Origin of the sequence: Saezia sanguinis (genome assembly GCF_963921665.1) — a bacterium.
In the GTDB taxonomy this organism is placed as follows: domain Bacteria; phylum Pseudomonadota; class Gammaproteobacteria; order Burkholderiales; family Burkholderiaceae_C; genus Saezia; species Saezia sanguinis.
The window spans coordinates 1-57,031 of sequence record NZ_CAWUGC010000015.1; the positions used below are offsets into that span (position 1 = coordinate 1).

57 protein-coding genes and 1 tRNA gene are annotated in these 57,031 nt (G+C 52.4%); 28 read left to right on the forward strand and 30 right to left on the reverse strand.

The window, feature by feature from the left end; translation table 11 throughout:
• Position 1 precedes the first annotated feature (1 nt).
• From AACY98_RS09535 to hrcA, 8 genes are all read right to left on the reverse strand, one after another.
• A complete protein-coding gene (locus AACY98_RS09535; protein WP_339804491.1) occupies positions 2-226 on the reverse strand; it encodes a hypothetical protein in 225 nt (74 codons plus the stop codon).
• A gap of 103 nt (positions 227-329) precedes the next feature.
• Complete coding sequence (locus tag AACY98_RS09540) at positions 330-1,676, reverse strand: NBR1-Ig-like domain-containing protein (protein ID WP_339804494.1); 1,347 nt, start codon at positions 1,674-1,676, stop codon at positions 330-332.
• Between the two features lie 139 nt (positions 1,677-1,815).
• Positions 1,816-2,202 (reverse strand): YgiW/YdeI family stress tolerance OB fold protein, encoded by a 387-nt coding sequence (locus tag AACY98_RS09545; protein WP_339804497.1) that lies wholly within the window; start codon positions 2,200-2,202, stop codon positions 1,816-1,818.
• 187 nt (positions 2,203-2,389) lie between these two features.
• The gene (locus AACY98_RS09550; RefSeq protein WP_339804500.1) at positions 2,390-2,641 is read right to left on the reverse strand and encodes a hypothetical protein; all 252 of its coding nucleotides are present in this window, start codon (positions 2,639-2,641) and stop codon (positions 2,390-2,392) included.
• A gap of 17 nt (positions 2,642-2,658) precedes the next feature.
• On the reverse strand, positions 2,659-4,623 hold the full coding sequence (locus tag AACY98_RS09555) for an acyltransferase family protein (protein WP_339804502.1): 1,965 nt from the start codon (positions 4,621-4,623) through the stop codon (positions 2,659-2,661).
• A 377-nt stretch (positions 4,624-5,000) separates the two neighbouring features.
• Positions 5,001-5,077: transfer RNA gene (locus AACY98_RS09560), tRNA-Ile, on the reverse strand.
• A gap of 112 nt (positions 5,078-5,189) precedes the next feature.
• A complete protein-coding gene (locus AACY98_RS09565; protein WP_339804504.1) occupies positions 5,190-5,744 on the reverse strand; it encodes an SF0329 family protein in 555 nt (184 codons plus the stop codon).
• A gap of 2 nt (positions 5,745-5,746) precedes the next feature.
• The gene (hrcA, locus tag AACY98_RS09570; protein WP_339804507.1) at positions 5,747-6,784 is read right to left on the reverse strand and encodes a heat-inducible transcriptional repressor HrcA; all 1,038 of its coding nucleotides are present in this window, start codon (positions 6,782-6,784) and stop codon (positions 5,747-5,749) included.
• Between the two features lie 329 nt (positions 6,785-7,113).
• Here hrcA and AACY98_RS09575 point away from each other — a divergent pair, with 329 nt between their 5' ends.
• From AACY98_RS09575 to AACY98_RS09585, 3 genes are all read left to right on the forward strand, one after another.
• Positions 7,114-8,076, forward strand: a complete 963-nt coding sequence (locus AACY98_RS09575; RefSeq protein ID WP_339804509.1) for a hypothetical protein — start codon at positions 7,114-7,116, stop codon at positions 8,074-8,076.
• 78 nt (positions 8,077-8,154) lie between these two features.
• Positions 8,155-9,909, forward strand: coding sequence for a single-stranded-DNA-specific exonuclease RecJ (gene recJ, locus AACY98_RS09580; RefSeq protein WP_339804512.1), 1,755 nt, complete (start codon positions 8,155-8,157; stop codon positions 9,907-9,909).
• A gap of 81 nt (positions 9,910-9,990) precedes the next feature.
• Positions 9,991-10,719: a toxin-antitoxin system YwqK family antitoxin gene (locus AACY98_RS09585; protein ID WP_339804515.1), complete on the forward strand. Its 729-nt coding sequence runs from the start codon at positions 9,991-9,993 to the stop codon at positions 10,717-10,719.
• Between the two features lie 177 nt (positions 10,720-10,896).
• On the opposite strand, the gene AACY98_RS09590 is transcribed toward AACY98_RS09585, so the two are convergent.
• Together AACY98_RS09590 and AACY98_RS09595 are read right to left on the reverse strand one after the other, a co-directional pair.
• Positions 10,897-11,121, reverse strand: coding sequence for a YgaP family membrane protein (locus AACY98_RS09590; protein WP_339804516.1), 225 nt, complete (start codon positions 11,119-11,121; stop codon positions 10,897-10,899).
• 67 nt (positions 11,122-11,188) lie between these two features.
• Entirely contained in the window at positions 11,189-11,746 is a 558-nt protein-coding gene (locus AACY98_RS09595) for a rhodanese family protein (protein WP_126980138.1), read from the reverse strand.
• Positions 11,747-12,335: 589 nt separating this feature from the next.
• Between AACY98_RS09595 and AACY98_RS09600 the strand changes: the two genes are divergently transcribed.
• Positions 12,336-13,112, forward strand: a complete 777-nt coding sequence (locus AACY98_RS09600; RefSeq protein ID WP_339804519.1) for a TSUP family transporter — start codon at positions 12,336-12,338, stop codon at positions 13,110-13,112.
• A gap of 64 nt (positions 13,113-13,176) precedes the next feature.
• Here the strand turns inward: AACY98_RS09600 and AACY98_RS09605 are convergent, their stop codons facing one another.
• Positions 13,177-14,661: an MFS transporter gene (locus tag AACY98_RS09605; protein ID WP_339804522.1), complete on the reverse strand. Its 1,485-nt coding sequence runs from the start codon at positions 14,659-14,661 to the stop codon at positions 13,177-13,179.
• Between the two features lie 179 nt (positions 14,662-14,840).
• Between AACY98_RS09605 and AACY98_RS09610 the strand changes: the two genes are divergently transcribed.
• The 3 genes from AACY98_RS09610 to AACY98_RS09620 all read left to right on the forward strand — a co-directional run bounded on the left by AACY98_RS09610 (position 14,841) and on the right by AACY98_RS09620 (position 17,235).
• Positions 14,841-15,368, forward strand: coding sequence for a hypothetical protein (locus tag AACY98_RS09610; protein ID WP_339804525.1), 528 nt, complete (start codon positions 14,841-14,843; stop codon positions 15,366-15,368).
• A 149-nt stretch (positions 15,369-15,517) separates the two neighbouring features.
• Positions 15,518-16,213 carry a protein-L-isoaspartate O-methyltransferase family protein gene (locus AACY98_RS09615; protein WP_339804526.1) on the forward strand — a complete coding sequence of 232 codons (696 nt, stop codon included), beginning with the start codon at positions 15,518-15,520 and terminating at the stop codon, positions 16,211-16,213.
• Positions 16,214-16,473: 260 nt separating this feature from the next.
• The gene (locus AACY98_RS09620) at positions 16,474-17,235 is read left to right on the forward strand and encodes an SDR family oxidoreductase (protein WP_339804529.1); all 762 of its coding nucleotides are present in this window, start codon (positions 16,474-16,476) and stop codon (positions 17,233-17,235) included.
• Between the two features lie 27 nt (positions 17,236-17,262).
• On the opposite strand, the gene AACY98_RS09625 is transcribed toward AACY98_RS09620, so the two are convergent.
• On the reverse strand, positions 17,263-18,189 hold the full coding sequence (locus AACY98_RS09625; protein WP_339804532.1) for a hypothetical protein: 927 nt from the start codon (positions 18,187-18,189) through the stop codon (positions 17,263-17,265).
• Positions 18,190-18,599: 410 nt separating this feature from the next.
• Here AACY98_RS09625 and efeU point away from each other — a divergent pair, with 410 nt between their 5' ends.
• The 4 genes from efeU (at position 18,600) to efeB (ending at position 23,080) form a co-directional block, all read left to right on the forward strand.
• Positions 18,600-19,484, forward strand: a complete 885-nt coding sequence (gene efeU, locus AACY98_RS09630; RefSeq protein WP_126980131.1) for an iron uptake transporter permease EfeU — start codon at positions 18,600-18,602, stop codon at positions 19,482-19,484.
• A 26-nt stretch (positions 19,485-19,510) separates the two neighbouring features.
• The gene (gene efeO / locus AACY98_RS09635) at positions 19,511-20,392 is read left to right on the forward strand and encodes an iron uptake system protein EfeO (RefSeq protein ID WP_339804536.1); all 882 of its coding nucleotides are present in this window, start codon (positions 19,511-19,513) and stop codon (positions 20,390-20,392) included.
• Positions 20,393-20,539: 147 nt separating this feature from the next.
• A complete protein-coding gene (gene efeO, locus AACY98_RS09640; RefSeq protein ID WP_339804539.1) occupies positions 20,540-21,721 on the forward strand; it encodes an iron uptake system protein EfeO in 1,182 nt (393 codons plus the stop codon).
• Between the two features lie 33 nt (positions 21,722-21,754).
• The gene (gene efeB, locus AACY98_RS09645) at positions 21,755-23,080 is read left to right on the forward strand and encodes an iron uptake transporter deferrochelatase/peroxidase subunit (protein ID WP_339804542.1); all 1,326 of its coding nucleotides are present in this window, start codon (positions 21,755-21,757) and stop codon (positions 23,078-23,080) included.
• A gap of 108 nt (positions 23,081-23,188) precedes the next feature.
• Here efeB and AACY98_RS09650 read toward each other — a convergent pair whose 3' ends face one another.
• From AACY98_RS09650 to AACY98_RS09675, 6 genes are all read right to left on the reverse strand, one after another.
• On the reverse strand, positions 23,189-23,614 hold the full coding sequence (locus AACY98_RS09650) for a hypothetical protein (protein ID WP_339804545.1): 426 nt from the start codon (positions 23,612-23,614) through the stop codon (positions 23,189-23,191).
• 153 nt (positions 23,615-23,767) lie between these two features.
• On the reverse strand, positions 23,768-24,112 hold the full coding sequence (locus tag AACY98_RS09655; RefSeq protein WP_339804548.1) for a hypothetical protein: 345 nt from the start codon (positions 24,110-24,112) through the stop codon (positions 23,768-23,770).
• 14 nt (positions 24,113-24,126) lie between these two features.
• Complete coding sequence (locus AACY98_RS09660) at positions 24,127-24,327, reverse strand: hypothetical protein (protein ID WP_339804549.1); 201 nt, start codon at positions 24,325-24,327, stop codon at positions 24,127-24,129.
• Entirely contained in the window at positions 24,314-24,568 is a 255-nt protein-coding gene (locus tag AACY98_RS09665; RefSeq protein ID WP_339804551.1) for a hypothetical protein, read from the reverse strand. Before AACY98_RS09665 ends, AACY98_RS09660 begins: the two co-directional genes overlap by 14 nt.
• A 194-nt stretch (positions 24,569-24,762) precedes the next feature.
• Positions 24,763-26,136, reverse strand: coding sequence for a 3-deoxy-D-manno-octulosonic acid transferase (locus tag AACY98_RS09670; RefSeq protein WP_339804552.1), 1,374 nt, complete (start codon positions 26,134-26,136; stop codon positions 24,763-24,765).
• Between the two features lie 48 nt (positions 26,137-26,184).
• Positions 26,185-27,591: a phosphomannomutase/phosphoglucomutase gene (locus AACY98_RS09675; RefSeq protein WP_339804555.1), complete on the reverse strand. Its 1,407-nt coding sequence runs from the start codon at positions 27,589-27,591 to the stop codon at positions 26,185-26,187.
• 267 nt (positions 27,592-27,858) lie between these two features.
• On the opposite strand from AACY98_RS09675, the gene AACY98_RS09680 reads away from it, so the two are divergent.
• Positions 27,859-28,317 (forward strand): hypothetical protein, encoded by a 459-nt coding sequence (locus AACY98_RS09680; protein WP_339804557.1) that lies wholly within the window; start codon positions 27,859-27,861, stop codon positions 28,315-28,317.
• A gap of 57 nt (positions 28,318-28,374) precedes the next feature.
• On the opposite strand, the gene AACY98_RS09685 is transcribed toward AACY98_RS09680, so the two are convergent.
• Entirely contained in the window at positions 28,375-28,917 is a 543-nt protein-coding gene (locus AACY98_RS09685; protein WP_339804559.1) for a DUF3592 domain-containing protein, read from the reverse strand.
• 155 nt (positions 28,918-29,072) lie between these two features.
• Positions 29,073-29,696, reverse strand: coding sequence for a BRCT domain-containing protein (locus tag AACY98_RS09690; RefSeq protein WP_339804561.1), 624 nt, complete (start codon positions 29,694-29,696; stop codon positions 29,073-29,075).
• Between the two features lie 162 nt (positions 29,697-29,858).
• Here AACY98_RS09690 and AACY98_RS09695 point away from each other — a divergent pair, with 162 nt between their 5' ends.
• Positions 29,859-30,602 (forward strand): hypothetical protein, encoded by a 744-nt coding sequence (locus AACY98_RS09695; protein ID WP_339804564.1) that lies wholly within the window; start codon positions 29,859-29,861, stop codon positions 30,600-30,602.
• 94 nt (positions 30,603-30,696) lie between these two features.
• On the opposite strand, the gene AACY98_RS09700 is transcribed toward AACY98_RS09695, so the two are convergent.
• Positions 30,697-31,071, reverse strand: coding sequence for a hypothetical protein (locus AACY98_RS09700; RefSeq protein WP_339804566.1), 375 nt, complete (start codon positions 31,069-31,071; stop codon positions 30,697-30,699).
• A 332-nt stretch (positions 31,072-31,403) separates the two neighbouring features.
• On the opposite strand from AACY98_RS09700, the gene AACY98_RS09705 reads away from it, so the two are divergent.
• Positions 31,404-32,138, forward strand: coding sequence for an autoinducer binding domain-containing protein (locus tag AACY98_RS09705; protein WP_339804569.1), 735 nt, complete (start codon positions 31,404-31,406; stop codon positions 32,136-32,138).
• Between the two features lie 115 nt (positions 32,139-32,253).
• Here the strand turns inward: AACY98_RS09705 and AACY98_RS09710 are convergent, their stop codons facing one another.
• Positions 32,254-32,514, reverse strand: a complete 261-nt coding sequence (locus AACY98_RS09710; RefSeq protein ID WP_339804572.1) for a hypothetical protein — start codon at positions 32,512-32,514, stop codon at positions 32,254-32,256.
• A 345-nt stretch (positions 32,515-32,859) separates the two neighbouring features.
• Between AACY98_RS09710 and AACY98_RS09715 the strand changes: the two genes are divergently transcribed.
• From AACY98_RS09715 to AACY98_RS09725, 3 genes are all read left to right on the forward strand, one after another.
• Positions 32,860-33,675 (forward strand): aminoglycoside phosphotransferase family protein, encoded by an 816-nt coding sequence (locus AACY98_RS09715; RefSeq protein ID WP_339804575.1) that lies wholly within the window; start codon positions 32,860-32,862, stop codon positions 33,673-33,675.
• Between the two features lie 145 nt (positions 33,676-33,820).
• Positions 33,821-34,594 carry a hypothetical protein gene (locus tag AACY98_RS09720; RefSeq protein WP_339804577.1) on the forward strand — a complete coding sequence of 258 codons (774 nt, stop codon included), beginning with the start codon at positions 33,821-33,823 and terminating at the stop codon, positions 34,592-34,594.
• A 501-nt stretch (positions 34,595-35,095) separates the two neighbouring features.
• Positions 35,096-35,431, forward strand: coding sequence for a hypothetical protein (locus tag AACY98_RS09725; protein WP_339804580.1), 336 nt, complete (start codon positions 35,096-35,098; stop codon positions 35,429-35,431).
• A gap of 91 nt (positions 35,432-35,522) precedes the next feature.
• Here AACY98_RS09725 and AACY98_RS09730 read toward each other — a convergent pair whose 3' ends face one another.
• Complete coding sequence (locus AACY98_RS09730; protein WP_339804583.1) at positions 35,523-36,056, reverse strand: hypothetical protein; 534 nt, start codon at positions 36,054-36,056, stop codon at positions 35,523-35,525.
• 46 nt (positions 36,057-36,102) lie between these two features.
• Entirely contained in the window at positions 36,103-36,627 is a 525-nt protein-coding gene (locus tag AACY98_RS09735) for a hypothetical protein (RefSeq protein WP_339804585.1), read from the reverse strand.
• Positions 36,628-37,021: 394 nt separating this feature from the next.
• Here AACY98_RS09735 and AACY98_RS09740 point away from each other — a divergent pair, with 394 nt between their 5' ends.
• From AACY98_RS09740 to AACY98_RS09760, 5 genes are all read left to right on the forward strand, one after another.
• Complete coding sequence (locus AACY98_RS09740; protein WP_339804588.1) at positions 37,022-37,843, forward strand: DUF6882 domain-containing protein; 822 nt, start codon at positions 37,022-37,024, stop codon at positions 37,841-37,843.
• Between the two features lie 255 nt (positions 37,844-38,098).
• Positions 38,099-39,670, forward strand: coding sequence for a type I restriction-modification system subunit M (locus tag AACY98_RS09745; protein WP_339804590.1), 1,572 nt, complete (start codon positions 38,099-38,101; stop codon positions 39,668-39,670).
• Positions 39,667-40,944: a restriction endonuclease subunit S gene (locus tag AACY98_RS09750; RefSeq protein ID WP_339804592.1), complete on the forward strand. Its 1,278-nt coding sequence runs from the start codon at positions 39,667-39,669 to the stop codon at positions 40,942-40,944. Before AACY98_RS09745 ends, AACY98_RS09750 begins: the two co-directional genes overlap by 4 nt.
• Position 40,945: 1 nt before the next feature.
• Positions 40,946-42,106 (forward strand): AAA family ATPase, encoded by a 1,161-nt coding sequence (locus AACY98_RS09755; RefSeq protein WP_339804594.1) that lies wholly within the window; start codon positions 40,946-40,948, stop codon positions 42,104-42,106.
• 1 nt (position 42,107) lies between these two features.
• Positions 42,108-45,209, forward strand: a complete 3,102-nt coding sequence (locus AACY98_RS09760) for a type I restriction endonuclease subunit R (RefSeq protein ID WP_339804595.1) — start codon at positions 42,108-42,110, stop codon at positions 45,207-45,209.
• Positions 45,210-45,386: 177 nt separating this feature from the next.
• Here AACY98_RS09760 and AACY98_RS09765 read toward each other — a convergent pair whose 3' ends face one another.
• From AACY98_RS09765 to AACY98_RS09775, 3 genes are all read right to left on the reverse strand, one after another.
• Complete coding sequence (locus AACY98_RS09765) at positions 45,387-46,259, reverse strand: toxin-antitoxin system YwqK family antitoxin (protein WP_339804596.1); 873 nt, start codon at positions 46,257-46,259, stop codon at positions 45,387-45,389.
• A 269-nt stretch (positions 46,260-46,528) separates the two neighbouring features.
• Positions 46,529-47,575, reverse strand: coding sequence for a toxin-antitoxin system YwqK family antitoxin (locus tag AACY98_RS09770; protein WP_339804598.1), 1,047 nt, complete (start codon positions 47,573-47,575; stop codon positions 46,529-46,531).
• 89 nt (positions 47,576-47,664) lie between these two features.
• Complete coding sequence (locus tag AACY98_RS09775) at positions 47,665-48,351, reverse strand: toxin-antitoxin system YwqK family antitoxin (protein ID WP_126980111.1); 687 nt, start codon at positions 48,349-48,351, stop codon at positions 47,665-47,667.
• A gap of 157 nt (positions 48,352-48,508) precedes the next feature.
• Between AACY98_RS09775 and AACY98_RS09780 the strand changes: the two genes are divergently transcribed.
• The 6 genes from AACY98_RS09780 (at position 48,509) to AACY98_RS09805 (ending at position 54,649) form a co-directional block, all read left to right on the forward strand.
• Positions 48,509-49,228 (forward strand): hypothetical protein, encoded by a 720-nt coding sequence (locus tag AACY98_RS09780; RefSeq protein WP_339804601.1) that lies wholly within the window; start codon positions 48,509-48,511, stop codon positions 49,226-49,228.
• Positions 49,229-49,520: 292 nt separating this feature from the next.
• Positions 49,521-49,979 (forward strand): surface-adhesin E family protein, encoded by a 459-nt coding sequence (locus tag AACY98_RS09785; RefSeq protein WP_339804603.1) that lies wholly within the window; start codon positions 49,521-49,523, stop codon positions 49,977-49,979.
• Between the two features lie 249 nt (positions 49,980-50,228).
• On the forward strand, positions 50,229-50,663 hold the full coding sequence (locus tag AACY98_RS09790) for a surface-adhesin E family protein (protein WP_339804605.1): 435 nt from the start codon (positions 50,229-50,231) through the stop codon (positions 50,661-50,663).
• Positions 50,664-51,060: 397 nt separating this feature from the next.
• Positions 51,061-52,143 (forward strand): TRAP transporter substrate-binding protein, encoded by a 1,083-nt coding sequence (locus tag AACY98_RS09795; RefSeq protein WP_339804607.1) that lies wholly within the window; start codon positions 51,061-51,063, stop codon positions 52,141-52,143.
• A 182-nt stretch (positions 52,144-52,325) separates the two neighbouring features.
• Entirely contained in the window at positions 52,326-52,976 is a 651-nt protein-coding gene (locus AACY98_RS09800) for a TRAP transporter small permease subunit (protein WP_339804609.1), read from the forward strand.
• Between the two features lie 5 nt (positions 52,977-52,981).
• Positions 52,982-54,649, forward strand: a complete 1,668-nt coding sequence (locus AACY98_RS09805) for a TRAP transporter large permease (RefSeq protein WP_339804907.1) — start codon at positions 52,982-52,984, stop codon at positions 54,647-54,649.
• 126 nt (positions 54,650-54,775) lie between these two features.
• Here the strand turns inward: AACY98_RS09805 and AACY98_RS09810 are convergent, their stop codons facing one another.
• The 3 genes from AACY98_RS09810 to AACY98_RS09820 all read right to left on the reverse strand — a co-directional run bounded on the left by AACY98_RS09810 (position 54,776) and on the right by AACY98_RS09820 (position 56,634).
• Positions 54,776-55,303, reverse strand: coding sequence for a hypothetical protein (locus tag AACY98_RS09810; protein ID WP_339804611.1), 528 nt, complete (start codon positions 55,301-55,303; stop codon positions 54,776-54,778).
• 221 nt (positions 55,304-55,524) lie between these two features.
• Positions 55,525-55,848 carry a DUF4124 domain-containing protein gene (locus tag AACY98_RS09815; protein ID WP_339804613.1) on the reverse strand — a complete coding sequence of 108 codons (324 nt, stop codon included), beginning with the start codon at positions 55,846-55,848 and terminating at the stop codon, positions 55,525-55,527.
• Positions 55,849-56,166: 318 nt separating this feature from the next.
• Positions 56,167-56,634 (reverse strand): hypothetical protein, encoded by a 468-nt coding sequence (locus tag AACY98_RS09820; protein ID WP_339804615.1) that lies wholly within the window; start codon positions 56,632-56,634, stop codon positions 56,167-56,169.
• Between the last annotated feature and the right edge of the window lie 397 nt (positions 56,635-57,031).

Sequence of the window (57,031 nt, forward strand, 5' to 3'; positions counted from 1 at the left end):
GTCATTCGTCATCCCCCTTCTTTTTAAAGTGTTTATAGATAGCCATGAACAGTTGAAACAGGCCGTAAATAAAGGATACGATCAGGCACCAGTTCGACAGGGTGATTCCGAACGCCCTGATCACATCGTCCTGCATGGAGATCATCAGAGAGCTTCCTACCCCCGCAGCTGGTACGCCAATAGCCTGTATCACATGGCCTTTCACTGTCTTGAATAGGTTTTGCATTTCATATCCTGTGTTTTTCTTTTTGCCCAATAAAAAAGCCGCCTACTCATCGTAGACGGCTGACTTGTTGTTAGGTGAACGGTTTAATACCGATAAAACTGCATTACCCAGCGACTACATTGACCACATGGTATGCTGTCAAATCACCAAACCAGGTGATTTCTTCTGCTACCATGCGACCCTGCATAACGTAATTGCCCGGAGTGGATGGCGCCATCACGGTAAAGACGATTTCTACAATCTCTCCAGGCATAACGCGTCGAGGTAGCCACACCCGATGCGAACCCCAAATGGTATTGTCATGCGGGCTTTGTGTCCCCAGATGCACCACACCGGGCTCCCACGCGACATTGCCTGTATTGCGCATATCTATGCGAATGTCATAAGGCCTGCCTGCCACCATCGAAGTCGGAATTCGGTAACCAATACAGCTTGCATTGGCACCTGCAAACTTCACCTGCTTGCCAATCTGATCATATGCTTGACGAATACCTTGCAATTGAGGCGCTCCTGAACGCAGCCCATCAAATAGCTCTGTCGAAGTGTTGACTGAATTCCACAGAAACGGAATGATTGCCATCACTGCCGGATTGGTCTGAGCCACAAACAGCATTCTATATGGGTCATTACATATGTCATCACTGACTTGAGAGGTGTTTCTATCGTAGAAAACTGCTGCCTGCGGCACCAGAACCATTCGCTGTTCCGGACGAAGCTGCAATAAGCTTTGAAGATGGTAAAACTTGCCAACATACGCATCATCATCTTCATTCTCATATCCAATGATATTTCCATGCTCATCCCAGATCGGTCTGGTATAGACATCCAGTCCAATCCAGTCAAACAGTTTCAATCCTTGAATTACATTTCCATAGTAGATGCTGGCACAGGTCGTCAATGGGGCAAGTCGTGAATTTTGATTGTTTCTGATGATGTTCAAAATCTGTATCAACTTAGGAGAGGGAGCACCATTCACATCCGCCATGCCATTGATTTCAGGTTCATCCACCGGATAAAAGCCAACTACAGTTCCGTTCTCAGGGTTTGCAGGATCAAAAAACTTGTCTGCAATTAACCGAAACATGAAGCTGCTCCACTGCGCCTGCGCATCTGGGCGCAAAGTATTAGGTTGAGCGCCACTACCGGGAGACATATACAAAACCGGTGTTGTAATCACAGCTTTGTTGCCATTGGCTTTGATGACGTTCAAATCGACCATAAGCTGTGTGTAACTCGGGTAATGCGTCCAGTCAATTACCGAAAGGTTAGTATGCCCGACCACTTCATTTTGCTGACCATGCGCACCGTGCAAATAGCCAAAGTATTTAAGATTTGCCGGAATACTTGTTGATGTAGCAGATACCTGCGCAGAAGTTGCTGCGGCAGGTGCCACCGCCAAATCAGTTTTGCCCTTATCCACGATAGGATTTGAATTTGGTGTATTCATCATATGTATTTCCTCATTGTCATGTGTTAATAACAGGCTACCACTGAAAACTACGACAACCTACACATACTGTATTTCGACAATAAGGGCATATGTGAACGAAAAAACCGCCCGAAGGCGGTTGTATGTTTTAAAAGGAAAGTTATTTCACTACCTCTAGATACCTCACGCGCACATGTGGATCTTGACGTTGATCTGAGTGACGCTTTCCTCCAACTTCTCCAATCAAACGGATTTTAGTTTCAGGAGTCACAGTTGTATTACTAAATACATGCGGAGGAATATTCACTACCACAGTTCCACTTTCATCTTTGAATGTATAGCGATCACGGTTAAGCCTTTCAACGATGTTGCCGACCAAAATACAAGGGGCATCTTCTTGTGCATTGCCAACCTGTGATGCCTTGGATACCTCGGTCAGTGCAGAAGGTCCCACAAAACCACCTTGATTTGTTCCTGGACCTTGGTATTGTGCAAACGCTGTAATTGAAAAAACCAATGAGATGATTGCAACCCATAAATAACGCATTGTTTATCTCCTTATGAATTATTACGGTAGTCTATCATGATAAATTATTCCTTATATAACAGCTCCGGTCAGAGCACATATCCAACTCAGATCAGGTCGCCCGTCTTTTTACTGCTAAATAAAAAAGCCACCCGTAGGTGGCTACCTTTTATCTGTTACTTCCCCATCCCCAAAGGGGACTGGTTTTTTATCGACCCACAGTCTGCTCCTGTTGCAGCTCTAATTGGCCGATTTCGTACCTGTCACAAATAACTGAGCCTGTTACAACTAGAGCCCATTTAGCGCCGCCGCCACTGCCGCTACCGCCCATGGAATCGCCTGTTCCCAAGCCAGGTACACCCACGGCACCTTTAGCAACACCATCACGACCACCGCCGCCCATCAAAATGCCGTTGGGCGTATAGATCACCTTCATTTCTCTGATATATCCATTGGTCATTGATATTGCCTTTCAATTTACATTGCTTGACGCAATGAATTGTCCCGGTGAAGCTTAACGCCGATAATCTCCTCAATCTGCTGCATCAGCATAGGAGCCACGAGCACGGAGCCTTTGTACGAAAAATGATTGATGTCATTCAGTTGGTAGTACCTGTCATCATTTTTTGTACTGCATATTCCATCAGGACAAATAATATTTGATGTGTCGATGTAGTATGTGTTTGGGTACTCTTGCGCAAACTGACGAAGCATATTGTTCATCCGGTAGGTGTATGTTTCTTCGATGAGGTACGTTTCATCATTGGCAAATTGACACACATCCACCAAGAACGTGGGGCGTCCTCTGCATCCTGTATTTTTGCGTTCATCATTGTTACTGTAATGATATGGCGGGACACCAATGAGGATGATCTTTCTATCTCCCATCCTCTCCCGCAAAGCTTTGAGCCTGCCTAAAATGAAATCATAGTACTCATCATTTCCAGGGTAAATATATATGGGTTGATCCCCCTGCAGCAAAGCATCTTTGTACATCCACTCCTGTGCAAGTATTAAGGGCAGGTTGTTCCCTTCCAGATACGAGAGTCCTCGCCGGTAAGTATCTCTACATTTATTTATATCTGCAGGGTCTAGATGAAGTGCATTATTAAACGTATATTCTGCATCAACCATCCAGCACGTCCCTCTGAGTGCCAGTTTGAAATAATACCCGCTATCTGCCATGAGATGATCAAAACCAATAGCATAGTTGTACCCCATGCTGTCAGCCAACAAAACGGCCGCGGGTTGGCCATCAGCATCTCCTAGCTTGTCAAGCACTACATATTTTCTCTCGACAAACTGAGATTCTTCAGCACTTAGCCCTGTCACCCTCCACCTGAATGCATCTATATTTTTATAACTCCACTTTGCCCCCAAAGCGATCGCCACACTCAGAACGATCAGACCAATGCACCAAAGCCATTTTTTGCCGATCTTTTTCCAGGTGACTTTTGATTCAATGCCATGGTAAAGCGCCATACCTGACAGAATTGAAAGTCCAAGCAAAACAATCCTGTCTCCCCACGCCATTGGTCGTGTAACCAGCAGATACTGATAAAAAACAATCAGCGGCCAGTGTGTCAGATAGATTGAGTAAGAAATTTTTCCAATGTAAACAACGGGAGCACAGCGCAGCAGGTTCCCTTTGGCAAATCCACCAGCCCCGTAAATCACAGCCGCCGCCCCCACCGTCGGAAGCAACGCTGCATACCCCGGAAATGGTGTTTGTGCAGAATATAAAAATGCTGCTGCCAGTATTGCAATTAACCCAACAATACACAAAACTGCCGCCGTAATAGCATGGAGTACCCTGTGATAAATAAACACCAGTAAGGACCCGATGCACAATTCAAAAGCCCGATATGGCAAAAGGTAATATGCTGTATTTGGTGTTTGCTCTACCCCGATTTGGGAAAACATCAGCGAAAAACCTGCAACTACAGCCAACCCGATGATCAGAGCCTCTTTAGAATGCTTGAGCAGAATCCAGATTAAAACAGGAGCCAGCAGGTAATACTGCCACTCAACACCCAATGTCCATGTATGCAGAAAAGGTTGAAACTGAGTCCCTAAATCAAAATATCCTAAATTCTTGCTGAAATAGGCATTGGATATAGAAGCAGTTGCATAACTACCAGAATGTAATACTGTTTTTAATAGTTTTTGATCCGCTAAACAAAACGCTGCTGCAAACACCAAAACAATCACAACCAAAAGTGCCGGATAAAGGCGGATAAATCGCTTGGCATAAAACCTGACCAGATTAAACCGCCTGTTTTCGTAATCAGATACCAGAATGCTGGTGATTAAAAAACCCGAAATAACAAAGAAGACATCCACGCCAATGTAGCCGCCTGGGAAAGCCAGCCCCACATGGCACAAAAGTACCAGCAAAACAGCAATGGCACGCAGTCCGTCAATTTCAGGTTTATAGATCATGGGTCAAAATTATAACGCCACGATTAGGACAAAATATATTCAGCGACAATAATTCTTCCCGGGCCCACCGCTGCCGCCAAGAGCCACTGCGGTCGCTCCTGATGCTGCACCACCAGAGCTGCCGCTAAGGTGGACAAAAAGGATTTTCAACTGCGTGACATGCGGGCTAAGGCCACGACACAGGTTGATGATATGCAGGGCATTCGCAGCGCTCAGAAGTTACGGGGGCACACAACCGAGGCCATGACTGATCATTATGTCAGGGGCACAGTTGGTGCCAAGGTGAAGCCAGTAAAATAATTGCGGAAAAATTTCCGCAAATAAAAAAGCAGTCTGATACGACTGCTGATTTATAGTTTTGATTTTATTATATTTTTTGGTGGGCCCACCTGGACTTGAACCAGGGACCAACGGATTATGAGTCCGCTGCTCTAACCAACTGAGCTATAGGCCCGATATTTTTTCTGTGATAAGGCAATCGCCTCAAAAGGTGTGATTATATACTGTAACGCAGCCAGTTGAAAATAGCAGGCGTTCACATAACGTTTGCCGTATCGGGTGTTTTTTTATTCCGGCTGTGCCGGAATATGCATTGTTTTTTGAAGCTGTTCAGCAGGCAGGTTTTTCAGGCTGGCCGGTACGTTTGTAGGAAATTCGCATTGCAGGCGAAATGCATAGAATGTTTGCAGAAACGGTGCATTGCCTATGAGCGTTTCTTTGAGTGTTTTAATCTGCTGCCTGCCAATGCGCCGGTCAAACAGGGTGAACAGCCGCACCAGCGGGTCGGCTGACTGGATATTGTCTTGCAGGCTCTGGCTGGTGTAGACCTGGTAGCTTTCTTCAAACAGGCTGGTGTGAAACTGGCCTTTTTCGTAAGCGGCCAGCATAACCGGGTTCATGCCCTGCTGTTCTGCACGTCCCCAGAGGCCGGGGTTCTCGCATTCGGTTTCCAGGTCTGAGCTATGCAGCGCTTCTTTGCCATCAATGAGAACGGCAACGCGTCCGCGCTGGTCGTGCGCCTGGCGGTAACGCGTGAGAAAGTAGCTGACACGGCCACGGGTGGCTTCGCACATCCAGTGCTGTTCCAGTTCTTTTTTGATTTTGCCCCAGCTTTTGGCCATGTTCAGGCGTCGGGGCCGTCGGGCTTGTAGCTCAGTGCATTGCTGACCAGCCGCGAGGTGATGTCGACAATCTGTATCATGCGGTCATACGCCATGCGGGTGGGGCCGATCACGCCCAGCGTACCGACAATCTGCCCGTTGACTTCATAGGGCGCGGTGACTACCGAGAGTTCTTCAAACGGTACCACATGGCTTTCGCCACCGATGAAGATGCGCACGCCTTCGGCCTTGTCGGATACGTCCAGCAGTTGCAGCCACTGGGTTTTCTGTTCAAACAGGTCAAACAGTTTGCGCAGCGATTCCAGGTCGCCGGCCAGGTCGCTGACCTGCAGCAGGTTGCGCTCGCCGGAGACCATGACCTGTTCTTCCGCCTGATTGTCGCTGCCGGTGCTGGCCTCTACCGCTGAACGCATCAGCTCAACGATTTCGCCGCGCAGCACTTCAATTTCACCGGCCAGTTGGCCGCGCACCGTGTCCAGCGCCTGTCCGGTAAAGTTGCTGTTGAGGTAGTTGGCCGCTTCGGCCAGTTCGCTCTGGTTATAGTCATTCGCGGTATGGATAATGCGGTTTTGCACATCGCCATCGGTTGCCACGATGATGACCAGAATTCGCCTGGCAGCCAGCCGCAGAAATTCAATGTGGCGAAACGCGGTGTTGTGGCGTGGCGCCATGACCACCCCGACAAAGTGCGAAAGTTCCGAGAGCATATGTGCCGCGCCAGATAACACCTGCTTGGGCTGCCCGCTGGGCAGACCGGCATTGCGCTGCACTTCGGCCACCAGGCGTTCATTGGCCGTGTGGGCGGTGAGCATGGTGTCGACAAAAATGCGGTAACCGCGCGGTGTGGGTATGCGCCCGGCCGAGGTATGCGGGCTGGTGATCAGCCCCATTTCTTCCAGATCGGCCATCACGTTGCGGATGGTCGCTGGCGAGAGTTCCAGTCCGGAGGCTTTGGAAAGCGTGCGCGACCCCACCGGCTGACCGTCTGCAATGTAACGCTCAACCAGGGTTTTCAGAAGTAGTCTCGACCGCTCATCCATAGCTGTTCATTTTAAAGGCAATAGCTGCCGTTGTCTGTTTGTCCTTGATATGTCTGCCAGTATAGCGCGCCCCGCAGGATTGTCATTTTCGCCCTGAACAGGCTGACAGGGCAGTAAGGTGGCATATAAGCCTCCTGCACGGTAAAGTCCGGTTATAAACGCTGGTTGTATGCAGGTGGTGGCTTGATGGCAGCTTATGGGCATATGGTCATGTGTTTTTAAAAGCGGTCTTTATATGGCTGCCTGCCACCTTGCCCCCAAGCATAGGGAATGCAAGCCCCCTGCCTGACCGGCGGCATTGCCTGCCGTACTTGCGCAGAGTGCCTGCCATGGCACACAATAGCGCGATGCATTTATTGATTACTCATGCCCACAGCGCCGCCGTCACGCCCAATACCGATGCGCTGGCCGCACATCTGAAGCTGCCCAACTTGCAGCAACTGCTCGCACGCCTGAATGACAGGGGGCTGGACAAAAGCGATCCGTACAGCCTGAACATGCCGCACGAACGTGTGCTGGCAAATGTGATGGGGCTTTCCTGCGATGATGGCCGCTTTCCCGGCGCCAGCCTGCACATGGCAGCCCAGGGGCTGGATGTCACCGGCCGCTGCTGGGCAGAGATTACGCCTGTGCATTGGACAGTGGGGCTGGACCAGATCAGCATGGGGGTGCCGGAGAATTTGCGCCTGAGCGACGATGAATCGCATGCCTTGTTTGATGCAGTGCAACCGCTGTTGTCCGCGCAGGGCTGGCAGTTGCAGTGGGGAACGGCATTGCGCTGGTATGCCACACATGAACTGCTGCAACAACTGGCTACTGCCAGCATTGACCGCGCCATCGGGCAGGACGTGGACGACTGGTTGCCCGATGACTCTGAGCCAGCCAAAGAACTGCGCCGCCTGCAAAACGAGGTACAAATGCTGCTGTACCGCCTGGCGGTGAACCGGCAGCGGCGCGACAACGGAGAGCCGGATGTCAACAGCATCTGGCTTTCCGGCTGCGGCATACTGCCTGCACAGGCAAGCCTGCCGCAGGATCTGGTCATGGATGACCGCCTGCGCCTGCCCTCACTGCAAGGCGACGGTCCGGCATGGCTGCAAACCTGGCAAACGCTGGATGCCGGCCCCATTGCCACGCTGCTGGAGGCTTACCGCAGCGGTCAGACGGTGCAACTGACTTTATCGGGCAGTTGCGGTTTTTGGCAGTGGCAGGGACAAAAGAGCCTGTGGGGCGGCATTCAGAAATGGTTTCACCAGCCACCGGAGCCGGTACAGATTCTGGCAGCGCTTTAACGCGCTGATTCAACGCCTTGCATATGGACCATTGCAGGGCAAAAGCCGCCGCCGCATCATCCGATTACAATGGCGTTCATGCATTTAATTCCGCGCGACATCCCTCCCCGTACCCAGTGGCAACTTGAGCAGGCCGGCATACACCCGCTGCTGGCGCGCCTGTATGCGGCACGCGGCGTCAGCAGCATCGACGAGGTGGATGCCAGCCTGAAACGGCTGCTGCCACCCGATACGCTGGAAGGCACGCATGAAGCGGCTTTGCTGCTGGCCGACGCGCTGGAGCAGCAGCACAAACTGTGCATTGTGGCAGACTACGATTGTGACGGTGCTACCGCCTGCAGCGTGGCTTTGCGCGGACTGGCCATGCTGGGTTTTGCGCGTGAACAGCTCAGCTACCTGGTGCCGGACCGCGTTGTGGACGGCTACGGGCTGACCGCGGCCATTGCAGACCGTGTCAAAGCCACCGGTGCCGGGCTGCTGGTTACGGTGGATAACGGCATTGCCAGCCTGGAAGGCGTGGCACATGCGCGCCAACTGGGTTTGCAGGTGCTGGTTACCGACCACCATCTGCCCGCGCTGGTTGATGGGCAGGTGAAACTGCCTGAAGCCGATGTCATCGTCAACCCCAATGCGCCGCAATGCAGCTTTAGCAGCAAGGCGATGGCCGGTGTGGGCGTGATGTTTTATGTGCTGCTGGCGCTGCGGGCCGAACTGCGCGCACGCGGCCGTTTTGACGCGCAGACACAGCCGCGGCTGGACAAACTGCTTGACCTGGTGGCGCTGGGTACCGTGGCCGATGTGGTACGGCTCGACGCCAACAACCGCCGCCTGGTGGCGCAGGGGCTGGAGCGCATGCGCAAAGGCCAGATGCAGCCCGGCGTGGCCGCGTTGTTCCAGGTGGCGCGTCGCAACCCGGCGCGTGCCAGCACATTTGACATGGGTTTTGCGCTGGGGCCGCGCCTGAACGCCGCCGGGCGCCTGGCTGATATGACCATCGGCATAGAATGCCTGACCACCGACGATACAGCGCTGGCAACACGCCTGGCAAGTACGCTGGACCAGATCAACCGCGAGCGCAAGGACATTGAATCCGACATGCTGGAGCGCTCGCTGGTGCTGCTGGAGCAACACCTGACAGTTGATGAGCAACTGGACAGCGCCGCACAATTACCGGCGGCCATCGCTATTTATGACGCCGGGTTTCACGAAGGCGTGGTCGGCATTCTGGCCTCGCGCATCAAAGAAAAGTTTTACCGCCCCGCGTTTGTTTTTGCCCCGAGCCAAGCACCCGGTCAGGAACAGATATTAAAAGGCTCCGGGCGCTCCATTGCGGGGTTTCATCTGCGTGATGCGCTGGACTTGGTGGAAAAGCGCCATCCCGGTATGCTGCTGCGCTTTGGCGGGCACGCCATGGCCGCGGGCTGCACCCTCAGGGCACAGGACTTTGAAACATTTGCCAGTGCTTTGGCACAGATTGCGGCCGAGCTGCTGGATGCCGCCACACTGGCGCGCACACTGCCAACCGACGGGCCGCTGCCTGCAAGCTATTGCACACCGCAAACGGCACACCTGCTGCAAACGGCGGTATGGGGCAACGGTTTTGCCGCCCCTGTTTTCAGTGAACCGCTGCAGATACTCTCGCAGCGCATTGTCGGGGAAAAACACCTGGCGCTTAAACTGAACTACCAGCAACAAGTGGTTGACGGCATCTGGTTTGGCCGCAGTGCACCGTTGCCACAAAGGGCCACCCTGGCCTACCGGCTGGAAGCTGACGAATGGCAGGGCCAACAGCGTGTGCGTTTTGTGGTGGAGGGTATGGACGACAGTGAATGACGGTGCGTCAAGGGTTAAAGTGCCAATTTAATTCAAAATCTACATTAGAATCAACCGTACATTTCAAAGTAGGTTTACACCATGAAAAAACTGTTACTTCTTTTATCCTGTTTTGTGATGGTCTTTGCAGCCCATGCGCAGCACCCCTCTCAGGAAAAAACCTCTTACACCCTTGACCCTCAGGCCACAGCCGCCGCACCATGGAAAGTGGGTGAAATGATCGCGGAAGAGCCATGTTTCGTCCTTCATGAAACAACCTGCTACTTCAAATTTCTTGGCATAACTACACAAGGCAAGGCTTTGCTGCAGGAATTTTATGCATCAGAACAAAAGGCAACAGAACCTTATACTGCGATAGTATTACCAGAGACTGGAGAACGACGCCGTGATGGCTTATACACCATGCTGCATGAAAACGGTCAGAAAATGATGGAAGGCTACTATCAGGACGGCAAACGGCAAGGACTTTGGCCCATCTGGTGGTATGGCGATGGTGCGAAACATTCGGAAGGCTACTATCAAGATGGCAAAATGCAAAGACTTTCGGCCTTCTGGCATGATGATCAGAAAATGTCGGAGGACCATTATCAAGATGACAAAATGCAAGGACTTTCGACCCGCTGGCATGAAAACGGTCAGAAAGCTCGTGAAGGTCATTACCAGGATAACAAAAAGCAAGGGCTTTGGACCTGGTGGCATGACAATGGTCAGAAATCCCAAGAAGGTTATTATCAGGATGACAAACCACAAGGGCTTTGGACTTGGTGGGATAAAAATGGAAACATCATTGAAAAGAGAAACTTTGACTGATACGGTGCCATTTCTCGTGTCGATGGATACTCCCCCGCCTCTACAAAACCGCATTTATCCATGCTAAAACCAGCAGGCACCTCATCTTGAGGTGCTTTTTTTCATCAGAAACAATTCATTTGGATTTGCTGCGTGCCGGGTAGCAGCGGCGTGCGAAGAATTAAAATGCGCGCTGTTTCAGCGCTGCTGATCTGTGCCGGAGGCTGAATCCTGTGGTTGCTTTTTGCATGTGTTGATGCCCAGCCACAGGTACACCGGACAAAACCCGATGATGCCCATCACCAGCGGAAGCAGGCCCAGCCAGCCCCACCAGCCAATCTGCCCGGCAACAGCCAGCGCAATCAGCAAAAGGCCAACTGCAATGCGAACTACCCGGTCTGTCAGTCCCAGATTGAACAGCATGGTTTTCCCTTTAACACGTTTTCAAAATATCCGGCCAACCGGACATGATTGGCAATATAACTCTTTTCTACTCATCCAGGTCAAGCCCCGCATACCGGTGTGCTTTTTTGTTCCATGGCATCTGCATCATCAGGTAACCAAGCAGGTTCACCCCGGTCAGCCCGGCAAAAAGCTGTTCCACCCCGATAAATGCGGCTACCAGATGAAACCATGGCGAAATCACAAAACCCAGTGTGACCCCCGCAGCAACCAAGGCGCCGACCAGCATCTGTACCTGACGCGAAATTTCAAACGATTGAGAGGGTGCGGTAAATACCGGCAGACCGGCTTTTTTCCATGCGTTCAGACCGCCTTCAATGAAATAGGCCTGTCCGGGTGCCACGCTTTTTTCCAGCAGCTTGGCATTCATCCGGGTACGCGCACCGGAGCGGCAGTGGAAAATCACCACGGTATCCTTATCGGCCTTCAACTTTTTCCCGGCAAAACGCTCAATCGGCACATTGCGCACACCTTCGATGTCAATGTATTCGCGCTCGTGCTCGTCCGGCGAACGGATATCCACCAAACGGGCGCCCTTTTCAATGAGATCAAATGCCTTTTGCGGTTTTATTGCTTGAATCGGCATGGTTTTCCTTCACATTCGACTTACCAAAACAATCACTGCACCATGCATACCTGTGCCGGTACGGCGACAAAAATTTCACATCCATTGGCTTTTCTGCCTTTGGCGCCTTTAGTGCATTTTGTGCCTTTGGCACCTCTTGCTCATGCAAACACCACGGATGCACAACACTGACAGATTCATCTGCCACAAGTGCCAACTTGCAGTCAGTGCAACAGTCTTTTCCCCGGTGACAGCGTATCAACTCTGGCGATGGCTCTGCCGTACAGTTCATGACATCTGACGGCATTCACCCGGTGTTTTGCAGATAAACACCAAATGGGGGTGTTTATCTGGTATGGCGCTTCTTCTATCTGTAATATTACATTATTGTCAGATTTTAGTGCCAATTCTTGTCAGTTGCATCCATGCCGGATAAAAACAGCACAGTTTGTATGCCAGGACACTGCGGCCCCTTACCGGTGTTTGCTTAATGCTACCGCATGAAACAAGTTGCAAACTGGCGTACACTTGCGCCTGGTGCTGCTGGATCTGCCCCGGATTTTTCCCGGCTCGTCTCAAAAGCCTGTTATCTGTTGGGAATCACATCATCGTGGGTATCGAGACCATTGTCATCCTGTTTTTTGTGGCGTTTGGCGCCGGTTTTCTGGACGCCATTGCCGGCGGCGGCGGTCTCATTACACTGCCTGCACTGCTGATGGCAGGGGTTAACCCGCTGGCGGCATTGGCCACCAACAAGTTTCAGTCTTCGGCGGCAACCATTTCCGCCACCATTGCCTACGCCCGGCGCGGCCTGATCGAGTTTAAAACCGGCTGGCCGATCTTTTGCATGTCGTTTCTGGGCAGCGCCATCGGGGCAGTGCTGGCCAGTGTGATCCCGCAATCTGCCCTGCAGGTGCTGGTACCTATTCTGCTGATCATTGTGGCGATTTATTTCTATCTGTCACCCAAGCTGACCAACGAATCCACCAGGGCCAAACTGTCCTACTTCACATTCTGCCTGACCATGGCACCGGTCCTGGGGTTTTATGACGGCATCTTCGGCCCGGGTGCCGGGTCGTTTTTCATGATCGCTTTTGTATCGCTGCTGGGGTTTGGCATTCTGCGCGCTATTGCCTACACCAAGCTGGGCAATGCAGCCAGCAATGTTGGCGCGCTGCTGGTGTTTGGCGTGCAGGGCGCCATTGTGTGGCCGGTTGCGCTCACCATGGCCGTAGGCGCTTTCATTGGTGCCCAACTGGGCGCACGCTTTGCCGTCAGGTTTGGCGCCAAAGTCATCAAACCGCTGATCATTGTGGTCTGCCTGATCATGGCGGTCAAGCTGCTGCTGGATCCAAGCAACCCGATCACCCATTTCTTTCTGAAGTAATGCTGCACCAGCACCGGCGCTAATGCCAAGCTCTAACGCCGAGCTTTAATACCAAGCGCTTGTATCATGCGCCATCGGGCTTGCGGGTCAGGCGCCAGGTCAGTATGGCAGCCAGCGCCGGCAGCACAACAAAACCGGCCATCAGCCACAGCGCCGCCTGCCCGATCAACGCCGGCGGTGCGCCCTCCTGCCCGCCACCGGTGGCGTTCACCACCAGCCCGGCCAGTGCCGAGCCAATGGCCATGCCATACAGTTGCAGTGTGGTTCCGGCTGCCGAGGCATGCCCGCCCTGCCCGGGTGCTGCCAGTTGCATGACCCGGGTCAGCAGATGCGGCCAGGTGGAGCCAATGCCAAAACCGGTACCCGCCAGCGCTGCCAGCAAGAACATCAGTTGCAGCGGATAAATGTCCCAGCGCCAGGGCAGTAACACGGCCAGCGCCAGCAGACTGCCCGCACACAGCACCGGGCCCAGGCGCAGCATCTGGCTGGCCCGCTGGCCACTGCGCCCCGATGAAAACAGCGATGCCGCACTCCAGCCCGCCGCCATGACTGCCGCCAGATAGCCTGCGGCCAGCGGGCCATACCCGTGCAACTGCTGTAAAAAATACGGCACATAAATCTCAACCATGATGCCCGCCTGCAGCAGCCAGATACATGCATAAACCACCCCCAGCGGCATGCGCAGGCTGTGCCCGCCAACCGGCAGCATCTGCGTACCCTGGCTGCGGCTGTCGACCCAGACCGCCAGTGCACCCAGCAGCAGGCCACCCACACAGCCCGAGAGCGGAATCCATAACCGCGTTTTTTCCAGACTGCTGACGGCAACCACCATCGCAGATGCCACCAGCAGTGCCAGGGCCAGCCACGGGATGGATGCTTTTTCACGGCCCGTGCTGCCTGCTTCGCGCTGCACGCCGCGCGCCAGTTGTTTCAGCACAATCAGTGCCTGCACCACCGCCACCGGCAGCAGCACGCCAAAAGACCAGCGCCACAGCCCGTACTCGGCAAACACACCACCAATGGCCGGGCCGCATAAAGTGGCAATGCCCCACATGGCCGAGACCAGTGCAATCGCACGCGGCCACAAAAAGGGTTTGAACACCTGCCGGATCAGCGCATAACTGAGCGCGGTCAGCACGCCGCCGCTGAGCCCCTGCACGGTGCGCCCGGCCAGCAGCACCAGCATGCTGGGCGCCAGCGCGCAGACCAGACTGCCCAGCATGAACACCGCCATGGCAGTCAGGTACGCGGTACGCGCGCCCCAGCGGTTCAAAACAGAAACGGTCAGCGCCGAGCCCAGAATGGACGCCACCACAAACAGCGTTGTGCTCCAGGCATAATAATTCACGCCACCAATTTCAGCCACAATGGAGGGCATGATGGTCGCCACAATCAGCACATTGATGGCATACAACGCCACCCCGCCGGTTACCGCGACTGCGCGCCAGATGTATTCGGAAGAAAACAGGGTTCCCCAACTGGCAACCACGGGCTGGTCTGCCGGAATCCGGGCTGATTCAACCGTGTCGGAACGGGTTTGAGATGTCATACGCTATGTTTGGGCACCAGTTTGCACGCTGCACTGACGTCGATGGAAATGAGGTTATGCGGTTCATTATAGAATGCTGTCAATGCCTGCCCAGGCGGTGCAGGTAAAAGCATCCTCAGTGTCCTTTAGACACAAGATGACCCCCTTATACAACCCATTTCATTGCGCGCCCCCTGACCATGACCCTTTCTGAACCCCAGTCCGGCCAACCGGCTGCATCACCGCAAAGCCATGTTCCCAACATTCCCGGCATCATCTTGCTGCTGATGTTCATCATCCTGCTGGCCCGCCCGGTAACCCAGGCGCTGGGAGCACGCTTTGAAACCCAGTTGTTCGCCCAGATTGCGCCCGCCATCACCAAAGACCCGGCCTGGATCACCTATCTGGCAACCGTCATCACCCATCTGATCATTTCCATCACACTGGCGGTTGCCACCTTTTTATGCATGGTCACCGTCAAGCGTGCGTCTGCGGTGCGCTTTGCCATCGCCGGCTTCTGGCTGCTGTGGCCGGTCTCCATCCTGGTTGCGCACTGGCAAAGCACATATTTCATCAGCCGCTACTTTGGCGCATCGCAGGTTGCGGCGCTCAGCCCGTTTCCCACGGCCATGCTGGCAGCCGGCAGTCTGATTGCGCTGGGCTGGACCGCCTACCTGCTGACCTCCCGCCAGGCCAGGCAGGCCTACCCTCACAGGCCGGCAGTATAGTGAAGCCGCCAGCCTGAGCCTGCTTTGCAAAGGTCGCCAGGAATAACAGCCTGATGCCATACACCATCACTGTCCTTCATGGCGATAAAGCTCTAAAATAGATAAGATTAACCCATTATTGACAAGATTTGACCTTCTGGAGACCGCCCATGAACGTTGAGCAAGCCCGTTACTACATGATAGAACAGCAACTGCGCCCCTGGCTTGTGTTGGATCCCAAGCTGCTGGAGTGCATACAGGCTGTGCGCCGCGAACTTTTTGTTCCGGCAGCCTATCAGGCCATGGCGTTTGCCGATATGGAAATCCCCCTGCGCGCCAACCCGACCCAGGGCGAACACATGCTCTCTCCCAAGCTGGAAGGCCGCCTGTTGCAGGCACTGTCGATTCAGCCCGACGACCGGGCGCTGCAAATCGGTACCGGCTCAGGCTATATGGCTGCCGTCATGGCGCAAATGGGTGCCAACGTGCTCTCGCTGGAACTGGAAGTTGAACTGGGGCAAATGGCGCGCAAAAGCCTGCAAAAAGCCAACATCACCGAGGTGGAAGTGCGCGTAACCGATGGCTCCGGCGGTGCCCCCAAAGAAGGCCCGTATGACATCATTCTGCTCACCGGCTCGGTCGCATTTGTGCCGCAGACCTTTTTCAACCAGCTCAAACCCGGCGGCAGGCTGGTAGCGGTAGTCGGTGATGCGCCGGCCATGACCGCCATGCTCTACACCCGCAAGGAAGAAAGCACCGATACCGAAAAACCGGTCAGCATGGAAGACATTCACGCGCAATCGCTGTTTGAAACCTATATTGAACGGCTGCGCAATTTTGACGAGAATCCCTCGTTCACGTTCTAATACACCCTAAAACAGTTTTTCGGTTTTCATCCGCATTCAGGCCTCTTACCCGGAGGCCTGTTTTCATTGGGTGCCTTTCTCTTTCTCCCCTGAACCGGCAGCCGCACAACCGCCCTGTGCCCCCCTCAGGCAGCGTGATCAGCCCTGTTCACAGCATGGGTTGGCCTTTTATAAAAATAACTGTCAAAATGCCACAATAGCGCCACCAGCGCCATCAGCGACCGTGCTCTTTCGCTACTTCATTGCCAAAGGAAACCGCCATGAACACCCGCCACAGCCCCACCCTCACACTGCCTGTCAAAACCGCCATTGTCACCGGCTCTTCGCGTGGTATTGGCCGAGCCATTGCGATACGGCTGGCGATGGACGGCTTCAAAATCGCCGTCAACTATACGAGCAATGAAGCGCAGGCGCAGGAAGTGGCTACCATCATCCGCAACACGGGCGGCCATGCCGTTGTCATCCAGGCAGACGTCTCCCGGCCAGACGATGTGCAACACCTGTTTGCCGCCACGCAGGAGGCCTTTGGCGTGATCGGCGCCGTGGTGCACAGCGCGGGCGTCATGTCCATGGCAACCATCGCACCGGAAAACATCGCGCTGTTTGACCAGACCATCAACACCAACCTGCGCGGCGCTTTTCTGGTACTGTCCCAAGCCGCCAAATACCTGGGCGAAGGCGGGCGCATCGTTGCTGTTTCAACCAGCGTGATTGCCAAGCCCGCACCCGGCTACGGCGCGTATATTGCATCCAAAGCCGGCGTGGAGGGACTGGTACGGGTACTCGCCCATGAACTGCGCGGACGCAATATCACGGTCAACGCCGTGGCACCCGGACCGGTATCCACCGAACTTTTTCTCAACGGCAAAACAGCCGAACAGGTTGAACAGCTCGCCAAAGCAGCACCGCTGGAGCGGCTGGGGCAACCGGAAGACATCGCCCGAGTCGTGTCATTCCTGCTCGGGCCTGACAGCGGCTGGGTCAACGCCCAGGTGCTGCGTGCCAATGGTGGATTTGCCTGATAGAAAAGCCGCAGCCAGGTGCTGCGGTCAGCGGGAAATGACCAGTTCACCGTCAATCAAAGAAAACCAGGGGTTATAGCCCCAAAAGCCTTTGCCCTCCTGGTTTTTAAGGCGCAGTGGCGAAAAGCCCCTGTTGTCGAGCCGGACCAGGCGCCCGCCCATCGCCGTTTCCAGTTCAAAATCATCCCAGCGGATAGGAACCGCTCCGGTACTTTGCTCAAATTTGGCATCAAACCCAAGAGAGTCGGCCCACATGCCGGGGGCCAGATGGTTGGCGGCTTCTTTTTCCTCAAATGAGATGCGCGCTTTCTCCTGGATACCTGCCATATCTTGATGATTCATCAATTGCCAGAGCTCTTCATAGGCCTGCCGTAGTTTTTCCATGTTTTCCGGCGTATCTTCAAACACCGTGGCTTTGGTCCATGCCCACTCTGGAAGCCCGCTGAGCGTGACCTCACGTTCAATATGATAAAGAATGGTTCCTTCCTTCTCAAACTCAGTGACTGCACCGGCACTGGCCGAGCCCTGATAATGCGGCGATTGGGCGCCTGTTGGCTGAAGTTCACCATCCACTTGGGCAACCGTGGCAACGAGCTGTATGACTTCCGTATCCCCTTCAGGAAGTGCCGCTTTGATCACGATCCGGCATTCGAAGTCGGCAGGATATGTTGGATCGCCTTTTAACGCCGTCAGGCTCGCTACATCAACGGCAATGGTATTTGCCCCGTTTTCCAGATAGGGCGTAATATTCAGCCCCGCAGCCAGCGGGCCTTCGTCATAATAGTTTTCAATGATCTGTACCTGATTGACAGATGCAATACACAGCGCATTTTGCGCACTGAAATACAGCGTATGTGGCACAAACGGTGTCCTATTTGCCGCATACAGCATTTGAGGAAATAAAAACAGCCCCAGTAATCCCAGTAAACCTACTCTTATTTTTTTGAATGCCATTTCAATCATTTTCCTCTTAACTCATCCATCCGTTACCCAAATTCATTGTATCTTGGCCTGCTGTTTTCCAGCGCCCTTTAACGGCATGTTAAGACATTGTCTGGTAGCAGGCCTGCCGCCCCTGTAAACGGCCTTTCCCCTGCGGCTCTCCCTCGCCCCCGGCTTCATCCCCTGCTGCATAGTTCCTTAGGCACCTCAGGCCCCTTATAGGCAATCGGCCTGCCAGGCTCACCGTTTTGGCCGTCTGCCGGCATATCCATATTGTACTTGTCAGATTAATTGCTAAATGATAATCATTATCACTATAATAACCATTCATTATTAACAGAACATCAGCTGTTGTAGGCGCAACCGCAGGCGATCCGACAGGCACGCCTGCCACTGCGGCTTGCATTTTTGCTGTATTCATCATGTTTTTAGCAACATTTCTCATCATGCTGCGCGAAGGGCTGGAAGCCGCCTTGATCGTGAGCATCATTTCCAGCTACCTGAAGCAGACCGGCAATGAAAAATGGATGAAGTTTGTCTGGCTGGGTATCGCACTGGCGGTTGCGCTGTGCCTGATCGTAGGCCTGGCGCTGTACTACACGGTCGGCGAAATTCCGCAAAAAGGCCAGGAACTGTTTGAAGGCATTGTCGCGCTGATTGCCGTGGTGGTGCTCACCTACATGATTTTCTGGATGCGCAAGGCATCGCGCTCGCTCAAAAATTCCATTGTGCAAAGCATTGATTCGGCCATCAACCGCAGCACCGGCCAGGGGCTGGTGATGGTGGGCATGGCGTTTTTTGCAGTGGCCCGCGAGGGGCTGGAATCGCTGTTTTTCCTGTTCAGCTTTTTTGACCAGGATGGTTACGTGCTGGTTGCCACCGCCGGCGCCAGCCTGGGCCTGTTTACCGCGATTGCGCTCGGGTACGCCATTTACAAAGGCAGCGTGCACCTGGACCTGCGCAAGTTCTTCAAATACACCGGCGTGCTGATTCTGTTCATTGCCGCCGGCCTGCTGGCCGGTGCGCTCAAGGCGTTTCACGAAGCCGGCATCTGGAACAGCCTGCAAACCATTGTGTTTGACCTCTCGGACAGTTTCCTGTCGATTCATACGGTACTGGGCTCAGTCCTCTCGGGGCTGTTCGGGTTCAACGACCACCCCACGCTCGGAGAAGTCATCGCCTACTTCCTGTACCTGATACCGGCATTGCTTTTCTTCTTCTGGCCAGACAGATCAGCCCGCGCTGCCACAGCGCCAGCCACATCTGAGGCTGCTGCGCCAGCATCTGTGTCTACATCTCATTCATGATTCATTGCATTTTTTAAGGAGCTTTTATGTTGCGTTTCAAACTCAAATCCTCTGTTGTTGTGGCTGCCTGCGCAGCAGCGCTGTCGCTGCCGGTTTATGTGGCACAGGCCCAGACGGCACCGGCCACTGCATCGGCAACCGCCTACGTGCCGCACGCCGAGGATTTCATTGAACCGGTAAGCCAGTACAAGATGTATGTGCTGGCCGAGATCGACGAGCTGGTAGCCAAGACCCGCCAGTTTACCGATGCGGTCAAAGCCGGCCGCATTGAAGAAGCCAAGGCGTTGTATGCACCGGCACGCGTGCACTACGAACGGATTGAGCCGGCCGCGGAAATTTTCGGCGACATGGACCCGGCCATTGACGCACGTGAAGACGATTTCAAAGATGGCGTGAACGACCCCGAGTTTACCGGCTTTCACCGCCTGGAATACCTGCTGTTCTCACAGAACACCACCGAAGGTGCCGGCAAGTATGCCGACCGGTTGATGGCCGATGTACTGGAACTGCAACGCCGCCTGCAGGACGAGCCGATTCCGGTGGTGAAAATGGTTCAGGGAGCCGCCGACCTGATGGATGAAATCGCCCAGACCAAGATCAGCGGTGAAGAAGACCGTTACAGCCGCACCGACCTGTGGGACTTCAGCGGCAACCTGGAAGGCTCGATCAAGATTGTGGAGCTGCTGCGCCCGCTGATCGTCAAGGCCAACCCGCAACTGCTGGCAACCATTGAGAAAAACTTTGCCGAAGCACAGGCCACTCTGAATAAATACCGCACCGCCGACGGCAAGGGCTTCCAGAGCTATACCGCAGTGACCGAAGCCGACAAGGTGCTGATGCAGGCCCAGATCACTACGCTGGCAGAAGACCTCTCCACCCTGCGTGCCACACTGGGGCTGGATAACTGATACGCGCATGGCGATGAACCGGGCTGATGCTGTGCGTATGCATGCAACACATGCATAAGTGCACCAACATGCAGACAACCCGGGCGCTGTTGCAAAGGCCTTTGAACCACAAAACGGTTCAAAGGCTTACAAATAAAGGATAAACACATGTCACGCTCGAGCGTTTTTTGTAGGCTGACCCGTTACGCCGCCGTTGTTGCGGCCGCCATGGCGCTGACCGCCTGCGATAAAGCCGATGACGCAGGCAGCACCAGTACCACCGGTGCACAGACTGCCGCCCCTGCCATGCAGGAAATTAAAATTGAGATTCTGGACCATGCGTGCGACCCAATGGAACTGACCATTGACGCTGGCAAAGTCCGCTTTATCATCCACAACAAGAGCAACCGGGCGGTTGAGTGGGAGATTCTCAAGGGCATACGCATCATTGACGAGCGTGAAAACATTCCACCGGGCTTTACCCAAAAGCTCACCACCACACTGGACCCCGACACGTATGAAATGACCTGCGGGCTGCTCTCCAACCCCAGAGGCACGCTGGTCGTGCGCGCCACCGCCGACAATGGCGCTAACCGCAAACCCACACCGATTGAACTGGTGAGTGCCGCTGGTGAATACAAGGTATACATCAGCACCGAACTGAATGCCCTGCTCAAACAAAGCCAGGCACTGGCAGATGCGATCAAGTCCGGCGACCTGGCCACGGCCCAGGCGCTGTATGCCCCGGCGCTGCAACGCTATGAGCACATCGAACCGGTACTCAAACAGTTTTCCGCGCTCGATACGGCCATTGCCGCCGATGAAAGCGTATTCCGCGAGCGCGCCAATGACCCGGCCTTCAGCGGCTTTCACCGCATAGAAAGAGGCTTGTTTGCCGACCAGTCCACCGATAACCTGGAACCCGTGGCCGCGCAACTGCTGGAAAACATCAGCGCACTGCAACAGGAAATCAGCACCGTGAAAACCTCACCCGACCAGATGGTGGGCTATGCCGCTGCACTGATCCGTGAAATTGAGCAAAGCAAGCTGCAGGGGCATAAAAACCTGTACGCCAGAACCGACCTGTGGGGCATACAGGCCAATCTGGACGGCTCGCACCGTATCTTCCGCCTGGTACGGCCCATGCTTTCCAAAGCGCACCCCGAGCTTTACCAGCAGATTGAAGACCAGTACAAGGCCGCCAACACCATTTTGGAAACCTATAAAACCACCGACGGCTTTCAGCCTTATGAGCAGTTAACCGAGGCAGACAGAGAAGCGCTGAAAACCACACTGGCGCAGTTGAATGACAACCTCTCCAGCCTGCCCGAAGCATTAGGCCTGGAATAACCGGGCACGTTGTCAGCAAGGAGGACTAAACCCATGTCACAGCAACACGATACAGACCCCGGCAGTGCACAGCACACCAGTCCTGAGCAGCCGGGCACACCCACACGGCGCAACCTGCTCAAGGGCCTGGGCACCCTGGGCGGCAGCCTGCTCGCCGGTGGTGCGCTGGCCGGCCAGGCCCATGCAGCGACAGAAACGGCAGCAGGCACAAACACCAATACCACTGCCAATGGCTGCCCGGATACCACACTGCAATCGGTTCCGTTTTATGGCAAGCACCAGGCCGGCATCATCACGCCGGAACCGGCCGAGGCCGTCTTCATTGCGTTTGATGTTGTGGGCAAGGGTCGTGAAGACCTGGTGAAACTGTTTCAGGACCTGACCAACATCATCGCTTTTCTGACCAAGGGCGGCCCTGCTCCGACTGCCGACGTACGGCTACCGCCGCCGGAATCAGGCATTCTCGGTGCCCAGGTGCATCCGGACAACCTGACCATGACCGTGACCGTAGGTGCATCCCTGTTTGACGAACGCTTCGGGCTGGCCGCACAGAAACCGGTGCATCTGGTTGAAATGCCGTCCTTCCCCAATGATGCGCTGGAGCGACCCTGGTGTGATGGTGATGTGATGATCCAGATTTGTGCCAATACGCGCGAAACAGTGATCTACGCGATGCGTTACATCATCAAAAACTTTCCGAACCGGATGGTGGCCCGCTGGAAAATAGACGGCTTTCTGCCCGCACGCGATATCCGCAACCGCACCACCCCGGTCAACCTGATGGGCTTCAAGGACGGCACCGGCAACCCGTCGCATGAAGATGAACAACTAATGAATGAAATGGTGTGGGTCGGCAAAAACTCACGGGAACCCGCCTGGGCTGAGGGCGGCTCTTATGAAGTGGTGCGACTGATCCGCTTCCGCCTGGAATTCTGGGACCGCACCCCGCTGGGCCAGCAGCAAAATGACTTTGGCCGCCTGCGCGCCACAGGCGCCCCGCACGGCAAAGAGCATGAATTTGACGACCCGGATTTCGAATCCGATCTGGATGGGAACATCACCCCGCTGGACTCACACATGCGGCGCGCCGAGCCCCGTATACCGGAGCGCCATGTGGCCAAACTGCGGCGCCGCAGTTTCAGTTATTCACTCGGACTGACCAAAGCGCGCCAGCTCGATATGGGGCTAATCTTCGTGTGCTTTCAGGCCGACCTGCAAACCGGCTTTATCCAGACGCAGATGCGCCTGAACGGTGAGCCGCTGGAAGAATACATCAAACCATTTGGCGGCGGCTACTACTTTGCGCTGCCCGGCACCACACCCGACAGCTACCTGGGGCAGGCGCTGGTGGAGGCATAAGGCGTAAAGCATAAGACATCAAGCGTAAACCGCATCCGCTTTCCTCCCATGCCGATGGCCACTGCAAAGTGGCCATTGTTGTTATGGCTGTTTGGCTTTCAAGCAGCGCTAGGGTTGCATGACATTGCCATATGTATCACGCTGATATCCAGGGGTGCATATGTGTGGTATCTTGCCTGCTGATGCGGCAAGACAGCGCCACTGAACGCGCTCGCCATCAATTTGCGGATGCAACCAGACCAGGGCATTGTTATCAAGCATGAAAATGATGTCGCCACCCTGCGCCTGGTATACCACCTGTGCCCCTGGGTATTGTTCCGGTGCCAGAAAACCGCTATTGACAGTTTCCTGTTGCTGGCCCAGCAGCAGCGGGTCGGTTGCCTTTCGGATGTCAGAGAGGTTAGTCAGTGCCTGTTCTATCGGGTCTTTATGCGGCTCGCTGATCGCGTCTTTGACGTAGCTGAGCGCAAAGTAAAACACCGGCGCCAGTAACAGTCCGCAAAATATGCCGAATAGAAAATTGCCGTTTTTCATCTCCTAACCTGTTCTTCAAGAATATATGCCGTTTTCACCATCGTGATAATGAACTGCTGCCATGGTGTCTGCATATGTTTTTGAAACATGTTTTAAGCTGAATATAAGTTATAAATTTGGCTTTGTCTAAACGCACGGCCTTTGATTATTAATTTACTCCATGCGGCAATCCATCGGCATATATTTAGCAGGCGCACCGTAACAATGTTTATCGGCCTGCGGGTCTTTGTGCTGCCATACTAAAGCGCCGTCTGTGGTGGATAAAATGAAGTCATCATTGTCAAAGAGGTAGAGCATTTCAACCTCGGGCAGGTCGCTGGTGTCGTTAAATCCTGGGGTCAGTTTTTTTGATACATAGATATGCGCCAGTGCATTACCTACCGGCATTTGTTTGGGCGTTGAAAAATCCCACACGACCGGAATAATTGCTACCGCCAAAAGGGTACACAAAATACCGCATACTGCCCCGAAAATGAAATCGCCTCTTTCTTTTTTCATCGCAATGCCAATCTTTAAAAATATATCCACTCAGCGGGATTACCTGTCGGATAATGTGCAATGTCTGCTGTAGGAACTGCACGTGTTTCTATGGTGCCCCACAACGGGTCAAGCACCAGTACACGTATGCCTTCCGGCCACTTTTCTTCGTTGGCAAACTGCTTCCATTGCGCAGGCATCCGCACTGTAAACTGGTAGTCATTAACAACCGGCACCGCTTCCACCCAATAATGCCCGGGCTTGTGTGCCAATAACCCAGCCACCCAATGCATCTGAGGCTAACCAGTTGTTAGCCTGCACATAGGGCCAGCTACGCTCACGCGCATTATCCCGCCCGCCCATACGCCGGATTTGAAATTCCATGATCCGCAAAGCATAGCGAAATTCTTCGGAAATCAGGTGCGCGTCGGCTGCGTAGTCATAGATAAGATCGGCAGAGGAGGTTTTTTCTGTCATAGAGCACGCTTTTTTTGTTTTACGGCAATCAGCGAGCAAGCCTCACACTCCACTCAGCAGCCAAGCACCCAAGCGCTCATAATACCCCACCGACAATACCAGTTTCTGGTCGCCCAGCGCACATCTGGTCATACCAGATGCTGCCATGGTCATGCCACAGCATCAATCAGGCCTGAATTTTCGTGTAACGCAATTCAGCGCAGGCGCCCGGCAATGTACTCCGCCATATGCCGTGCGGCGCCCTGGTGCGCGTGGATAAAGCCGCTGGCCTGCGCCTGCAGGGTGCGCAACTGCTGCGGCTGCTCCAGCCATTGCTGCACCTGGATGAGTGCCTGGGCGAAGTCAGCCACGCGGCAGGCGACCCCGGCTTGCAGTGCCATTTCGCTGGCCCAGGTGAAGTTGTAGGTGTATTCGCCCATGATGACCGGGCTGTCGCAGGCCAGGGCTTCAAGCAGGTTCTGCCCGCCATAGTCTTTGAAGCTGCCGCCCAGCAGCACGATGTCGGCCATGCCGTAATACAGCGGCATTTCTCCGAGCGAGTCTCCCAGCCAGATTTGCGCTTCTTCAGGTTCCATGCCGGTATTGCGGACGGCCGCCGCTTCAAACACTGGTGCGGCCTGTTGCCCTGCAGCGTCCAACCTGGCAGCCGGCCAGGCGCTGCGGCAGCTCAGTGTCAGCCCGGCATCGCTCACCAGGCGCGCGACGGCGTCAAACCGCTGCGGGTGCCTAGGCACCAGCAACAGCACCGGGCGCTGATCAGGCAGCAATGCATGCCATGACATGGCCTGCCAAGCCTGCAACAGGTCGGCCTCTTCGCCTTCACGCGTGCTGGCCGCCATGATGATGGGGCGTGATTCTGCCAGTTTCCACTGCCGCCCTTGCGCGAGAAGCGTCGGGTCGGGCTGCATGTCAAACTTCAGGTTGCCCAGCACTTCCACCGTTGCAACGCCTGCTTCTTTTAACCGGCGGGCATCGCTTCTGGATTGTGCCAGCGCCGCACCCAGTGCTGCATAGGCCGGGCGCAGCAGCGTGTTGACTTTTTTCATGCCTTTGAGGCTGCGCCTGGACAGACGCGCATTCACCAGATACATGGGCACCTGCTGTTTTTGCGCCATGTGCATGACGTTAGGCCACATTTCGGTTTCCATCAGCAGGCCAACCTGCGGGCGGAAATGCCGGAAAAATCGCTTCACGCTGCCGGGCGTGTCAATCGGCAGCCAGCACTGGATATCACCCTCGCACAAAATGGCTTTGCCCTGCACACGGCCGGTTGCGGTGCCATGAGTGAGCAGCAGCTTCATGTCCGGAATCTGCCGGCGCAGTTCATCAATCAGCACCGCCGCCGCGCGCGCTTCTCCCAGCGAAACCGCATGCACCCAGACATAGCTGCCTGCGTGTACGGCAGCCGGGGTGCTGCCATATAAGCCAAAGCGCTCGCCAATGTGCTGGCGGTAGACAGGTTCTTTACGACCACGCCACCAGAGCTTGAACACGTAAAAAGGCGACAGCAGCCGCCACAGGCTGGAATAAGACCAGCGTGCCAGGCACTGCTTGAAAGGTATTGCCATTGTGTGTGCGGTACTGCGTTATTGCTGCGTTACGGTCCTGCCAGGGTATCAATGGGCGGCCGGCCCTTGCGGCAGTTGCACGCCGGGCATGACTTTTTCGAGCAGCGCCAGCATCACGGCCTGAATGCGTTTGAGCGCCTCAGGCGTCTGCCCTTCAAAACGCAGCACCAGCACCGGGGTGGTGTTGGAGGCACGGATCAGCCCGAAGCCATCGGCCCAGTCAACCCGCAAGCCGTCAATGGTGGTGCGCTGTGCCGGTGCGGCAAATGCGGCCTCTTTGGCTGCCAGCGCAACCAGTTGCCCCACCAGCGCATGGGCGTTACCGTCCGGGCACGGAATATTGATTTCCGGCGTGTTGAACGCGGTAGGCAGCGCATTGAGTTCGGCGCTGGGGTCGGCCACGCGGCTCAAAATTTCCAGCAGGCGTGCGGCACTGTAGGTGGCGTCATCAAAACCATACCAGCGTTCCTTGAAGAAGATATGCCCGCTCATTTCGCCGCCCAGCGGCGATTTCAGCTCGTGGATTTTGGCCTTAACCAGTGAATGCCCGGTGGTGGACATGACCGGCACGCCACCTGCCCCGCGTATGGCAGGAATCATCTGCTGCGTGCATTTCACGTCAAACACAATGCTGGCACCCGGTTCGCGGGTCAGCACATCGCGGGCAAACAGGATCAACTGGCGGTCCGGGTAAATCTCTTGCCCGTCGCGCGTGATCACGCCCAGGCGGTCGCCGTCGCCGTCAAACGCCAGGCCCAGGTCGGCATCGGCCAGCGTCACCGCGTGGCGCAAATCTTCCAGGTTCTCGGCCTTGGAGGGGTCGGGGTGGTGGTTCGGGAAATTGCCATCCACCTCGGTAAACAGTTCAGCCACCACCTCGCAGCCAATGGCTTTGAGGATTTCGGGTGAGGATGTGCCGGTAATGCCATTGCCGCAGTCCACCACGATTTTCAGCGGCCGCGCCAGTTTGATGCCTGCGACAATGCGGTCACGGTATTCGGGGAAAATATCGCGCTGAACAATTTCACCGCTGTGTGCTGCCTGCACATAATCTTCTTTTTCTATGCGTTCACGCAAGGCCTGTATTTCAGGGCCATAGATGGCCCGCCCGGCCAGCACCATTTTAAAACCGTTGTAATCCTTGGGGTTGTGGCTGCCTGTGACCTGAATGCCGCTTTGGCAATGCACGGTGGCAGCGTAATACAGCATGGGCGTGGTGACCGCACCCACATCGATCACCTTGACGCCGGTACTGGCCAGCCCCTTGATCAGCGCAGCAGAGAGCGCCGGGCCGGAAAGTCGGCCATCGCGCCCGACTGCGACTGTTTTTTCACCCGCTGCCAGCGCCGCACTGCCAAAAGCACGGCCCAGATGCAAAGCCACCGTTTCATCCAGCGTTTTGCCGACAATGCCGCGAATATCGTAGGCTTTGAATATAGATGCATCAACGTTCATGGTTGTCAGAGTCCTTTTATATGTCTGCGCCTGTGCCTGTCATCAGCCTGTATGCGCAGGAAATCCTTCTCATTTTAGGCGAGCTTGCACAATATGTGCAGCCTGCCAGCCATTTCAGTAGACAAATGGTTCACAAAGAGGTTCCCGACACGCTGCCCGGCTGTTTTCTTGAGCCTGCCCTACCAGAACACGGTCAGGGTCTTTATAATGACAAGCACCGGTATTCACCACCCTTCACTGCTATCCACTGCTTTATTGCCACCTGTTATGACCACATCTGCCCCGCCCTCCCAACCCGCCACGGCACCTGATCATGCTGGACAGCAGACGGCACAGTTGCAGCAGCAGGCCCGCCGGCTGGAATACTTTGCCTATTTTTACTTTTTTTCATTTTTTCTGATTGTCATCACCGCTTATATTCCGTTCATGGTGTTCCAGAGTGCCGTGCGCGAGCACGGTGCTGCCGGCAGTGCCGCCCTGGTGCCTTTGCTGCTGGGTATCAGCTTTACCCTGGGCATGGTGGTGGGTGTACTGGCACTGGTGCAGGTGATGGGTGCCCAGGCGCAGCAAAAATTGTTATCCGACCCCATGACCACACCTGACCAGGCACAACTTGCTGCCAGCTCGGCCCAGATCAAAAAGCTGAAACTCACCAACATGGCCGCGATGATGCAGTTTGCTGTTGCGATTGTGGTGAACCTGGTTGCAACAGCCTTTGTGTCTTAGCACCCTACTACAGACTACGCTGGCTTCGCCCTAGAAATATCTGGCTTTGGGCTCTTTTTAGGCATCTGCATTTTCTTTCTCATCATCAACCGGCCTGTCTTTGTCGACAAATAATTGCATGGTTGTAAATGCATACAGTATCAGCGCGATCAGCATCACGATCAGACTGGTAATGATCCACCGGATCGCCGCGCCGCTGAGTTTAGACTGTCTTTGCAGCAGACTCAACCGGTCAAACTGCGACGGATTGGCATTGGCATATGCGATTTCCAGTTGCAGCCCCTGTGCAAAAAGCTCCTCGGCGTATGACTCTGAAGCATCCAGGCTGCCCTGATAACGTTTGCCCTGCGCATCAAAAGTATAGGTAAAAATATAGGTATCTGATGACGAACGCCGGCCAGAACCTTCCTCAACATCCTGCAGTGTTAGATGCACTGTCAGCGATGTGTAATCTGCAAGAATGAAGCGTGCTTTCTGGTAACTGCCCGCCACGATAAGTAAGAATATCACACAGATAGCCAGTGCCGTCAGCCCATAAAAAATTTTGAAAAAAATCCGGATACTTTCGTGTGCTCTGGAAGTAACTTTAAAACTGATCATCTAAGTCCATTAACTTGTAGTCGATTTCATGTTGCTCCTGCAATGCCACATGCTTTTATAGGAATGGCAGGTTTTTGCAAAGCAGGATTCCCTAAAGTCCGCAGTCACGGAACATTCTTTTCTGACTGCAGCCCACCCATATCAAGATATGTCAGCTACAGCCTGTATTTCTCTGTGAAGGCGTCCTGCGTCAGCACCGGTATGTTCAGCGCGATTGCCTGCTGGATGATGCTTTGCTCAGGGTTTGCGCCGGTAACCACCAGCGTGGTGTCAGAATTGACCGTAGAACTCACCGAGCCGTGATACTGCTCGATGTATTCTTTCCAATCGGAAGGAGAGTAGGTATCCAGTACTCCGGTCATCACGATAGTCTGGCCTGCCAGGTCAGGGAAAGGGTTTTTAATCCAGTTCCATTGCACCCCGTGATAGCCCTCAAAACCTTCAAATACCTCGTCATTTTTATAAAACTCGTATTCGCCGCACTGGCTATTGAAAGCTGCAACTTCCATCTCTGCGGCTCCCAGCGAGAAAAGAAAGTTCACCATATCCTCTGTTTCCGTAGATAGCGTCCCTGTGTCAAACTTGAGGTGGATAAAGCTGCCACTGATTTCAGACTCAACGCTGTCAAAAACATCTTCCACTTCAAGCAACTCCTCGGTATCCATGGCTTCGATGGTTTCATAGTCCTGTGTCTCGATCGCTTTAATCAGCTCTTTGTATTTATTCAGCGCCAGATCGTTTTCGGGCTGGATATAAACGTCCATATAAATTGCCGACATGCTTTTGTCTCCTGCTTTTTGCGTCGTGAAGGAATACCCGAATTATTATGCATAACTGCAGGGACAGTCACCTACCAAAATTGGTAGGTGACCCCTGACGGATACAGCCATAAAATAAATTCATTCCCCTGATTATTTTTCCTCCGGAAAGCGCCCCCACAAATGACACACCATCAGTTATTTCTGATTTTTGGCAGCAGACAAGCACATGATCGCTACGCCGTGGCGTTATCTGGCCTGATGCTCCAGAACACCGGGGGGACGACAGACGAATCACAAGCCGTCCCGGTATTTCTGGACCAATGCTTCAACTACAAAATACGGGCAACCGGCAATTACCTTCTTTTTACTTTTGATTCGACAGCCCAGCCTTCACCGGCGTTCAATTTCATTGACGATCTGTTTAAAAACCATGGTCTCAAAGCCGCAATACTGAAAACCCGCATCCAACCGGCTGCGCCGGTACAAATTGACTATTTCATTGATGGGCAAAAGGTCAGGCGTGAAGAATTTGTTGATGGCAACATTCTGAACACCTATATGCTGGACTACGTGCTCAACAAGTACAGTATCAGCAAAAACGGCTCTTCAGACAACGACACATTTCGCTATATTCAATACAAGGCCAGAGAAAACAATCCATTTTTGAAAAGTGTACACACTGACAGAAAATCAACCCGGTTCAGACGGCGCTGGATTTTCTTTTATGCGCTGTTTTCACTTATCATCGGCCTGGGCGTGAGGTCATGTTACATCTATACATTTACCAGCATAGAAAAAGAACGCGGAGCAACTTTATTTCCTGTGGAAGCAGACATACCCTACCCTGTTAATCTTCCCGAATGGGAAAAAGAGAAACATGGGCCGCTCTCAAACACCTACCGGGGACGGTTCACAAGGCGTTAGGAGCACAAACTCCCTTGCAAATGCATAAGCCATAGGCTTATAGCTTCGTGCAGCAGCACAGCATGCGTTGCCATGGGCTCATGGGCAACAGAGCTTAATACTCGGCCGTCACATCGTATTTTTTCTCCAGTTCCATTACCTCCTGCATATTCAGGCAGGTGACCGAACTGTCCAGAAAAATCTCAAAATTAAAACCGTCACTTTTTGACGCCATCATGTTGTCTATTTTGGAGTAAACCACCTCGTTGTACAACGGCAGTCCATTTCTTTCGAGTACATCGTTCATCACGGCAATCCGCTCGGAATCATCCGGGTCATAGCCACCATCATAAAAGATGTTATCCACACACCGCATTACACCCATGTATCTGGACATTTTGTCTGCACTCATGTTGTCACCGGCATAACCGTGCATGGCAGCCCCTGACAAACAGGTTATAAGCAGCAGATGTTGGAGCGTTTTTTTCATTAGAAAATTCCTTTATGTGTACTGTTAATTAATATCACGCGTAACTACTATGTGATATCATGTAAAAAATTATATCATTTACTTAAATGACATCTCTATGTTTTTACGTGAATTTTTATTTTATGAAAGAACCTAGGCAACAACACCTACCAAAAATAGTAGGGCGGTTGTTTTGGCCAGAGAATGATTACCTGTAAAACACGCTCGTTTCGGAATGTATGAAATTTGAATCTTTGCTGATGGAAAACAGCAATGACAAATAACATTTTGATGTAACAAAAATCACACGCACAGCATTGGCATATCGACCATGACAAGCGTTTTAGCTGAAGATGATGATGAAAAATTGGAGACAAAGCGTTTTATTCGATTTTCTGGATACAGAGAAAGCCGACCAGACTTTTGCGGTGATCGTTATGGCTGCACAAAGTCTGGGGTTTGAATTCTGTACTTACGGCTTTTCTTCTTTAGTTAGCCAAAACAATAACAGGCCCGTGACTGGCGCACTGAGCAACTATCCAACGCTGTGGGAGAAGCGCTACAACGAAGCGCAATATCAGCAACACGACCCGGTTGTGCTGCATGCGTACCGCTTTCAAACACCGATACTGTGGGAAGATGCCACATTTGCGTCCATTCCTCAGCTTTGGGATGAGGCCAGATCTTGCGGCCTGAAAACCGGGCTATCAATAGCCACACGCATCGAGAACAAGAAAATAGGCATGCTCAATCTGTCACGTTCCACCGAAATACTGACAGAAACAGAACTCCAGGAAAAAGTGCCGCAGATACACTGGCTGTTGGATGTCATGCATTCTTCTTTTACCAACATACTCAACCCCATCGGGTTGCATGAAATACTTGACATTCATTTAACCAACAGAGAAACAGAAATTCTCAAATGGACAGCAGATGGCAAGTGTGCGCAGGATATTGCTGAAATACTCTGCATTTCAAAAAATACTGTTGCTTATCACATGAAAAATGCCATTCGCAAACTTCATGTTCCCAATAAAACCGCTGCTGTCGTTCGTGCTTTAAAGCTTGGCCTGCTTAACAACTATTGATTTTTCTACGACAAAGGCTTTATTTGTTCCGGCCGCAAGGTTACCGGTCAAAGCCTAACCAGTGTCCACTGCGTTTTACCATATGAGCGGGTGGCTACGGTCATAGTCAGCGCACTCAGAGAGCCTGCCATGCTCTGATGGCTGCGGCTGACGCTTGACTATCATAGACACCAGGCAGGGCATGCGTTTGACCGTCTACCAGTGTCAGGACTACCGGACAGCCTTTGCTCCAGTGAACATCGCTGATGGCAGCCTTGTCAAACCGGCGTTGGGTAAACAGGCTTTTTTCTACCAGATTTGCCCCGCACAGACCAATATAACTGGCTTTCAAATCAGCCATGGCAACCAGCAACCCCACCCAAACCAGTGCTGCCACAATGAAAGGCCACGATCCCCCATGCAGGCTGTTCCACATTCAGTACATAACTGACCAGCAACCCGGCAACAAGTACAAAACACACAGCAAAGCATGGCATGGTCCAGCGCTGAGGATAAAGACAATTTTCTTGTGACAGGCCGGATACGTTTTGTTGCATTTGGCAAAATCACTTTTTCAACTGTCTGGCAGGCACGTTCAGCAAGGCACGTATTCATAAATGAACAGCAATAAAAATACATACGCTAAACTGATAGTGTGCATTGGTGCCACAATAGCAAGAACACCTACTTCTGTCAAAGCACATTGCCAATGGCGTACACGACCACACCCCACTGACCCAGCATGTTCAATACCTATCTGAAAGCATGGAGCCTGAAGGCCGACGGCGCCCCGATCATTCGCCACAGCAGCAGGCTGCTGCCGGTGCGGCTGGCCAGCGGCAAACCCGCCATGCTCAAAATTGCGCTGGAGGCGCAGGAACAGCGCGGTGGACAGGTAATGCGTTGCTGGCACGGTGAAGGTGCTGCCCGGGTTTATGCCTGCGACAGCAACGCCCTGCTGATGGAGCGGGCACAAGACAGCGCCTCTTTACTGGACATGGCGCTCAGTGGCAGCGACGCTGATGCTAGCCGCATCATCTGCGCAGTGATTGCCAGGCTGCATACGGCTCCTGTGCCGCCATGGTCCGGCCTGGTGGTACCGCTGGCGTACTGGTTTCGTGCACTGGTACCCGCAGCGCAGGTTTACGGCGGCATATTGCCGTTTTGCGCCACCACTGCACAGGAACTGCTGGCGGACCAGCACAACACGGTATTGCTGCATGGAGACATGCACCATAACAATGTGCTGAATTTTGGCACCGCGCGCGGCTGGCTTGCAACCGACCCCAAAGGGCTTGCCGGTGAGCGCGGTTTTGAATACGCTGCCCTGCTGTGCAACCCGGAGCTGGCAACTGCCACCTGCCCGCAGCGTTTTATGCAACAACTCAGTGTTGTCACCCAAGCCAGTGGACTGCGCCGTGAGCGCCTGCTGCAATGGACACTGGCCTATGCCGGGCTGTCAGCGGCCTGGTTTTTAGAGGATGAAGACCCCACTTCAGCCGCGTCCGGCCTGGCCATTGCCGAAATGGCATTAACCGCATTGCGGTATTCCACCTGATCGCACTGCGATCCAAAACCCTATGCAGACGGGTTCTGCAAGGGGGAGTGCACGCCAAAGCGTGACATATTTCACACTTTTTTTGAAAAAATGATTGATTTATTCCTTTATACTCCCAACAATAATATGCAAAACATGGTATATCATGGATCAAACATCAACCTCACCTAACTGGGCTCGCCCCTATTTCGAACAGCCGCTGCACACCAACCTGCTGTATTACGTTATCTATGGCGAAGTGCAGGGGAAATTTCTGATTGATGGTGAAAAATACCGTGTCCCCTATATGCCGCAAAGCCTGCAGTTGCAGAGTTTTCGCATGCCCGACGGGGTGGAAACCATCAGCCAGTTTCGCAGCGGCATATTTGCCAAGCAACTGCAAGAGCAACACCCTGAGCTGACCGAGGTCATTAACCAGCAGGAACACTGCTACACCGTGCAGGCGCTGCTGCCCGACAGCGAGACACTGAATGACTTTCGCGTGGTTATCGGCGTGGCCAGTTACCTGCTCGACAGTGGCGGCGTGGCCCTGTATGACCCGCTGAACCGCAAATGGTGGACCCCGCAGAACTGGCATGAGAAGGTATTTGAACCGCAGCAGTTCACCCCTTTTCCGCACGTGAACATCATGGCTTCGCCCGAAACCGACGGCACCCACTGGATTTATACACAAGGCATGCGCAAGTTCGGTCGCCCCGATCTGAGTATTCACGGGGTCGGGCAGGACCATATGGATGGCGTGTTTGAAATGATCAACCGCTTTATCGGCTACATGGCCGGGGGCGGCAATATCCATGAAGGGCAGGAGATCCGCATGGCTGCACTGCCTGAGGGCATGACCTGCGCCCACGGCGGCAGTTTTGATGACCCGAATTTCAACAACGTGCATGTGGAAATACGCTGGCCGCAAACGCTTTAGCCAGACACGTTGACCAGCCCGCCAGAGAGCGGCGGGTCTGTCATGCTGTTTGCTACTGCCTATACGGCCTGGTCACAAATATTCTTTAATAAAAGATAATGCGCCTAATTGTCTTGTAACGCAAGCAATACCGGTACGCGCTGTATGCGTACTTGAAATCGTTTGATGATCCCTGGCCGCAACAGTAAAATAGGAACTGTCTGTAGCACTGTGTAAGCTACATATTTCCCTGAACCGATGCTCCATGAGCAAGGGCTTGGAAGTATTGCTGTATGAGCGTGATCATCTCGCGTTAGATGAACCCAACATGCCGCTGACCTCGCCCACCTGAACCCCTGGGTTCGGGAATGAGGCCCAAGCAGTTGCTACAGACCTTTTCTTTTGCGGCTGCCAGCATCCGGCAGCAGATTCACGCCATTGCATACAGCACATACCACATTCTGTGCATTGCACAGAGAGGCGCCATTGACGCCGGAGCATCATCTGGTGTAAAAACAATGGATGAAACGCATACAAGCATTTTTTCTGGCCCTGCTTACCGGCACGCTGATGTGGCTCCCAGGCATGGGTATAAGTACAGCCCTGGCTGATGATCCCCAGCCTTTATCAGACTGGCACCACCCGTCTGCTACCGTGTCTGCCCCGGCCCCGCAACCTTCAGATCAGCCTGCCTGTACACTGCAGCCTAGGGAAACCACAGCCCAACTGGCACAGCGCGGCTGTTGCTCACACCATCGCGGCGTGTGTGGCTGCACGCCAAACCGCAGGGTCAAATGCTGCGACGATAGCCTCAGCCCGACATGCCGCTGCGATCCGCGCAACCCTGACGATACCTGACCGGCTCCATTCAAAGGCCGCCCACCTGCATTGGTATCGCCGTTCTAGGTAAGGTCTGTCTTTACTGCGCCCCAGCCAGGCAGGGTATCTGCTACCCGGCACCCTTCATCGCACGCGTCATGATCGCGCCCAGAAAACTGTCGGCCTCCTGCCTTTGCTCAGCGGTCAGTTCATCGATTAAAGTGCTTTGCCCATTGTGCAGGGAAATGCAGGCGGCATACCCGGCATCGCCCCAGACAAAAGGATAGATGGCTGCAAAATCATCTGCCTGCGGCTGGTTAAAAGCCGCACAGCCACGCACCGCCGCCAGGTACGGAATCATTTCGGCATAGTTTTCGGTCAGTTGCAAAATGCCAAGCTGCCATACGCCACGGTTACGGTCATAGTGCGTATGTGCCATGCAATGCGGCGCCTCGCATACGCCGCTGACAAACTGCTGCATCGATATATCGGCAAACGCCTGTAGAAAACGCTCAGGCACAGCAACAGATTGGCCTAACTGCCCGTCAATCCAGGCCTGCCAGTCATTGAAAGCACTGCCGACAGGCACCTGGCTGCTCATCATCTGCTCATAGCATTGCGGCGCCACCGTCACACGCACGTAAAGGGAATGAGGTTCGGACACAGGTCAACTCCTTTCATCATCGTTCATACCACGGTCTGGTACTTCATTACAACACGGAGCTTGCCCATAGGGGAGAGATGAAAAAGTCATCCGCCTCCTGCCGCTGGGCCGTTGATAACTCCGGGAAAAAGTGGCTTTTTTTATCTTTAATGCCAATGCAGACATCACAATCCATTCCTGTATAGGGATACATGGCAATGAAATCACCGGCATCCGGTTGGCTGAATCTGGCACAGCCGCGCAAAACAGCCAGAAAAGGAATCATCTCGCTGTAAATACTGGTCAATTGCGCAACACCCAATTGCCAGATGCCTGTATGCGCATCATAGACAGCACGCCCGTTGCCGCCGCTTGGCTCACATAGCCATTGCACCACCTGTTGCAAAGGCATGCCTTCATACACACTGAGATAGGCCGCTGGCACCAGGCCATCGCCTGTCAAATCTTTAGAATCAAACCACCGCTGCCAGTCATCAAAATCATTTCCGGTAGTGACCGGGCTTGACATCATTTGCGGATACTGGTTTGCACAGACTGTGATACGCGCATACAACGAAGAACGCTCAGCCATGTGACCTCCTCTTTTTAATCTGCCCCAACTGAAATGAATGCACACGGCTCTAACGGCCTTGCTGCGATACATTTTGACATATTCTGCAATTAACTTTTCCTGTAAAGCCGCCACGCTGGATACAGGGTGCACAGTGGCCAATACGTCAAAACAAACCGCTGGTTTTCATTGGACAACTCAAACTGAGCACTCCCGCCCTCTTTCATGCCCATGGCGCAGTTTATGTGTTTTTTTACCCTGCCTCGGGTACATTTGAACAGATTGAGCAGTTTCATTGAAAGCATTGCCGTATTTCATGCATTTTTTCACACCATGTCAAAGATGGTAATCGCAGCAATTGATACAATGGATTTTTAACTGGCATCTTTTTAGCATATTTGCCCGGAGAATTCGCATGCAGCCTGCTTTTGGAACTTTATTTGACGCCCACATCGGCACCGTTTTTGCGCGCCAGTTGTTATTCTCCAAATACCTGGGGCCGCAGAACCAGCCCAGGCTTGACCTGGAAAAAGGCACCGCCGACTTCGGCGCCGGGCGCGTTTTTGCGATTCAACTGCTGGGCACCCAGCTGGATGCAGAAGACGCCTGGCTGTGGGCCTGGGCCGAGCAGAATGAAACGCCTTTCCCCCCGGCCCTGCTGCTGGACAGCCAGGAGCTGAAAGCCAAAGGCGTGGCCGAGCACATTGACACGCTGGAACACCCCAAGCTGATGCTGGAACTTAGCAGCGTTCCGCTGGTGCCTGACGAGTTCAACGGCGACCATATCGCCTCTGTAGCCGCCGGCATTTTCAACACCGCCTACTGGCGCGAACCGCTGGACAACGGCCTGCTGTTTTATCTGGTTAAAGACCTCCCTGCCGAACTGACGGGGCCTTACAAGGTACCTTATATTCTGGAAACCATTGAGCAAGTGGCTTCCTACTACAGTACCGATAATGAAGCCATGGTGGAATATTTTCTGAAACAACAGGGCTTCAGCGTGCAGTGGCAGGATGTGCAGGAAGATAAAACAGAAGACAGCGAAGAGGGTGTGACCCTGCTGACACATCGCGGTGCCGAAGAAATCACTGCCCGGTTTGATGCCGAATATGTATTGCAGGAAATCGAAGCGCACGGCTTTGAAGGCGAAGAGAATTACCAGGAACAGGAAGCGCAGGACTGGTGGGATGCCGAAGACCCCGACCAGGAGTTTCCGCCGCCGCTGGGCACGGCTTGATCGTCTTTCCCTTCGGGCTGCCATCAGACAATAGCATATGCTTTGTCGCGCCCTGCAATAAATAACGCCACAATTCATCCTGGCCGCTTCGCGCATCCATCTGTGCCTGGTCCGCAGCGCACCTCCTATATTTTGCGTTAAAACACCCTCATAACAATTGGATAACTCCCGGTTTTCATAGCCTCTTTACTCGTTATAATGTTTTGCTAATATGGACTTATAGCTATCCAAAACAGATCAAGGCTGGAGTTTTAAATGACAGGTAAGGAACAACGCGCGGCACTGCAACGTCAGATCTGGCAAATTGCCAACGATGTACGCGGTGCAGTGGATGGCTGGGATTTTAAGCAATATGTCTTAGGCACACTGTTTTACCGCTTCATCAGCGAAAACTTTGCCAGCTACATTGAAGGCGGTGATGACAGCATTAACTACGCAAAGCTTGATGACAGCGTCATCACTGCGGAAATCAAAGACGATGCCATTAAAACCAAGGGTTACTTCATTTACCCTAGCGAGCTGTTCATTAACGTCGCCGCTGGTGCCAATGCCAACGAGAAATTAAACACAGATTTGGCGGGCATCTTCGCCGCCATTGAAACATCTGCCAGCGGTTACCCTTCAGAGGGAGACATCAAAGGCTTGTTTGCCGACTTTGATACCACCAGCAACCGGCTCGGCAATACGGTAAAAGATAAAAATGCCCGCCTGGCGGCTGTGCTCAAAGGCGTAGCAGGATTAAATTTTGGTGGCTTTGAAGGCAGCCAAATCGACCTGTTCGGTGATGCCTACGAGTTTCTTATCTCCAACTACGCCGCCAATGCCGGCAAATCCGGCGGCGAGTTTTTCACCCCACAACATGTGTCGAAACTGATTGCGCAACTGGCCATGCACAAGCAAACCAGTGTCAATAAAATTTATGACCCCGCTTGTGGCTCCGGCTCACTGCTGCTGCAAGCCAAAAAACATTTTGACGCCCATATTATTGAAGAAGGCTTTTTTGGCCAGGAGATCAATCACACCACCTATAACCTGGCGCGTATGAACATGTTTTTGCACAACATCAACTACGACAAGTTCAACATCCAGTTGGGCAATACCCTAACTACACCACACTTTGGCGATGAAAAACCCTTTGACGCCATCGTATCCAATCCGCCTTATTCCGTGAAATGGATTGGCTCAGATGACCCGACCCTGATTAACGATGACCGCTTTGCCCCGGCAGGCGTGCTCGCGCCCAAGTCCAAAGCCGACTTTGCTTTTGTACTGCACGCGCTCAGCTACCTTTCCAGCAAAGGTCGAGCGGCGATTGTCTGCTTTCCCGGTATTTTTTACCGGGGCGGCGCCGAACAGAAAATCCGCAAGTATCTGGTGGATAACAACTATGTCGAAACGGTGATTTCGCTTGCACCCAACCTGTTCTACGGCACCACCATCGCCGTGAATATTCTGGTGCTGTCCAAACACAAAACAGACACCCAAACCCAGTTCATCGATGCCAGCAGTCTGTTTAAAAAAGAAACCAATAACAATGTGCTGACTGATAAACATATCGAAGACATTATGCAGGTGTTTGATAGCAAAGCCGACAAGGAATATTTTGCTAAATCAGTATCGTTTGAGACCATTGCCGCCAACGACTACAACCTGTCGGTCAGCAGCTATGTCGAAGCCAAAGACAACCGCGAGGTGGTGGATATTGCCCAGCTCAATGCCGAACTGAAAACCACCGTTGCCAACATCGACCGACTGCGGTCAGAGATTGATACCATCGTGGCCGAGATTGAGGGCACTCCCAATGAAGGCTGGGAGACTAAGACATGAGCAACATGGACTTTATTGAGAAATTGCTGGATGGCGTTCAGATAGAGTGGCAACCTCTGAAGGAAGTGGCTGAAATTCGTAGTGGCTGGGGTTTCCCGAATGCCTATCAAGGAAAATCTGAAGGCAGCTATCCATTTTATAAAGTCAGTGATATGAATATCGTTGGCAACGAAACTACGATGACTGCAGCGAATAACTTTATTGATGATACGGTAGTTAAAAAACTTGGTATCACGCCGGCACCTGCGGGCACTGTGATTTTCCCCAAAATTGGCGCAGCTGTGGCGACAAACAAGAAGCGCCTTTTATCTATGCCATCCGCCTACGATAATAATGTCATGGGATTGATTTCAAGTGAGAAAATTAGTGCTCGGTTTCTGTTTTATTGGATGCAAACAATTAACCTGAGCTCTTTGGCACACGATTCTGGTGCACTTCCCTCTATTCGCAAGAGCGAAATGGAAGCTCTACTAATTCCCATCCCTTGCCCTGAAAACCCTCAAAAATCACTAAAAATCCAAACAGAAATTGTCCGCATATTGGACACGTTTACCGAGCTTACCGCCGAGCTTACCACCGAGCTTACCGCACGCAAAAAACAATACAACTACTACCGCGACCAGTTGCTGAGTTTTGAAGAAGGCGAAGTGGAATGGAAGACATTGGGGGAGCTTGGTGAGTTTATTCGTGGCAATGGCATGCAAAAAAAAGACTTCATTGAGGAAGGATTTCCAGCGATTCATTACGGCCAAATTTTTACACGCTATAGTTTATTTGCGAGCAAAACGTTTACATATATATCGAACACATTGGCAAATAAGTTAAAAATCGCCGAAAGAAATGATTTATTGATTGCAACAACATCAGAGAATGATGAAGATGTTTTAAAGCCATTAGCTTGGCTTGGTGATAAATCAGCCATATCTGGAGACATGATGCTGTTTAGGCATAACCAAAATGTTAAATATTTAGCATATTGTTTCCAAACTGAACTGTTTCAAAAACAAAAACTAAAATATATAACTGGTGCAAAAGTTAGAAGGGTCTCAAAAGATAGTCTGGCCAAGATGACGATCCCAATTCCATTCCCTAACGACCCTAAAAAGTCGCTTGCCGAACAAACCCGCATCGTCTCCATACTGGATAAATTCGATGCCCTAACCAACTCCATCAGTGAAGGTTTGCCACGTGAAATTGAGCTACGCCAAAAACAGTATGAATATTACCGCGATTTATTGTTGAGCTTTCCTAAATCGGAAAAGGTAGCGGCATAACATGAGCAATACACTCACGGAAATAGCCCGGCAACTGAAAAGCACTGATAAAAAAGTGCAGCTGATTTATGCCTTTAATGGTACGGGCAAAACCCGACTTTCGCGTGAGTTTAAGCAGCTTATTGCCCCCAAAAAAGATAACGATAAAGATAGCGATGAAGTTGAATTGACACATCGTAAGATTCTTTATTACAACGCCTTTACCGAAGACCTGTTTTATTGGGATAACGATTTGGAAGGAGATGCTGAACCCAAGCTAAAAATCCAGCCTAATTCGTTTACTGACTGGATTTTGGAAGATCAGGGGCAGGATCTCAATATCATTACAAACTTTCAACATTATGCCAATGATAAGCTTACACCCCGCTTTAATGAAGAATATACGGTCAAAGGCAAGGACGACAAACCAGTTACCGTAAAGGCTTTTTCGGAAGTAACTTTTTCGCTTGAGCGCGGCGATGACGAACACTCTGGAAATTTGAAAATCTCCAAAGGCGAAGAAAGCAACTTTATCTGGAGCGTTTTCTATACATTACTTGAACAGGTCATCAGCGTACTGAGTGTTGGAGAACCCGATAATCGTGAAACTAACCAATTTGATGAACTGGAGTATGTTTTTATTGATGACCCGGTGAGTTCGCTGGATGAAAACCACTTGATTGCGCTGGCTGTCGACCTAGCGGGTTTAATCAAATCCAACCCGTCTGGCTTGAAGTTTATCGTTACAACTCACAATCCACTGTTTTATAACGTGCTCTACAATGAACTGAATAGTAAAACCTGTTATCTGCTGGAGCGCCTAAAGGATGGTCATTTCTCCCTTACCGAAAGGCACGGCGACTCGAACAAGAGCTTTTCTTACCATCTGCATCTTAAACAAACCCTTGAACAGGCAATTGCAAATAATCAGGTGCAGAAATACCACTTTACGTTATTGCGCAATCTGTATGAAAAAACTGCCAGCTTTCTAGGCTACCCGAAGTGGTCAGAATTATTGCCCGATGACAAGCAACTCTATTTGAGCAGAATTATTAATTTTACAAACCATAGCACGCTATCCAGCGAAACAGTTGCGGAACCCACGCCAGCTGAGCAAGCGACGGTTAAATTATTGCTTGATCACTTGGCAGACAACTATGGATTTTGGCGAAAGGAAGAATAACATGACTGAGTACACCAAGCCCATCGCCGAGTCAAACAGCTTTATCATCCTTGATAAATACACCAAAGAATGGAAGGTAGCCGAAAGCTACCAGAGCGAAGGCGACCTGGAGCGCGAGCTTATTCAGGATTTGGTCCATCAGGGTTATGAATACCTGCCGGGTTTAAATAAACCTGAAGCGATGCTGGCCAATGTGCGCGAGCAGTTACAGGCCTTGAACAACGTGCAGTTTACTGACAGCGAGTGGCTGCGCTTCGTGGAGACCTGGCTGGATAAACCCAGTGATAGCGTCATTGATAAAACCCGCAAAATTCACGACGACTATATTCATGATTTTGTGTTTGACGATGGCCGCATTCAGAATATCTATCTGCTGGATAAAAAGAACATTGCCCGCAATAAGGTTCAAGTGATCAAGCAGTTTGAGCAAACGGGCTCGCACGCCAACCGCTACGATGTGACGATTCTGGTGAATGGCCTGCCGCTGGTGCAGGTGGAGTTGAAAAAACGCGGCGTGGCGATTCGGGAAGCCTTTAACCAGGTGCACCGCTACAGCAAGGAGAGCTTTAACAGCGAGCATTCGCTGTATAAGTATTTGCAGTTGTTTGTGATTTCCAACGGCACCGATAGCCGTTATTTTGCCAACACCACGCAGCGCAACAAAAACAGTTTTGATTTCACCATGAACTGGGCGAAAGCCGACAACAGCCTGATCAAAGACCTGAAAGACTTTACGGCGACGTTCTTCCAGAAAAATACCCTGCTCAAAGTTCTGCTGCATTATTCGGTATTTGATGTCAACAACACCCTGCTAGTGATGCGCCCGTATCAGATTGCCGCCACCGAGCGTATTTTGTGGAAGGTCAACAACTCGTATGAAGCCAGAAACTGGAGCAAACCCGAAAGCGGAGGTTATATCTGGCATACCACCGGCTCCGGCAAGACCTTAACCAGCTTTAAAGCGGCGCGCCTGGCTACTGAGTTGGAGTTTATCGACAAGGTATTTTTTGTGGTGGACAGAAAAGACCTTGATTACCAGACCATGAAGGAGTACCAGCGCTTTTCACCCGACAGCGTCAACGGCTCGGACAGCACCGCAGGGCTCAAGCGTAACCTGGAGAAAGACGATAACAAGATCATTGTCACAACCATCCAAAAGCTCAACAACCTGATGAAAAGTGAAGGCGACCTGCCTATATACACTAAACAAGTGGTGTTTATTTTTGATGAATGCCACCGCAGCCAGTTTGGTGAAGCACAAAAAAACCTGAAGAAGAAGTTTAAAAATTTTTGCCAGTTTGGTTTTACCGGCACACCGATCTTCCCGCAAAATGCCCTGGGCGCTGAAACCACGGCCAGCGTGTTTGGCCGCGAATTGCATTCGTATGTGATCACGGATGCCATTCGCGATGAAAAAGTGCTCAAGTTCAAGGTGGATTACAACGATGTACGCCCACAGTTTAAGGTAATTGAAACAGAGCAGGATGAGACAAAACTGAACGCGGCGGAAAACAGGCAGGCCCTGCTGCACCCCGAGCGCATTCGGGAAATATCGCAGTACATTTTGAACAATTTCCGGCGGAAAACTCACCGTCTGCAAGCAAATGCCAATGGTTTTAATGCCATGTTTGCGGTGAGCAGTGTGGATGCCGCCAAACTGTATTATGAAACGCTGAATCAACTGCAGAAACACAGTGACAAGTCACTGAAGATAGCGACGATTTTTTCGTTTGCCGCCAATGAAGAACAGGATGCTGTAGGCGATATTGCGGATGAAAGCTTTGATGTGTCGGCCATGAACAGCAGTGCCAAAGAGGTTTTAAGCGCTGCGATCAAAGACTATAATGCACTGTTTAAAACCAGCTTCAGCGTGGATAGCAATGGTTTTCAAAACTATTACCGCGATTTGGCCAAGCGGGTTAAATCAAAGGAAGTCGATTTGCTGATTGTGGTGGGTATGTTTCTGACCGGCTTTGATGCCCCCACACTCAATACCCTGTTTGTCGATAAAAACCTGCGTTACCACGGTTTGATACAGGCCTATTCGCGTACCAACCGTATTTATGATGCGACCAAGACTTTCGGCAATATTGTCACATTTCGTGATCTGGAGCAGGCTACAGTTGATGCCATTACCCTGTTTGGCAATAAAAATACCAAAAATGTGGTGCTGGAAAAGAGCTACAAGGAGTATATGGAAGGCTTTACCGATATAGTGACCGGTGAAGCGAGACGCGGCTTTGTGGATGTCGTTACAGAATTAGAACAGCGCTTCCCCAACCCTGATGAAATTGTTTTGGAAAAAGATAAAAAAGACTTTGTGAAGTTATTTGGCGAATATTTGCGTGTAGAAAACGTACTGCAGAACTATGATGAGTTTGCCAACCTGAAAGCCTTGCAAAGCGTCGATATGGGAGATATTGAAGCGGTTGAGGCTTTTAAGGCACGACACTATTTGAATGATGACGACCTGGCGGCACTGCAAACCATCAGAATGCCTGCCGAGCGAAAAATTCAGGATTACCGATCAGCCTATAACGACATTCGCGATTGGCTACGCCGGGAAAAATCGTCTGACGAGAAAGACAAATCGACCATTGACTGGAATGATGTCGTCTTTGAAGTGGACTTGCTGAAGTCGCAGGAAATTAATCTTGATTACATTCTTGAATTGATTTTTGAACACAATAAAAAGCATCAAAGTAAAGCAGGCTTAATTGATGAAGTACGCCGATTAATCCGGGCCAGTCTGGGTAACCGCGCTAAGGAAAGCTTGATTGTTGATTTCATTAACCAGACTAACCTGGATAAGATCGGCGACAAGGTTGGCATCATCGAGTCTTTTTTTGCTTTTGCGCAAGCAGAGCAACAGCGCGAGGCACAAGAGCTGATTCGTTCCGAAAATCTGAATGAAGAGGCAGCTAAACGTTATATTGCCACTTCACTCAAGCGTGAGTTTGCCAGTGACAATGGCACAGAACTCAATGCTGTTTTGCCTAAAATGAGTCCCCTAAACCCGCAATACCTCACGAAAAAACAGAATGTTTTTCAGAAAATTGCAGCGTTTGTTGAAAAGTTTAAAGGCGTTGGTGGAAAAATATAAACGTTTGAACCCGCTATATCAAGTTGATGGCTGCTCAACTGCAGTGTAGCAAACCGTTTAAAACGGTTTGCCACTTTCGCATTTATTTTTATCAAGGCGTGTTAACACACCTTTTAAATTGCCATGACCGGCTTTGCCGGCGTGTTGCATCTAACCTCCTTTGAACAGCAACGGCTTTTACCAGGCACGCGGCTGTATGGTGCCGGAGCCGATCTGTGGTTTGAGCTCACCGGTTTCGCCATAGTTGAGCTCGCGCACCAGGTTGCCCTGGCGGTCCCACCAGCTCCACACACCGACCTGCACACCGTCGAGGTAGCGCCCGGCCTGCTTGCGTGCGCCATTGTCGTACCAGTAGGTCCAGTCACCCTGCTGCTGCTCGTTGCCGTAAGCGCCTTCCTGCATTTTGGAGCCATTGTTGTACCACAGGATCCATACGCCATCGCGCACGCCGTTCACATATTGGCCCTGCCCGGCCTGTTTGCCGTTGGGGTACCAGCCCATGGATGGCCCGTTGCGCACGCCGTTGATCAGCTCTTCCTGAAACATGGGTACGCCGTTGTCGTACCAGAGTTTCCATTGCCCCTGCGGCAAGCGGTTTTGATACAGGCCTTCAATGGCTTTTTGCCCGTTGGCATGCCACTGCACATAGGGCCCATCAATGCCGACCTGCCACAAGGCTTCGTATTGCTGTGTGAGGGATTGTTGCGGTGAAAGTATCCAGTTGTGCACCTCGTCCAGGCGCAGCATGGTATAGGGGTCGGTACGTTTCACGCCGCCGGCATGGTAAAAGTCCTGCACCACAAAAAAGCCTTGTGTCGTCATGCCCCAGAATTCGCGGTAGTACGCTTCATTCTGTGCCACCACCGTTCCTAATTCAAACGGGGCCGGCGGCAGGTCAGGCGTAGCCAAAGGGGTATCTTCAGGCGCGGTGCCTGTCACAGAAGGCGGTGCGGCAGGTGTTGTGCCTGCAGAAGGCCTGGAGGTACCGGTACAGGCACTGAGTGCCAGCGCCAAAAATAGGATTGCCCACCCTGGTATAGAACTGTTCATCGTTTTCATTCTGGTTGATTTTTCACAATGTGTTTTATTCCTTTGGCTGGCTTTCAGGGCTGTTAACACGCCTTGAAACGCCATGGCCGCAGGTACACTGCACTTGTGTGCATGTTGTTTGGATTGTAAAACATGGCCTGAAAAAATCGGGCCGAAAAACCCTTTTAAAGGCTTAAGTGTGCCCTTTATCGCACAAAACCACCATGACCGGAATCAGAAAAAAGGCCCGGCATGCATATGCCGGGCCTGTGCACTGTGCTTCAAATCTCTCAGGGTTGGAGTGGTTCGTAGGTTACAGTTTCGAGCAGTTTGCCCTGCTCATCCCAGCGCTGCCATAGGCCAACCGGAATGCCATCCACAATATGCCCATGCTGGCTTTTCTGTCCGTTTTCATGCCAGATGGTCAGCTCACCACGGCCCTGGTCAAACTGCCCGACCACCCAACGCTGACCATTACCATACCAGACCTGCAGTTGCCCGTGTACACGGCCATTCTGATGTTGACCCACCAGCGCACGATCGCCATTGACATACCACTGGCGCCAAGTGCCATGCAACTGGCCCTTCAGAAAATGGGTTTCGTCACTGAGCTGGCCGTTGTCCCACCATTTACGCCACACGCCTTCTTTCAGGCCGGCCTGGTAGGAGCCTTCTTCGCTTTTCTGGCCGTTTTCATACCAGCCGGTCCACAGGCCGTCTTCCTGGTCATGCACATAGTTGCCTTCCAGTGATTTTTCGCCACCGGCGTACCACGAGGTCCATTGCCCTTCTTTCAGCCCGTCGATGTAGTACCCCTCGCGCTCTTTGGCCCCGTTGCTGTACCAGGTAGTCGCCAGCCCCTGCTGAACGCCGTTGTGAAACTGGCCTTGCATGGCCATGGCCCCATTGTCATACCATTGTGTGAGCGTGCCCTGCAAATGCATGTCAAACGGTACGTCATCCTGCGTCACCAGCGTATCCATCGGGATTTGCGGCGACATCATCCGGGGGGTGATGTACAAACCATTCATGAAAGCACCGTGGGTAAATACGCAACGGGGAATGTCTTGCGCCTGCGTTACCACAAACGGATCGGTCAGCTTCAGGTTGCTGCCCTGGTAAAAGGCCTGCATCTGATAGCCCTGCTGCGTGGTGCCCAGGTAGGTGCAGTAAGCCACATCGCCCTGCGCCACTTTTTGCCCGACCTCATAGGACGGGGCCTCTACCAATGGGGCTGGGGTCAAAGTTGTGCAACCGCTGATGGCCCAGACCGCGAGCAAAGGCAACACCCATGCCAGCCGGTGCTGCAATGTGAAACTTGACGCAATTTTTTTCATATAACATCCCCTCCATTCGACCATACACTTTGGTACCGGACCTGGCAGCACACACTCATAAAGAATCTTAAAGAAAACACCCGAGCCCGTTACTGCGCGGTGGCTTCCAGCCGTTCTTCGTGCAGCAGCACGCCCTGTTCATTCCACATGCGCCAGACGCCCACCCGTTGCCCATGGTCGTAAGCGCCCTCTGTCTGCATTTGTCCATTGGCATACCAGACAGTCCAGGCCCCATGCAACTGACCGTTCAGATAGCGGGTTTCCAGCGCCTTGCGGCCATTTTCGTACCATAACACATAAGGGCCGGCCGCATTCAACTGGCCCAGCCAGTTCAGCATGCCCTGGCTGAGCCCGCCAGAGCCTTCCACGGCACCCGAGTACAACAGACCTTCCACATCAGCCTCGGTGCGCAGCACATAGGCATCGGTCAGTTTTTCATCGCTTTGCTCAGACTGCGTTGTTGCGGCACTGTGAGCGGATTTATAAAAGTCCTGCACGACATAGCCGTTCTGCGGTGTCATGCCCAAAAATTTGCGGTAAAACAAGTCGTTTTCTGCCACCAGATCGCCCACATTGTATGCCACCACCTGTGGCGGTGTTTGCGGCACTGACGGCACGGAACCCCCGATGGGAAACCCGACACCCACCCCAACCCCGGAATGCCGGCTGCCGCCGAAAACACCAATCCCGATATTGGGTGAAATGCCATTACAGGCGGTAACGCTGACTGCTGCCACCAGAATGGCCAGTGCGACTGCTTTTCTTGTTGAACTCATAGCAAACCCCTTAGAGTGGAACCCTTTGTGTGAGCGCCAGCCTTGCCTAGCAGTGCTTGAGCAACCCTGAGCGCATTCCAGCCCATTGTAAACCACCTGGGGATTCATTTTTTCAAAGTTTTCACATGGGGATCACTGTGGAATATGGCATACTGTAATGGGTTTGCGCACAAACCGGTTGAACATCATTCACCTGCACGACAAAAGAGAATACGTGATGAAGCACATGCCTCGTCAAAACACCTGGATCTATCTGCGTATTGCACTACTACTGGTTGCGGCAGCATTGCCGGGTGCCTATGCCCAAACGCCAGGCACTTTAACTATATCAGCCCACCCACAGCAGATGAGCTGTGAACTGATGACGGAGAGTGTCGAGCGCAGCGCCGGTTTTTTGGCAGCCGGCGCCTCTTTGAGCGAGGCTTACCAGCGTATCACAGGGCAAAATGCCTCCTTCAGGGAGCAGGTCAGCAACATCCTTCACGTGTCCATGGCTTCTGAACTGGCACAGCACAATTCAGCGCGGTGGAAAGAGGCCATGGAGATCATGTGCCAAAGACATTATCCGGAGAACCTGATGCAAACGGTCAATGGCATATGCGACAAGGTTTCAGGGCTCGCGTCAGTAGCAACGACCACCAGGGATAACGGGCCGATCAGCGAACAGCAGTTTATTGCAACCATCAGATCATCTATCCGCCAGGACGGTGGCGATACGGAGATTACGCAGTTTGCCATTGCACAGACGGAGCGCATTGTGATTGACCTGGTGAAGTATGTTTACCAAAACCCGAATAAAACCGACGACGAATTGATTCAGGAATTCCGTGCCAACTGTTACTATGACTATGGCAACCACCGATTTGGTAACCGCTGATCAAACGCTGACCTGCATTCCATAAAAATTCTTGGCAAACACGTGCAAAACAAGGCGGTGTGGCCGAGGCCCGTGAGACCCTGCAAACCGTGTGTAAGTAAGCAGTACTACACACACCGCCATAGCTGAAGTTGTATCACAGGTATGGCGGCACGTAAGTCATTTTTTGCTTTCATGGTTTTTGTTTAACCGAAAGATTTTGTCTGACCACAAGGGCCAGCATATGCTATTTCAGCTGCAGTACTGAGATATACTTTGACGGAGTGACTGAACTTCAATGTGAGGACGTGCGATGAATAAATCAACCTGGTTTGTTTCTTTGATGTTGGCTGTGGCACTGAGTATACCCGGCATGACAATGAGCCTTAATGCTGCTGCCCAGCCTGTCCCTTCGAACCTGCTGTTGATTGAGGCAGATTCTGAGGGCTTTGAACCCGCCGCATTTTATCTGGATATTGATTCCATCCGCCCCAGTCCTGGCCACCCGCACTGGCGGCATGCCCGTCTGATTGTACAGCCTGAAAATGTCCAGAACTCGCATGATCTGGCAGAAGTAGCGGGCGCACAGTCCTGGGGCATGTATATCACGGTCGACTGTCAAAACCAGGCTGTACGGGCAGATACCGAGCTCTGGCTTAGCCAGCACTACGGACAGGGAGAGATCCTGCGCCAAACGGATCATGATGAAAATTTTGCCCACTCCAATGGCAGTGAAACAGCTCAACTCATATTGGATACGGTATGCAAATGACCCCAGATATCACCTTGAATGTAACCCTATACACGCGCCCTGGCACAGCTCCTGCTGAATGCCAAGGGTGTGCATAGCATCCTACCGAAATCTTTTTGACAGCTCATCCTGAGGTGCCGCTTTTTTGCCCACAGATAACGGCATGACCCAATTTCCGGCTGCGGTTTGCAATCGGTAAACTCTTCGCTAAAATGGGTGCTGGCTGAGTACCTTTCTACCCCGCCTTTTGTATCTGATAAGGAATATGACATGTCTTTGATGCGACGCACACACCACGCTATGCTGGCGCTGGCTGTTATTTCAGGTTTTTCTGCAAGCAGCATGGCTTCTGCTAATGAGGCATTATGGACGCTGATACCAGGCACCGAAACTGCGCCGATTTTCATTGACCAGTCCTCCATCCAGCCCAGCCCGCAGAACCTGGCCTGGCGCACCGCCACATTGCTGGCACAGCCTTTTGACAACGAAACCCCACCGCGTCCGGTACCTAACGCATCAGCCACCATGGAGATCACGGTGGACTGTACCTTGCGCGCCATCCGCACAGACGCCATGCACCAGTTCAACCAGGCTTACGCCAAAGGTGAGGTAGTCAAGTCGATGACAATGGAAAATAATGATTTTCAAAATGCGCAAACCACCGCACAAGGCGATACATTCATTGTGAACACGGTCTGTAAATAACCAGACCAGCCCCACAGCGTATCCATTTCAGCCGCTGCGGCTAAAAACACCCTCTGCTTTCACGCATAAAGGCCATGCCGGTTATCACTGGCATGGCCTGATGTCATTTGCCCTCCCAAGGCAACCAGGGCCAGCTAGTACGGCACCAGCACACCGTTAGATCAACCCGCTGAGAATGGCTGCATCACATGATTTCGGGGTATACCCTTACTGATTAATCTCAGCCATACCGCGCAGTATAGGGGGAAAATTCACGTGCTGCACAATATCCTTTTCTGCATCCCCAATTTATGTTCTTATGGTCATCAATGGCATTGTTTCCATGCTTTAATCGCCGAAAAATGCGACACCGTTTTTCAAAGCACAAACACCTCACCACAACACAGGAGACAAAGTCATGGAACGACGCAGATTCGTCAAAGGGGCAGGTATCGCCGGAATTGTTGCTGCAGCCAGTGCTCCGGCCATCGTCTATGCACAGCAGCAGTTGCGCTGGCGCATTGCATCGAGTTTTCCCAAAACGCTGGATACAGTGTACGGAGGCGCCGAGATTTTTGTAAAGAATGTGTCCGAGGCCACCAGCGGCAAATTCACGATCTCGCTGCATTCAGCCGGTGAGCTGGTACCGGCTTTCGGGGTGGTGGATGCCGTTCAGCAGGGCACCATTGATATCGCACACACTTGCGGCTATTATTTTGTGGGCAAGGATGAGACATTTGCCATTGACACTTCCATCCCGTTTGGCATGAATGCCCGTCAGATGAACGCCTGGATGTACGATGGCAATGGCATGAAGCTGCTGCGTGATTTTTTCTCACAGTACAACATCGTGAATCTGCCTGTAGGCAATACCGGTGCACAGATGGGGGGCTGGTTCCGCAAGGAGATCCGCTCTGTGGCCGATGTTAACGGCATTAAATTCCGTATTGGCGGTTTTGGCGGCAAAGTGTTTTCTGAGCTGGGCGTGATTCCGCAGAACCTGCCTGGCGGTGAGATTTATACCGCGCTGGAAAAAGGCACACTGGATGCGGCGGAATGGATCGGTCCTTATGACGACCTGAAGCTCGGTTTGCACAAGGTCGCACCTTATTATTATTCCCCCAGCTGGTGGGAAGGCAGCACACAGTTCAGCCTGTACATCAACGCCAATCAGTGGGCAACGCTTTCCAAAGAGTATCAGAACATTGTGCGGCAGGCGGCCTCTGATGCGCACGTGGCAGTGCTGGCCCGCTACGACCGGCGCAACCCGGAGGCGCTCAAGCAGTTGATTGCGCAGGGCGCCAAGCTGCAACGTTTTCCTAAAGATGTGATGGATGCGGCTTTCAAAGCGCGTAACAAGGTGTATGCCGAACTGATGGACAGCAACCCGAACTGGAAAAAAATCTATCCGGACTATGCCAAGTTCCTGGCGGAATCCTACCAGTGGATTCCGGTCGCCGATGGCCTGTACGACCAGTACATGGCTGCACAAAAGCTGTAACCCCTTTCTTCTGACACGCTTTCCGTATTTACCAGCCTGCCACCGCAGGCCGGCAAATGGTGTGCGTTTAACAGGCTTCATGGTCAACAGCCACCACATACCGCCATACAGGCCCCAACTGCCAACCGCACTTTCTGTAACGCAGGATATGTGCGCCCGGTCTGCACATGCAGGAGTACCTTATGATGAATTTTCTATTGAAGTGCAGCCACATCATTGATGGCATGAACGGCCGGATTGGCCGGGCGCTGATCTGGCTGATTCTGCTGGCCACACTGATCAGCACCGTCAATGCCATCACGCGCAAGTTTTTTAACCTCAGCTCCAACGCTTTTCTGGAAATTCAGTGGTACTTGTTCGCTGCCGTTTTTCTGCTGGGCGCCGGATATGCTTTTCTGAGAAACGTGCATGTGCGGGTGGATGTGCTGGCGCAGAAGTTTTCTGCCAAAACGCGCAATGTGGTTGACATTGTGGGCATTACGCTGTTTGTGCTACCGCTGTGTTACTGCATGATCAGCTTTGCCTGGCCGGTGGTGATGCAGGCGATTCATTCAGGCGAGTCTTCTGCCAACGCCGGCGGGCTGGTCCGCTGGCCGGCTTATATTCTGGTTCCCGCCGGTTTTACGCTGCTGGCGCTGCAGGCCTGTTCCGAGCTGATCAAACGCCTTGCGTTCGTGCTGGATTGCGGCCCCGACCCGCTGGCGCCGTCCGAACCCGAGATACAGGCGCTGCCAGCAGAGCATCCATCGGTGAATGACGCGTTCATGCCATCCCACACCACATACCCGCCACACGTCCCCGATGCACCGGCAAATCATAAGGAAGGAACCTGATCATGATGGCATTCATTGCTTCCAATATGGCACCCATCATGTTTGCGTTCATGGTGGTACTGCTGCTTTCGGGTTTTCCGGTGGCATTTTCTCTGGCAGCCTGCGGGCTGATCTTTGGTTTTGCCGGCATCTGGATGGGCTTGCTGCCACAATCATTGTTCCACGCCCTGCCGCTACGGGTGTTTGGCATCATGCAAAACGAAACACTGCTGGCCATCCCGTTTTTTACCCTCATGGGGCTGATTTTAGAGCGCAGCGGTATGGCCGAAGATTTGCTGGAAACCGCCGGACAGGTTTTCGGCCCGGTGCGCGGCGGTCTGGCATTTGCCATTCTGTTTGTCGGCGTGCTGCTTTCTGCAACCACCGGCGTTATTGCGGCATCGGTCATTTCGATGGGGCTGATTTCACTGCCTATCATGCTGCGTTATGGTTACAGCCCGTCAATTGCCAGCGGTACCATCGCCGCTTCGGGTACGCTGGCACAGATTGTTCCCCCCTCACTAGCGCTGATTGTCATTGCCGACCAGTTGGGAAAATCTGTGGGCGATATGTTCCGCGGCGCGCTGATTCCTTCTTTGATGCTGATCGCCGCTTTTGCCATTTATCTGGCACTGGTGGCATTTTTCCGCCCCAAAGCAATGCCCGCTCTGCCGCCGGAGGTACGTACGTTCAAAGAGCCCAACGGTCAATCGGGGATACGGTCAATGCTGTGGTTTTTTACGCTGGTGACCTTGATGACCGTTGTGTTTGCCTGCTTCTACCCTCAAATCACATCGCTGATTGCCGGGCACGAGCGCACCCCGCGCGGTGACGAGGTGGTGATTGTTTCACTGGTCAGTGGCACCATTCTGGCCTGGCTGCTGGCCATGCTCAACCGCTTGTTAGGCCTGGGCCTGCTCTCACGCATGACCGAGCGCATGACGTTTGTGCTGATTCCACCGCTGGCGCTGATTTTTCTGGTGCTGGGTTCTATTTTTCTGGGCGTGGCCACACCGACCGAAGGCGGCGCGATGGGGGCCGTCGGCGCGATGGTCATGGGCATGTTGCGTGGCAAGCTGAATTTCAAAACGCTGCATCAGGCACTTAAATCCACAACCGAACTCTCATGCTTTGTGTTGATGATTCTCATTGGTTCGACCATTTTCAGCTTTACTTTTACCGCGGTGGACGGCAATCACTGGGTGGAGCATCTGTTTGACAAACTGCCTGGCGGACAGTTGGGTTTTCTGATTTTTGTCAGTATTGTTATTTTCATACTGGGCTGTTTTCTAGATTATTTTGAAATTTCATTCATCCTGATCCCGCTGCTGGCCCCTATTGCGAACAAACTGGGGATTGACCTGATCTGGTTTGGCATTTTGATTGGCGTGAATCTGCAAACCTCATTTCTGACGCCACCGTTCGGATTTGCCCTGTTTTTCCTGCGCAGTGTGGCCCCGATCAGGGCCTACATTGACAAGGTAACCGGTAAACGCATTGAGGGGATTCAAACCCTGCAGATTTATAAAGGCACACTTCCATTCATCGGCCTGCAGCTTCTGGTGTTGGCGATTTTGATTGCATTTCCGATTCTGGTGACCGGCATGTTCGATCAGCATGACAACCTGGATACAGAAAATGTGCAGATTCAGATCGAAGGAAACAACGACTGGGGCAATAACAACGCATGGTAGCTGGCGCTATGGCATAAGCCCGCTAAGCCGCCCATATTCATCGGCTGGCATGCAAAAGCCGTACGGCAAAACCTGCTGTACGGCTTTTTATTCAGGCCACAAAGACAGCCAGATAGCACCCGCGTGCTATTGCATGGTAGCCAGTATCCCTTTGATCAGGGCGGAGAGTTCTTCACCCCCAATTGCAGCAACCGGCAGAAACAATGCCAGCCCAGCCAGCACCAGCATGCATGCAATCGGCGTTAACACGGCAATGCCGATACCGGCCAGAAATGAGATGTCCACCCGGCGGGAAATGCTATAGCCCAAAATGCCCACAGCCAGCAATGTGTTGATGATGCTCACATAGTACATGATGCTGGCCAGTGACTGCGGCAGCTCCTCCATGGCCTGCAGTTCAGCAGCCGTGTACTGCCCTGTGCTGTAACTGTACAGGACAACCCCAATCACAATGTTGATGAGAAACATCACGATATACATGATGTTGAGCGATGCCAGCGATTTGTAAAATGTCGCATCCTTGCTGAACAGGCGTGTCACACCGAACAGCACCCAAACAACCGCCAGATAAAATCCAAGCGCAAAAAGCGCCAGCCGTATATCGGCAACGGCATACAACAATAAAGTAGTGAGTACGACTGGCAGGTAATGCATCCGTTGTAATCTTTCTGAGTTGATGTCATCCCGGACAAATCGGAACAATCAAACAAATGGCTTTGCGGCAAGCCAAGTATAGCTGCGCTTTGAGCTTCGGGCGTTAAACCTGACCCATAAAAGACCATATCATCTGATATGACCTGAAAATATTTCAACCAGCCCCCCGCTGCAAAACCCCGCAGCCGGTTTGGGGTGGTCTTTAGAGGCCTATCTGCCTGTTATCGGCGCCGGTTACACCCTGAACGGCGAACATTGCCGCCACTTTGGCTGTTAGAAGGCGTCATCACCGCAATGCTGCCGCCACCGGAACCGTAATTCGATACGGATGCCGCCCGGTTGGCGGTGTTGCAGGTTTGTCCCCCCGGCTGCACGCCGGACATGCTGTACACCCGGACCGCCTGGGAGCTGCTGCTGGTTGCGCATGGTGCATCAGAATAGGTCACCCGCCCGGTTGCCGGGTCGGTGCAGCGTTGCAGTTGCTGGGCGTGTGCAGAAGTTGCCAGTGCCATTGCAAAAACTGGTATCAGCATCCAGATTTTCATCGTCATTTTCCTTGATGTTGATAGAAAGAGAATGTTGTTTCCGTATCACCCGCGTTACAGCATAATGCCCCTGCTTTGACGTGATGACATGTCAAAAACCATGTTGTTTATCTGATCTTATCATGTATACCTGCCTACGCCAAAAATAATTCCATGCAGATCATTCTGGTAACTGCCTATCGGCATATGCAGCCCCGCCAGTGGCCTGTTGCGACCACTGGTGTATCCGTACCTGCAAACGATGGATCCGATATACCTATATATACAAATACAAAGGCCCCATCGCACAATTCAGCAGATTAGGCAATGCACAGCAAGCTACGACGCGACAACGCTGACGGGCAATATCATATTGATGCCCAGACACACGACAGCCCAACAAACATACGTGATTACCGCAATCATCAGCGCCACGAAAAACGATACGCCAAAATAAAGCCGGACAAAGAACGTTGTAACGACTGCCATCACAGCAAGATAGATGACGTAAACATACAGTGCCAGCTTATCCAGCTCAGCTTGCGTCAACCCTTGTGAAAAGTTATACCCCGACAGGCTAACTCCAGCAAATAATCCCAAAAGAAAGAAAATGATAAAAAGTGCAATGATGGTCATGTTACTGGCCGCCAGCGATTCATAGTATTTGGCCGTTGTGGTAAAAAGCCGCGCAATGGCGTATTGCAACAAAACATAAAAAAGATAGAACCCGGTTGCCACAGCCGCTGCCAGCCCACCCAGGTAACCCCATATAATGCAAGTGATGATCACAACCAGAACGTAATGCATATTCTTTTTCCTTTTTTTATAAAGTTTGATTAATTGACCATTGACATGGCTATGCAGCCATATCTCTGGAAACCTACCCACCCTGGGATCTTTGATGGCACGGTATGCCAGCAGCCCAGGCGCAAAAACAGCGCTCTTAAAATAAAAAAACCGCACGGGATACTTTCCGTGCGGGTTGCTGCTGGCTCAGCAAGGGCTAATCGCCCGGCACTGCGCTCGGGGGGAAGGGCCCCTCACACCAGCGACACAACTCACACGAATCACACCGATTCACAACCGCTTTTGTCTTCAATTCCATCATTTACACACCACACCGTCATTTGTATCAATTTGATTGCAAGTGGTCACAATCAAGTTATCGCGTTTAAATTCCGCGATAATTTATGTAATGTTAACG

Excerpts from the sequence above, each read along its gene's own strand:
- AACY98_RS09655 (WP_339804548.1), bottom strand. The coding sequence starts at position 24,112 with ATGAAAAAAGAAAGAGGCGATTTCATTTTCGGGGCAGTATGCGGTATT.
- AACY98_RS09815 (WP_339804613.1), bottom strand. The coding sequence starts at position 55,848 with ATGAAAATCTGGATGCTGATACCAGTTTTTGCAATGGCACTGGCAACT.
- efeO (WP_339804539.1), top strand. The coding sequence starts at position 20,540 with ATGTCACGCTCGAGCGTTTTTTGTAGGCTGACCCGTTACGCCGCCGTT.
- efeB (WP_339804542.1), top strand. The coding sequence starts at position 21,755 with ATGTCACAGCAACACGATACAGACCCCGGCAGTGCACAGCACACCAGT.
- AACY98_RS09535 (WP_339804491.1), bottom strand. The coding sequence starts at position 226 with ATGCAAAACCTATTCAAGACAGTGAAAGGCCATGTGATACAGGCTATT.
- AACY98_RS09805 (WP_339804907.1), top strand. The coding sequence starts at position 52,982 with ATGGCATTCATTGCTTCCAATATGGCACCCATCATGTTTGCGTTCATG.
- AACY98_RS09770 (WP_339804598.1), bottom strand. The coding sequence starts at position 47,575 with ATGAAAAAAATTGCGTCAAGTTTCACATTGCAGCACCGGCTGGCATGG.
- AACY98_RS09555 (WP_339804502.1), bottom strand. The coding sequence starts at position 4,623 with ATGATCTATAAACCTGAAATTGACGGACTGCGTGCCATTGCTGTTTTG.
- AACY98_RS09755 (WP_339804594.1), top strand. The coding sequence starts at position 40,946 with ATGAGCAATACACTCACGGAAATAGCCCGGCAACTGAAAAGCACTGAT.
- AACY98_RS09800 (WP_339804609.1), top strand. The coding sequence starts at position 52,326 with ATGATGAATTTTCTATTGAAGTGCAGCCACATCATTGATGGCATGAAC.
- AACY98_RS09680 (WP_339804557.1), top strand. The coding sequence starts at position 27,859 with ATGACCACATCTGCCCCGCCCTCCCAACCCGCCACGGCACCTGATCAT.
- AACY98_RS09670 (WP_339804552.1), bottom strand. The coding sequence starts at position 26,136 with ATGGCAATACCTTTCAAGCAGTGCCTGGCACGCTGGTCTTATTCCAGC.
- AACY98_RS09775 (WP_126980111.1), bottom strand. The coding sequence starts at position 48,351 with ATGAGTTCAACAAGAAAAGCAGTCGCACTGGCCATTCTGGTGGCAGCA.
- AACY98_RS09720 (WP_339804577.1), top strand. The coding sequence starts at position 33,821 with ATGGATCAAACATCAACCTCACCTAACTGGGCTCGCCCCTATTTCGAA.
- AACY98_RS09540 (WP_339804494.1), bottom strand. The coding sequence starts at position 1,676 with ATGATGAATACACCAAATTCAAATCCTATCGTGGATAAGGGCAAAACT.
- AACY98_RS09765 (WP_339804596.1), bottom strand. The coding sequence starts at position 46,259 with ATGAACAGTTCTATACCAGGGTGGGCAATCCTATTTTTGGCGCTGGCA.
- AACY98_RS09585 (WP_339804515.1), top strand. The coding sequence starts at position 9,991 with ATGAAAAAACTGTTACTTCTTTTATCCTGTTTTGTGATGGTCTTTGCA.
- AACY98_RS09590 (WP_339804516.1), bottom strand. The coding sequence starts at position 11,121 with ATGCTGTTCAATCTGGGACTGACAGACCGGGTAGTTCGCATTGCAGTT.
- AACY98_RS09785 (WP_339804603.1), top strand. The coding sequence starts at position 49,521 with ATGAATAAATCAACCTGGTTTGTTTCTTTGATGTTGGCTGTGGCACTG.
- AACY98_RS09610 (WP_339804525.1), top strand. The coding sequence starts at position 14,841 with ATGACCCTTTCTGAACCCCAGTCCGGCCAACCGGCTGCATCACCGCAA.
- AACY98_RS09715 (WP_339804575.1), top strand. The coding sequence starts at position 32,860 with ATGTTCAATACCTATCTGAAAGCATGGAGCCTGAAGGCCGACGGCGCC.
- efeO (WP_339804536.1), top strand. The coding sequence starts at position 19,511 with ATGTTGCGTTTCAAACTCAAATCCTCTGTTGTTGTGGCTGCCTGCGCA.
- AACY98_RS09695 (WP_339804564.1), top strand. The coding sequence starts at position 29,859 with ATGACACACCATCAGTTATTTCTGATTTTTGGCAGCAGACAAGCACAT.
- AACY98_RS09740 (WP_339804588.1), top strand. The coding sequence starts at position 37,022 with ATGCAGCCTGCTTTTGGAACTTTATTTGACGCCCACATCGGCACCGTT.
- AACY98_RS09690 (WP_339804561.1), bottom strand. The coding sequence starts at position 29,696 with ATGTCGGCAATTTATATGGACGTTTATATCCAGCCCGAAAACGATCTG.
- recJ (WP_339804512.1), top strand. The coding sequence starts at position 8,155 with ATGCATTTAATTCCGCGCGACATCCCTCCCCGTACCCAGTGGCAACTT.
- AACY98_RS09820 (WP_339804615.1), bottom strand. The coding sequence starts at position 56,634 with ATGCATTACGTTCTGGTTGTGATCATCACTTGCATTATATGGGGTTAC.
- AACY98_RS09685 (WP_339804559.1), bottom strand. The coding sequence starts at position 28,917 with ATGATCAGTTTTAAAGTTACTTCCAGAGCACACGAAAGTATCCGGATT.
- AACY98_RS09760 (WP_339804595.1), top strand. The coding sequence starts at position 42,108 with ATGACTGAGTACACCAAGCCCATCGCCGAGTCAAACAGCTTTATCATC.
- AACY98_RS09620 (WP_339804529.1), top strand. The coding sequence starts at position 16,474 with ATGAACACCCGCCACAGCCCCACCCTCACACTGCCTGTCAAAACCGCC.
- AACY98_RS09545 (WP_339804497.1), bottom strand. The coding sequence starts at position 2,202 with ATGCGTTATTTATGGGTTGCAATCATCTCATTGGTTTTTTCAATTACA.
- AACY98_RS09625 (WP_339804532.1), bottom strand. The coding sequence starts at position 18,189 with ATGGCATTCAAAAAAATAAGAGTAGGTTTACTGGGATTACTGGGGCTG.
- AACY98_RS09795 (WP_339804607.1), top strand. The coding sequence starts at position 51,061 with ATGGAACGACGCAGATTCGTCAAAGGGGCAGGTATCGCCGGAATTGTT.
- AACY98_RS09575 (WP_339804509.1), top strand. The coding sequence starts at position 7,114 with ATGGCACACAATAGCGCGATGCATTTATTGATTACTCATGCCCACAGC.
- AACY98_RS09605 (WP_339804522.1), bottom strand. The coding sequence starts at position 14,661 with ATGACATCTCAAACCCGTTCCGACACGGTTGAATCAGCCCGGATTCCG.
- AACY98_RS09745 (WP_339804590.1), top strand. The coding sequence starts at position 38,099 with ATGACAGGTAAGGAACAACGCGCGGCACTGCAACGTCAGATCTGGCAA.
- AACY98_RS09650 (WP_339804545.1), bottom strand. The coding sequence starts at position 23,614 with ATGAAAAACGGCAATTTTCTATTCGGCATATTTTGCGGACTGTTACTG.
- hrcA (WP_339804507.1), bottom strand. The coding sequence starts at position 6,784 with ATGGATGAGCGGTCGAGACTACTTCTGAAAACCCTGGTTGAGCGTTAC.
- efeU (WP_126980131.1), top strand. The coding sequence starts at position 18,600 with ATGTTTTTAGCAACATTTCTCATCATGCTGCGCGAAGGGCTGGAAGCC.
- AACY98_RS09615 (WP_339804526.1), top strand. The coding sequence starts at position 15,518 with ATGAACGTTGAGCAAGCCCGTTACTACATGATAGAACAGCAACTGCGC.
- AACY98_RS09565 (WP_339804504.1), bottom strand. The coding sequence starts at position 5,744 with ATGGCCAAAAGCTGGGGCAAAATCAAAAAAGAACTGGAACAGCACTGG.
- AACY98_RS09550 (WP_339804500.1), bottom strand. The coding sequence starts at position 2,641 with ATGACCAATGGATATATCAGAGAAATGAAGGTGATCTATACGCCCAAC.
- AACY98_RS09675 (WP_339804555.1), bottom strand. The coding sequence starts at position 27,591 with ATGAACGTTGATGCATCTATATTCAAAGCCTACGATATTCGCGGCATT.
- AACY98_RS09750 (WP_339804592.1), top strand. The coding sequence starts at position 39,667 with ATGAGCAACATGGACTTTATTGAGAAATTGCTGGATGGCGTTCAGATA.
- AACY98_RS09705 (WP_339804569.1), top strand. The coding sequence starts at position 31,404 with ATGATGATGAAAAATTGGAGACAAAGCGTTTTATTCGATTTTCTGGAT.
- AACY98_RS09810 (WP_339804611.1), bottom strand. The coding sequence starts at position 55,303 with ATGCATTACCTGCCAGTCGTACTCACTACTTTATTGTTGTATGCCGTT.
- AACY98_RS09665 (WP_339804551.1), bottom strand. The coding sequence starts at position 24,568 with ATGACAGAAAAAACCTCCTCTGCCGATCTTATCTATGACTACGCAGCC.
- AACY98_RS09595 (WP_126980138.1), bottom strand. The coding sequence starts at position 11,746 with ATGCCGATTCAAGCAATAAAACCGCAAAAGGCATTTGATCTCATTGAA.
- AACY98_RS09700 (WP_339804566.1), bottom strand. The coding sequence starts at position 31,071 with ATGAAAAAAACGCTCCAACATCTGCTGCTTATAACCTGTTTGTCAGGG.
- AACY98_RS09735 (WP_339804585.1), bottom strand. The coding sequence starts at position 36,627 with ATGGCTGAGCGTTCTTCGTTGTATGCGCGTATCACAGTCTGTGCAAAC.
- AACY98_RS09725 (WP_339804580.1), top strand. The coding sequence starts at position 35,096 with ATGAAACGCATACAAGCATTTTTTCTGGCCCTGCTTACCGGCACGCTG.
- AACY98_RS09780 (WP_339804601.1), top strand. The coding sequence starts at position 48,509 with ATGGGTTTGCGCACAAACCGGTTGAACATCATTCACCTGCACGACAAA.
- AACY98_RS09790 (WP_339804605.1), top strand. The coding sequence starts at position 50,229 with ATGTCTTTGATGCGACGCACACACCACGCTATGCTGGCGCTGGCTGTT.